The following is a 56,123-nucleotide window of genomic DNA, read 5'->3' as shown; positions in this document are numbered from 1 at the left end:
CACCTCCATGATCGAGGCCGTCCAGCGCGAGATCCCGGGCCGGGTGTCCGACCCCCGCGACGTCGTCGCCAACTCGATCGGCATGTTCCTCGGCATCGCCCTCGCCATCGTCCTGACGCTCCCGGCGACCCTGCGGCGGCGGCGGGAACGGGCGTAGGGAACCTGACGCCTGGGCTGGACCACCGGGTGCGAGCGGTGGCCACCGACGTGCGCCGGTGCCATCCTCGATGGAGGTGGCTGGAGGGGTCGCCTGTGTGCTGACCGCATTTCGGGACCGGTATGGCGACGGTGATCGGGAGATCCGACAGCGCCGAGAGGGCGCTCCTGCGCCGCGCCCTCGACGACCGCGGTTTCGCCGACGGCGCCGACCGCTACGGCGTGCAGCTGGTCGACGACCTCCCCCCGGTCCCGCACGAGTGGGCGGAGCCCGACGAGCGGGTGCTCGTCGTCTCGTGCGGGCGTCGACGCGACGACGGCGTGTGGGGCCTGCTCGCCCGCGGCGTCGAGGACGTCATCAGCTGGACCGGCGAGGAGACCGTCGGGATCGTCCTCGCCCGCCTCGAGCGGTGGCGCGAGGTCGACCGGCTGCTGTCGTCGCGGCTCGTGGCCCCGCTGGTCCAGGGCCGGTCCTCGGCCATGCGACGGCTCCTCGTCGACCTCGTCGAGCAGGCGGCGTACGGTTCCGGGCCGATCCTGCTGGTGGGGGAGACGGGCACCGGCAAGGAGCTGGCCGCGCGCCTGGTCCATGCCGTCGCCGAGGACTCGTCGTCCCTGGTGGTGGTGGACTGCACGACGATCGTCGCGTCACTGTCGGGCAGCGAGCTGTTCGGTCACGAGAAGGGCGCGTTCACCGGGGCCGATCGCGCCCGCGCGGGGGCATTCGCCGCAGCTGACGGCGGCACGCTCTTCCTCGACGAGATCGGCGAGCTCCCCCTCGCGCTGCAGGGCGAGCTGCTCAGGGTGCTGCAGGAAGGCACGTTCAAGCGGGTGGGCGGCGACACCTGGTCGCGGACACGGTTCCGGCTGGTCAGCGCGACCAACCGGGACCTCGAGAGCGAGCAGCGCGCCGGCCGGTTCCGCAGCGACCTCTACCACCGCATCGCCTCGGGCGTCGTGCACCTCCCGCCGCTGCGCGAACGTACCGAGGACCTCGAGGCGCTGTTCGAGCACTTCCTCGCCGAGGCGGCCGGCCGCCCGGTGGGGGTGGCGCCGAGCGTCCTCGCGCTCCTCCACGACCGCGACTACCCGGGCAACGTGCGCGAGCTGCGGCAGCTGGCGTACGCCGTCGCCGCCCGGCACGCCGGACCCGGGGTGGTCAGCCCGGGTGACGTGCCGCCGCGCTACCGGCCCGACGACCAGGCGCCCCCGCCCGTGGCGTCCTCGCGCCGGCTCCTGGACCGGGCCGTGCGCGCCGCGCTCGCCGAGGGCCTGACCCTGGCCGAGCTGAAGACGCTCGTCGGCGACGTCGCGGTCGACGCGGCGCTGGAGGAGAGCGACGGCAGCGCTCGGCGGGCCGCCGCGATGCTGGGCGTCACCGACCGGGCGGTCCAGCTGCGGCGCAAGGCGCCGCGGCCGCGCCCGCCATCGTCGTCGGAGTCGTAGCCGGTTTCAGTGGCCCTCGACCTGGGCTCCCGTCCGGCCCTCTGCCTCGGCCTCGAGCTCGGCTGCGAGCTCCCGGAGGAACTCCGCCATCTCCAGCAGCTCGTGCTCGATGTCTGCGCCGGTCTGGGACGCGCTCGTCTTGCTCGCCAGGGTCGCGCCGACCCGGGTGGCGTACCGCTGGCGGATCTGCCGTTCGAGGAGGTTGCCCAGGCTCGAGGAGCACTGCCAGAGGGGGATCGGCAGCACCGCTCGGGAGGACTCGACGACCCCGAGCGAGTACCAGGTGTCGATCCCGGCGCGACGCCTCCGGATCACGCCCGCGAGCTGGGTGGGATCCGCAGCCAGCACCTCGTACCTGGTGGGCTGCCCCGGCACCTGCCGGTAGGTGACGAGCTGCGGCGTGCGCCGGGTGATGCCGCGGCGGGTGCGCAGCTGCGCGATCCCGGCAGCGATGCCGCGGGTGTTGTGGGGCTTGATCTCACCGATGACGCCGGTCCGGGGGAACTTCGAGGCGTCGAAGGGCATCGGTCTGGTGTCCGACTTCCAACGATGGCTGGCTGTGGTCGTCATGACGGTTCTCCTTCGGGTTGGCGGGCCGCCCACACGTCGAGGACGGTCAGGGCGAGGAGCGCGGCTCCGTCGAGGACCGCGCGGTCCCCGGCGGCCGAGGCGGCGGCCTCGGTGAAGGCCCGCGAGTGGGGTACGACGTCACCGATCGCGAGCTTGGGGTGGGCCACGGGCACGACGTGGCTGACGTTGCCCAGGTCGGTGCTCCCCGCACGGACGAGGTCGCGCGGGTCGGCCGGACGGGGCGGCCGCCCCAGGACGTGCAGGTGTCGCTCCAGCGACGCCGCCAGCCGGCGGTCGGTGCGGAGCTCGCGGTAGACCGGCCCGTCCGGCACGACGCGTGCCATGCAGCCGGTCGCCAGGGCACCCGCACGAGCGCTTCGCTCGACCACGCTCGCGAGCCGGTCGAGCCCAGGCGTCGTGGTCGCGCGTGCCATCACCCGCAGCTCGGCAACCTCCGGCACCACGTTGGGCGCCGTGCCGCCACGGACCAGCACGGCCGTGACCTGGTCGGTGAGGTCCATGCCGGATCGCGCGGCGGCGATGGCCTGGTAGGCGAGCACCGCGGCGTCGAGGGCGTTGCGGCCGCGGGCGGGCGCCATCGCGGCATGGGCCGCGCGACCGTGGAAGCGGACCCTGGACGAGGCGGCGGCGCGGAACGACGCGCGGACCTGGTCGTGGGGCCCGGGGTGCGCGAGGAGCGCCGCTGACGCGCCGTCGAACGCGTGCCGCCGGAGCAGCTCGATCTTGCCGCCGCCACCCTCTTCCGCAGGGGTGCCGAGCGCCACCACCCGACCCCCCGCGCCGCCGGACAGTGGCGCCAGCACCGCTGCTGCTCCGGCCGCGGCGGCTGCCACCACGTTGTGCCCGCACCCGTGGCCCAGCCCCGGGAGGGCGTCGTACTCGCAGCACAGCACCACCAGCGGACCGCTGGTTCCGCCTGTCGCGCGGAACGCCGTCGGCAGGCCGTGGGCCGGCAGGTCGACGTCGAGCCCGGCCCGCGCGAGGAACTCGGCGAGGCGCCTGCTCGAGCGGTGCTCGGCCCAGGCAGGCTCGGGGTGGGCGTGGAGGTCGTGGGAGAGCGCCACGAGGGCCGGCGCAAGACGAGCGACGGCGTCGCGGACGTGGGCCGCCGCGGGCGCCACCACGCTCATGGCACGGCCCGCCGGGCTGCTAGGCGGCTTCGTCGACGGGCCCGGAACCGCCGCCGCGCGGGTGCGGTGAGACGCAGCACGTTGCCGGCGAGCACGTCGCCGAGGCCGGTGGCGTCGACCGGGAGCGCCCTGGCCTTCGCCAGCTCGACGCCGGGGTGGAGGAACGGGCCGTCGCTGCCGAAGAGCACCTTATGCGGACCGGCGCGACGCACGGCGTCCTCGAGCAGGTCGTAGTAGCGCACCCCCGAGGTGTCGGTGAACACGTTGGGCAGCCGGACCAGCTGGTCGACGAAGGCGCACTGCGCCTTCCAGTCGTCAGCGAAGGAGGACAGGTGGGGCACCACCCAGGCGACGTCGGGATAGGAGCGGGCGACCATCTCCACCGTGGCGTTGTCGCCGGCGGGGTCGTAGAGCACCGGCAGGCCCCAGCGGCGCGCGGCCTCGGCGAGCTCGCGGGTGACGCGGGCGTCGTGGGCGTGCACCTTGATCCCGCAGAAGCCCTGCTGCACCCCCAGGGCGACTCGTTCGGCAATGCGTCCCGACTCCGTCCGGGTGTTGACGAAGAGGTAGCCGAGGAAGCCCGGGCGGGCCGAGATGATGCGGGCGATCTCGGCGTTGGCGCGGGGGTAGTCCGAGGTGAGCGGCGCCATGATCACCGCACCGCGGATGCCGGCCGGCCGGGCCCGGCTCAGGTACACCGGCAGCGAGCCCTCGGTGTCCCACGGACCACGCATCCCGTCGCCCGTCCCGATGTGGACGTGGGCGTCGATGACCAACGGTGCGCTCATGCTGCCCTCCCCGACACGGCCACCCGCAGGGCCTGCTCGAGCCGGGCGATCTCCCGATCCGCATGGTCGGCGCGCAGGCAGATGCTGAGGGTGGGGCGATCGGTGCAGCGCCCGGTGGTCGCGAGGGACCGGACCCCCGCTCCCGTGAGGGCGCGCCGGACCTCGAGGGGGTCGCCCCGCCCGCCTTCGGTGGCCAGGAGCGGGAACGGGATGCCGAGCGGGCAGAGCTCCAGGTCCTCCAAGGTCCGACGCACCCGGACCACGTGCCGGGCCAGGCGGGAGCGTCGTACGTCGAGGGAGCCGTCGTCGAGCGCGCTGCGCAGGGCGGCGACGTCGGCCGTCGTCGGCGGGCCGGCGTGCACGCGGGTCGGGCCCTCCCTCCGGACCTGTGCGACGCGCTCGGCCGGTCCGCAGACGATCGCCAGCGGCGCGGACAGGCCCTTGGCGAGCGAGGCCACGGTGACGTGGCCCGACTCGACTCCGAGCCATGCGGCGGTGCCCCCACCTCCGTGCCCGAGGACCCACGCGGCGTCGTCCCTGGCCCCGAGGACGCCGGCGGCGAGGGTGTCGTCGACGACGAGCTCGCCGCCGCGCCGGCGGGCCAGCTCCGCGAGGGCGCGGAGCGGGGCGGGCCGCAGGCAGGAGCCGCAGACCCCGTCCGTGACCAGGACGACGCGGCGCCGTGCTGCATGACGCTGCGCATCACGCGCGTCGTGGTGCCGGTACGTCGCGACCGCCCCGCCTGCCGCAGAGGTCACGGCACCCGCGGCCCAGCGCGCGATCGGGTAGACGGCCTCGTCGAGCAGGACGGTCGTGTCGCGCGGCCGGGTGGCGAGGACGTCGATCAGGCCGTGCAGGCTGGTGCGGGCGAGCACCCCGTCGGCCGCCCCGAGCCGGTGGGCCAGCTTGTGGGCCAGCGGTGCGCCCGCCTCCCGGTCCTCCACCGCCGCCGGCCGCCCGGTCGTCAGCGCCGCCGACGTGCCGGACGGCCGGAGGCCGAGGAAGTGGGCCGAGGTGAAGTCGCCCTCAGGCACGGATCCGGGCGCCGGAGAGCCGGCGGGCCAGGAGCGTGGACGGCTTCTCGGCGTTGGGCTCCTCGGCCAGGTCGACCCCGGTCGCGGTGCGGTAGGCGGCGGCGTACTTCTGGATGCCGTTGCGGAACGCCTGCGCCCAGGTGGCCGCCTCCGTCCCGCCCACGACCGGGTCCGCCCAGTTGCCGAGCCGGATGGTGAGGACCAGCTGTTCGCCGATCTCTGCCAGGTCGTTGAAGTGCATGATGCTCGTGTCGGTCCAGCCCTGGATCGACTTCATGCTGTCGACCCGGTCCATCCACGCCTCGGGGTACGGCGTCATCGGGCGTCCGCCGAGGAACTCCCGCATCTGCGGCTCGGCGAGGATGCTCTGCATCACGATGAACTCGGCGCGCGCGGCGACCGCCATCTCGCCGTACTGGTTCTGCGTGCCCTGCGAGAGCACGATGTGGCAGTCCCGCAGCGCCCGGTAGAGCGGGAACGCATCAGCCTGGACCGTCAGGTCGTCAAGCTCCTTGAAGTAGCGGTGGGCGAGGAACAGCACCTGGTGGAAGGTCGCCACGAAGCCGTTGCGGCGCTCGACCACCGTGTGCGGCCGCGGCACGGCTCGCCCGATGAGCGAGAAGCCGTACTCGTACTCGTACTCGACGGCGCGACGTCGCACGGTGAGCCGGTGCAGCTCGTCCTCGGCGTATCCCCAGAGCCGGTTGCGCAGCGGCAGGAGGGGCGTGACGTCGAAGCGGGACAGCGGGTCGCGGCCGGGCAGGCGCCGGTTCTGGAAGCGGGCCAGGATGACGTTGAGGGTCTGCACGAGCATCCCCTCCTCCAGCCAGTAGTTCCAGATCAGCTCCACGGCCGGGAGGTAGGCGGTGCGCGCGTCGCGCGGCAGCTGGATGCCGGGGAACTGCGCCCTGGTCTCCGCGAGCTTGCCCTCGACGTAGCCGGCGGGCAGCAGGTCGTCGAAGGACGTGACCCTCGCCTGGGCGACGAAGTCGCGGGCGGCGTTGCGGAGGGCCTGGTAGGGCCGCCCACCGAACGCCGGCCAGGCGTTCGCGTCGTCGTAGTCCTCACCCGGCCCCCACTCGTCCTCGAGGAACGCGCGGAACGCGGCGTACGTGACCGGCGAACGGCGCTCGGCCGCGCCGGTCGCACCCTCACGCACCAGCGCGACGCGGAGCGGCTTGCCGATGTCCTCTCCGTCGCCGGTCGTCTGCTCCGAGACGCGCTGGTCGCTGACCGAGAAGGCGTCCTGGTCCAGCTCCGTCGCGCGCTCGATGTAGGCGAACCCGGTCTCGCCCGCTGCCGGCTTGCCGTCGTACAGCGCGAGGCGGTAGTCGCCCTCGTCCAGACTGGCGTCGGTGTCGTCACCCTCCTTCCACCGATCCAGGTGGTGGTCGTCCCACTCGCTCGCCGAGATGAGCGAGATGCTGTGCTCCGCGGCGGGCTTCCGTCCACCCGAGCGGGGCTTCCAGCCGACGGCGACGGTCTCCGTGCCGGTTTCCACCTCGCGAAGGACCGCCCAGGTGAAGGCGCTCGTGCCGGGCTCTAGGGCGACCTCGAAGAAGATCCCTTCCTCCGGGGTGAAGACCTGGCTGGTGGGCCGGATCGCGTTGTGCCTGTCCTTGGACATGCTGACTCCTTCTCATGAGGCGCGTGCGAGCACGCGTCGGGTGGTGGTGATCTGTTCGGCGGAGGCGAGGGTGCTGCGGAGCGCCCAGGCCCGGAGGAGGGTGCCGATGAGCTGGCTCTCGGCCTCGGGCGTGATGCGGCCTGCGGCACGGGCCTGACCGGCGACGGCGAAGACCAGGCTCGGTCGTTGCCGAGCCATGACGCCGATGTCGCCGCGCCACGACGTGTGCAGCTGCAGCAACCGGGTGGGGATCCGCTCGCCGGTGGGGAACGCCTCGCGGAGCGAGCGGCCGCCGAGGCTGGAGGAGCGGTGGGTGAGGAGCGCGCCGACGAAGGCAGGGATGCCGGCTTCCAGGGCCGCGAACTCCGCCTGGCGTGCCGGCGGCAGGGTGGCGACGGGGTTCAGCGACTTCCACGTGGCGCGCATGCTCGCCCACTGCGGGTGGGGGTACAGCGCCTCGCCCATGGCGCAGCTCAGCAGGACGCGGACGTACGGAATCGGGTGGGGGTCGTCACCCGAGGGTCGGAAGACGAAGAACCGGGGGAGGCTGACGACGGCGAGCAGCCCGAGCGTCGAGGAGATCCCCAGCGTCGCGACGGACCACAGGTCGGCGACGATCTCGGAGATCCATCGCTCCCAGCTGCGCCACACGGCCTGCTCCCTCGCGCCGGCCGGTCGACGCGCGGCGAGGTCCTTGCGGAGGCTCTCGACGAGACCGAGGAGGGCAGCGCCCTGGTGCCCGACCTCGTGGACGAGGGAGGAGGCGATGCCGTGGCCGACCATCCGCTCCCGGGGGATGCGGATGATCGCGGCCGGGCTGAGGTCGCCGCCGGGCATCTTGGTCCGCGCGCGCCGGATCGCGGCGCCCGGACCGCGGGCCAGGTAGCAGACCGCCGGGGGCGGGTCGGGCACGAGCGGGGTGATCCGGAGGGCGTCGTCGGCCAGCACGTCGAGCCCGGACAGCCACGTGCCCGTGCGCGCCTCGCTGCGCTGCGTGACCACCTCGGTGAACATGTCCAGCTGGCTCAGGATGGAGTTGAAGCGCATCCGGATCAGCACGAAGCGGTGCTGCTGCTCGGCGGGGGGCGCCTGCCGACCCGGCCCGCGCAGCCACGCCAGGTAGTCCTCCACCCGCCGCCGCAGCACGGTCCGGCCGGTGTGCAGGAACCGCTCGATGTCGAGGGCCGCCCGCGGCGGCAACGCGGCCGCGGGCACCATCGTCTCGTGCAGCGCCAACGGCCGGATCTGGTTGAGGCGCGCCAGCAGCCCGCGGGCCTCCATCTCCAGGAGGACCGCACCGCCGGGCAGCCTGGGCTCGGTCATGTCGACCTCAGGCCCCGACCAGCACGATCCGGTTGCCGCGCCGGTACCAGCGGCCCCCCGCCCCCCCGACCAGCTGGGCCTCGTGCGACTCGTGCGACTCGAACGCCTCGTGGCTCTCCATGGACGCGGAGCCGTCGTCGTCGAAGGGTTCGAAGCCTCCCGACCCGCCGGACGGGTCGCCCTGGCCGTGCTGGGCACCGCACGAGCAGGTGTGCGCCTGGCGGTAGCCCCCGGGCTCCCAGGCCGGGGCGTTCCACCCCGGAGCACGACGTGAGCGCCACTGGCTCCGACGGCCGTTGGTGGGGCGCAGCAGCGTCGGCGCGTAGCGGCGGGCCGAGGAGACGGCGGCGCTGCGGGCGACGGTGCGCGGCGGCACGCCGTACGGGGCGCGCATCGCCCTGCGGACGGTGCCGTTGGCCCAGCGCACGTAGCGGCGCGCAGCCTCCAGCTCGGCCTCGGCCTCGCCCATTGTCTCGCGCTCCTCGGCCTCGAGGAGCTTGGCGGCCATGCTGCCGAGCTTCCCGCCGAGGGCCGTGCCGATGCCGGGAGCGACGAAGGAGCCGAGGGCCGAGCCGACCATCGGGAGCGCGGTCTTGGCGACGCTGCGCAGGACCCCTCCGACGGCCCTGCCGACGCTGGACTTCATGAACGAGCCGGCCCCGCGCGCGACACCGCGCACGAGCTTGCCGAGGAACTCCTCGAGCTCGGCCTCGTTGGTGATCTCGAGCAGCTCCTGGGCGAGCTCGAGCTCCAGACCCTCGTGCAGCTCGCCGGAGAGCTCGTGGGACTCGAAGGTCTCGGGCTGCTCCCACTCGTAGGACTCGTGCAGCTCGGGCTGCTCCCACTCGTAGGACTCGTGCAGCTCGGGCTGCTCCCACTCGAACGATTCATGGACACTCATCGGTTGACTCCTTCGGTGACGGGACGGTGCGGTGCGGTGCTCGTGGCGTTCATGCGCCGTAGATGACGATGCGTCGGCCCTGGCGCACCCAGCGCCCGGACGTACGGCGGCCCGCCAGGTCGCCGCGAGCGACGACCGGGACCAGGCCGGGGAGGTGGCGACCGGCCGCCGTGACGACGGCCTGGGTCGCGGCCTGCGACGGGGGCAGTGTCCGGTTGCGCGCGGCAATGCGGGCGGCGTCCTGCGCGGTGCGCACGAACGCGCGCGCGACCTCGAACTCGCGGTCCTCCTGCGACATGGCCTCGAGCTCGAACCGGCTGCCGAGCCACCGCCCGGCGGCGGTCCCGAGCTGGCTGCCGGTGCCGCCGCCGAGCGCCGAGCCGACGATGCCGCCCACCTGGGGCAGGACCTGGCGGGCGGCGTTCTTCAGGACCCCACCGAGCGCCTGGCCCGCGGCCGAGCCGGCGAAGCTGCGCGCCGCCGATGTGGCCGAGCGCACGAGGCTGCCGAGGAAGTCCTCGAGCTCCTCCTCGCCGCTCACCTCGAGCAGCCGACCGGCCATCTCCATCTCCATGGCCTCGGCCTCGTGGCCCGCCTCGAAGGACTCGTACTCCTGGGCGGCCTCGTGCTCCTGGGCTGCTTCGTAGGTCTCGTAACCGGTCTCGCCGGTCTCGCCGGTCTCGCCGCTGAGCTCGAACATGGCGCGGTCGATGTCGTGCATGGGGGGTCCCCTCTCGGTCGGTGGCTCTGCCCCTCTCCATGCAAGTTCCGTGCCACCGCCCGCAAGCGCACGCCGGTCGTGGCGGCGCGAACCGGCGTTCGCCCGAGGCAGGGCGGGGTCAGCGCGCGGGCGAAGCCGGGTTCGCCGAGAGCGAGCGATACTTCGCGACCGTCCGTCGCGCGATCGTCGTGCCCTCGCGGCTCAGCACGGCGGCCACCTCCCGGTCGGTGGCGCCGGGGTGCGCCGCCAGAGCGGCCGCCACCCGGACGCGGTTCGACTCCACGGAGCCGAAGAACCCGGACAGGGGCACGAGTCGGCCGTCCGGGCAGCGGGCGAGCTTGCCGCTGACCACGCGACCGACCGTCGAGGGGTGGACCGAGAGGGCCACCGCCACCTCGTGGCGTCGCAGGGGGAGGTGGCGGGACGGGCCGTGGAGGATGAAGTCGTGCTGGCGGAGGGCGAGCTGGTCGGCCACCCGCTGGAGCATGTGTCCCCGGGCCGAGACCGCGGCCAGCAGTCGTGAGGCGGCCGCCCGGTGGGGCGCCAGCCAGGCACGGGCGTCCGGTGAGCCCGGGAGCAGGTCGGGAACCATGCCGAGCCCGGCCGAGGCCGCGTCGGCGACGTGGGCGACCACCGGGCCGTCCGCGTCGGGGTGCGTGAAGACGACGTCGGTGGCCGCGCTCCTGGTCGGGCCACCCGGCAGCGCGACGTACGGCGTCGTGTCCGCGCGCAGCACGTCGACGGCGGCGCGGACCTCCGACTCGTGCACCCCGACAGCGGCGGCGACCTCGAGGTAGCGCTCCTCGGCCACCTCCGGCAGCCAGTGATCGGCGACCTCGCACACGAGCGCCGATGCGCGTCCGTCCTCGACCAGGGCGGCCGCCTGCACGCGCACGCAGTCGACCGGGGACGCCGCAGCGATGCCGGGTGGGCCGGCCGTGCGGACTCCCACCAGCACCGCAGCGAGCGTCTCCGGGTCGAGATCGGGCGCGACGGGGAGCAGGCCGTGGTCGTCGAGGGCGGCGACCACGAGCTCGAGGGCGGGCCGCAGCCCGGTCGGCAGCTCCGCGGCTGCGTCGCCGAGCAGCTCGGTCCGCCAGTCCGGAGCGGCGACGGGCTCGACCTGCCAGCGGGCGGTGGCGCAGGCCGGGCACCGATCGCCCGCCGTCGCGAGCCCGCACGTCGGGCAGGCCCGCCACGGGACGCGCTCCAGCAGCGGGTTGTCGACGACTGCCCGGTCGATGGTCGCGTCGAGCTCCACGGCGCTCGCCGGCAGGAGCGAGAGGTAGGACAGCAGTCGCAACCCCGGCCGCGCCTCCAGCCGGGGGGTCAACCCCATCGACGGGCTGGGCCGCTCCACCCCCGCACGCTAGCGCCCCCGCGCGGCCCCGTCAGTCTCCTCGGCCCAGTCGCGGGCGGCAGCGACCAGTCCCGCCATCAGCCCGATCTCGACGCGGGTCTCCGGGTGCCACTGGACGGCCAGGCGCCAGCGGTCGCCGGCCGATTCCATCGCCTCCAGGGTCCCGTCGGCCGCCCGCGCCACCGCGGTGAAGCCGGGGTGCGTGGCCACCGACTGGTGGTGGTGGCAGCTGACCTCGACGCTGGCGCCGACGAGCGCGGCCAGCCGCGATCCCGACTCGGTCGCCACGTCGATCGAGCCGTAGGCGTCCCCGCCGGGCGAGTGCGTCTCGTGACCGACCAGGTCCGGCGTGTGCTGGTCGAGCGACCCGCCCGCGTGGACGGCCATGAGCTGCATGCCGCGGCAGATCCCCAGCACCGGCAGCCCCGCCTCCTCGGCGGCGTCCAGCAGCGCCAGCTCCCAGGCGTCGCGGTCCGGTCGCCAGCCCGCCGTGCGGGCGTGCGGCTGCGCGCCGTAGCGGTCCGGGTCGACGTCCGCGCCGCCCGCGACGACGAGCGCGTCGATCCGCGACACCACCCGGGCCGCGGCACCCGGCGTGGCAACGGGAGGGAGCAGCAGGGGCACGCCGCCCGCGGCCTCGACCGAGGCGGCGTACTCCGTGGGCAGCAGGTCGGCGCGGGCGTTCCACACGCCCCACGCCGCGACCTCGCGGTAGGTCGTCAGCCCGACGACCGGAGCCCCACCCACCTCGGGCCTCAGACCGGGGTGACGTAGGCGCCCGAGATGCCGCCGTCGACGAGGAAGGTGTTCGCGGTCATGAAGCTCGACTCGTCGGAGGCGAGGAACAGCACCGCGTTGGCCATCTCCTCCGGCTCGCCGAAGCGCCCCATCGGCACGTGCACCAGCCGCCGGGCGGCCCGCTCGGCGTCGCTGGCGAAGAGCTCCTTGAGCAGCGGGGTGTTGACCGGGCCGGGGCAGAGGGCGTTGACGCGCACGCCCTCGCGAGCGAACTGCACGCCGAGCTCGCGCGACATCGACAGGACGCCGCCCTTGGAGGCGGAGTAGGAGATCTGCGACGTCGCGGCGCCCATGACCGCCACGAAGGACGCGGTGTTGATGATGGAGCCGCGCTTCTGCTCGAGCATGTAGGGCAGCGCGGCCTTGCAGCACAGGTAGACGCTGGTGAGGTTGACCTCCTGCACCTTGCGCCACGCGTCGAGGTCCGTGTCGAGGATCGAGTCGTCCTCCGGCGGCGAGATGCCGGCGTTGTTGAAGGCGATGTCGACCGAGCCGTAGGTGTCCTTGGCCGTCCTGAAGAGCGCGTCGACCTCGTCCTTGGAGGTCACGTCGACGTGGACGTACGTCACCGCGTCGGGGCCGCCGAGCTCAGCGGCCAGCGCTGCGCCGGCGGCGTCGTCGATGTCGCCGATGACGACCCGGGCGCCCTCCTCGACGAAGCGTCGTACGGTCGCCAGACCGATGCCGCTGCAGCCACCGGTGACGACGGCCGTGCGGCCCTCGATGCGTCCTGCCATGGGGTGTTCCTTGCCTTTCAGGGGGGATCTCGGTGGATCAGTGGGCGATGAAGACGTTCTTCTCCTCGGTGAACGCGTTCGGCGCGTCGGGGCCGAGCTCGCGGCCGAGGCCGGACTGCTTGTAGCCGCCGAACGGCGTCCAGTAGCGCACGGCGGAGTGGCTGTTGACCGAGAGGTTGCCGGCCTCGACGCGCCGGGCGACCCGCAGGGCCCGGCCGACGTCGGAGGTGAAGATCGAGCCGGACAGGCCGTACTCGGTGTCGTTGGCCAGGGCGATCGCCTCCTCCTCGTCGTCGAAGGCCATCACGGCCACGACCGGGCCGAAGACCTCCTCGCGCCACACCGCCTCGGTGGTGTCGCTCGACTCCACGACGGTCGGCGGCAGCCACCACCCCGGCCCGTCGGGGACGCTGCCGGTGAACGCGACGGTGGCACCGTCGAGGTAGGCCTGCACGGAGTCGCGCTGGCCGGCGGAGACCATCGGGCCCATCTCGCTCTGCTCGTCGGCGGGGTCGATCACCCGCAGCGCCTTGACGGCGGTCTCGAGCCGACCGACGAACTCGTCGTACGCCGATCGCTGCACGAGGATCCGCGAGCGCGCGCAGCAGTCCTGACCGGCGTTGTCGAACACGGCGTACGGCGCGCTGGCCGCGGCCGCCGCGACGTCGGTGTCGGCGAAGACGATGTTCGCGCTCTTGCCGCCGAGCTCGAGGGTCACCCGCTTCACCTGGTCGGCGCAGCCGGCCATGATCCGCTTGCCGACCGTGGTGGACCCGGTGAAGCAGACCTTTCGGACGAGCGGGTGGGTGACGAACCGCTCGCCGACGACCGATCCCTTGCCCGGGACGACGTTGAGGACACCCTCGGGCAGGCCGGCCTCGACGGCCAGCTCCCCGATGCGGATCGCCGTGAGGGGGGTCAGCTCCGCCGGCTTGAGGACGACTGTGTTGCCGGCGGCGAGCGCGGGCGCGAACCCCCACGCCGCGATGGGCATCGGGAAGTTCCAGGGCACGATGATGCCCACCACGCCGAGCGGCTCGTGGAACGTCACGTCCGTGCCGCCGGGCACCGGGATCTGCCGCCCGAAGAGCCGCTCCGGGGCGGCGGAGTAGTAGTTGAGGCAGTCGCGGACGTTGCCTGCCTCCCACCGCGCGTTGCCGATCGTGTGCCCGGCGTTGAGCACCTCGAGCTGCGCCAGCTCCTCGAGGTGCTCGTCGACGAGGGCCGCGAACGCCCGCAGGAGCCGCGCGCGCTCGCCGGGGGCCACGTCGCGCCACGCCGGGAACGCGTCGTGCGCCCGGGCGATGACGGCGTCGGCCTCCTCGAGGGTCGCGGAGGCGGGGGAGACGTCGAGCTCCACTCCGGTGCTCGGGTTGATCAGGGTGGACATCAGAGCCTCTCGAATCCGCGCATGAGTTCCCAGTCGGTGACGGCGGCGTTGTAGGCGGCCAGCTCGACGTCGGCCATGTTGGCGTAGTGGTCGACGACCTCGTCGCCCAGGGCRGCCCGGGCGACGTCGGAGGTGTGGAACGCCTCACGCGCCGCCGCCAGCGTGCCGGGCACCCGGGGCTTGTCCGAGGCGTACGCGTTGCCCGTCAGCTCCGGCTCGAGCTCGAGCTCCTCCTCGATGCCGTGCAGCCCGCCGGCGATCATCGCGGCCAGCGCGAGGTAGGGGTTGGCATCGGCGCCGGGGATGCGGTTCTCCATCCGCGCGCCGGGACCCGACCCGACCAGGCGCACGGCGCACGTGCGGTTGTCCAGGCCCCAGCCGATCGTGGTCGGCGCGAACGAGCCGTCGGCGAAGCGCTTGTAGGAGTTGATGTTGGGCGCGAACAGGAGCGTGAAGTCGGCGACCGTCGCCAGCACGCCGGCGATGAAGCTGTCGTAGAGCGGCGTACGTCGTCGGCTCGCGTCGTCCCAGAACACCAGCTCGCCGTCCGCGCCGCGCAGCGACAGGTGGATGTGGCAGGAGCTGCCCTCGCGCTCGTTGGGCTTGGCCATGAACGTCACGGACCTGCCGTGCTGGGCGGCGATCTCCTTGGCGGCGTTCTTGTAGACGGCGTGGTTGTCGGCCGTGGTCAGCGCGTCGGCGTACAGGAACCCGACCTCGTGCTGGCCGAAGTTGCACTCGCCCTTCGCGCCCTCGACGTCGAGACCCGCGGCGTACATGTGGTTGCGGATGTCGCGCAGCAGCGGTTCGACGCGGGTGGTGCCCAGGATCGAGTAGTCGACGTTGTACTGGTTGGCGGGCGTCAGGTCGCGGTAGCGCTTGCGGTGGGCCTCCTCATAGGAGTCGTCGTAGATCACCAGCTCCAGCTCGGTGCCGGCGAGTGCCGCGAAACCCCGCTCGGCGAGGCGTGCGAGCTGCGCCTTGAGGATCGCGCGGGGGCTCGCGAGGACCGGGCGGTGGTCGGTCCACTCGAGGTCGCACTGGACCATGGCAGTGGCGGGCAGCCACGGCAGCAACCGGATGGTCTGCTCGTCCATGACGAACTCCATGTCGCCGTAGCCCTGCTCCCACGACGTCATCGCGTAGCCGGCGACGGTGTTCATGTCGACGTCGACGGCGAGGAGGTAGTTGCAGCCCTCCGTGCCGTGCCCGACCACGTGGTCGAGGAAGTAGCGGCCGTGCAGCCGCTTGCCCTGCAGACGGCCCTGCATGTCGGTGAACGCGAGGACCACGGTGTCGACGTCGCCTGCGTCGATGCGCTGGCGGAGCCCCTCCATGGTGAGGTGCCGGTCGTTGCGTGTGCTCACGTCGTCTCCTTGCTTGCGGTCCGGTCGGGTCCGGTCGGGTGGTGGTGGGACGAGCTCAGACGAGGAGGCCCCGCAGGAGCGCAGCCGTGTCGTCGCAGTGGTGCTCCATGGTCTTGCGCGCCCGCTCGGCGTTGCCGGACTCGATGGCCCGCACGAGCGCGGCGTGCTGCCGGTCCGAGTGGGCGATGTTGGTGCCGAGCACCGGGATGGCCAGCAGCATCTCGTGCAGCGTCGCCTGCACGGACGTCACCGCCTCGACGGTCCGCGGTGAACCGGAAAGCGACGCGATCGTCAGGTGGAACCGCGAGTCCGCCTGCCGGTGCTGCGCTGCCTTGCCGGCAGCAGCGACCTCGGCGTGCGCCCGCTCGAGCTGACTCCGCTGCTCCTCGTCGAGCGTGGCGCTCGCCGCGAGGTACGCCGCGCCGGACTCGACGATCCGGCGGAACTCCAGCGCATCCAGCCACTCGCTGCGTCGGGCCGCGGAGATCCGGGCGGCGCGCCGGGCCGGCGGCGTCCGGGGCTTCAGCGTGACGACGGTGCCGCCGCCGCGGCCGCGCGTGGTCTGGACCAGCCCGGCCTCGCGCAGGGCGGCCATCGCCTCGCGGAGCGTCGCCCGGGAGACGTGGAGGATGGCGGCGAGCTCGCGCTCGGGCGGCAGGGTGGACCCGAGCGGGTAGACCCCCAGTCGGATCGCGGTCGCGAGCTGCTCCACGCACGCCTCGAACGCGTGGTGGCCGCGCACCGGCCGCAGGACCGCCTCGGGCAGGTGCGGGGCGGGGGAGGCGGTCACGACTTCATCCTTCGGGCGGCGACGGCCGGCGTCAATCGGCGCCGAGATCCAATGGTCTGAGTTCATACCATTTTTTCGGCTACGTATTTACACCCGAATCGGGCCGGGTCTAGCGTCCGGTTCACATTCGCACGATCGCCTGATCGGAGGGGCCTCCATGCCCGAAGCACACGAGCCGGTCCCGGCTCACGACGTCGCAGAGCTCACCGACGACGAGAAGCACCTCGCCAAGCTCGGGTACTCGCAAGAGCTCAGCCGAACGTGGTCGGGCTTCTCGAACTTCGCAATCTCGTTCTCGATCATCTCGATCCTCGCCGGCTGTCTGACGACGTACGGCGCCGGCATCGCGAACGGCGGGCCGATCTCGATCTCGTGGTCCTGGCCGATCATCTCGGCTTTCATCCTGATCATCGGCTTCACGATGTCCGAGCTCGTCTCGGCGATGCCGACCTCGGGCGGCATCTACTACTGGGCCTCCAAGCTCGGGGGCCCCGCGGCCGGGTTCTTCACCGGCTGGCTGAACCTGATCGGCCTCGTGGCGGTGACCGCGTCGGTGGCGTACGGGTGCGCGACCTTCTTCCACCTGACGTTCCTGGCCTGGGGCTGGCAGGACGAGTTCTCGCTCAACGTGGTCTTCGTGATCTTCCTCGTGATCCTGGCGTTCATCACGGTGGTCAACATCTTCTCCAGCCACCTGCTGGCGCTGATCAACAACGTCTCGGTGTGGTGGCACGTCGTCGGCGCCGCGGTCCTCGTGCTCGTGCTGATCATCGTGCCCGACCAGCACCTCAGCGTCTCGCAGGTCTTCACCGACACCTACAACGGCTCGGGCTGGTCCGACGGGTCGACGAGCAGCCTCACGTTCTTCCTGGCGATCATCCCGTTCGGCTTCATCCTCACCCAGTACACGATCACCGGGTTCGACGCCTCGGTGCACCTGTCCGAGGAGACCCAGGGCGCCGCCAAGACGGCCGCGAGGGGCATCTGGCAGTCGATCTTCTACTCCGCCGTCGGTGGCTACATCCTGCTGCTCGCGGTCACCTTCGCCATCCCGCAGGTCGACGGGGCCCCCGACTACGCGAGCATCCCCGCCGGTGGTGTCGCCTACATCTTCGACACGGCCCTGGGCTCGACGTGGGGCGGCCTGCTGCTGTTCATCTCGTCCTGCGCCCAGCTCTTCTGCGCGACGGCCTGCCTGACGTCGACGTCGCGGATGATGTTCGCCTTCAGCCGCGACCGCGCCGTCCCCGGCTCGCGGTACTGGTCCAAGGTCAACTCCCAGCGGACCCCGGCCAACGCCGTGATCTTCGCCGCCGTGCTGGGCGCGATCATCACCCTCCCGGCGCTCAAGTCGGTCAACGGCATCCCGACGGCGTTCTACGCGGTCACGTCGGTCTCGGTCATCGGCCTCTACTTCTCCTTCGCGGTCCCGATCTTCCTGCGGTGGCGTGCCGGTGACTCGTTCGAGGTGGGGAGCTGGAACAACGGTCGCAAGTACAAGTGGATGAACCCGGTCGCCGTGATCGAGATCGTCGTCGTCGGTTTCATGCTCATGCTCCCGACCTCGCCGTTCGGGGCGCCCTGGCGCGAGGAGTTCGACTGGGCGGCGGTGAACTACGCGCCGCTCATGGTGCTCGGCGTGCTGCTCCTCCTCGGCCTGTGGTGGACGACGTCGGCGAAGAAGTGGTTCACCGGTCCCGTGCAGACCATCGACCGGGCGGTGGTCGACGCGTTCGACGACTGAGCCGAGGAAGCAGAAGAACCCCAGGTCGTCGACCTGGGGTTCTTCTTCTGTGTCCGAGGGGGGACTTGAACCCCCACGCCCTAATACGGGCACTAGCACCTCAAGCTAGCGCGTCTGCCAATTCCGCCACCCGGACGAGTGCTGGAGAACAGTAGCAAAGCAGTTCCGCGCCAACGAATCGGGGCAGGTGCGCGCTCGTGGGGCAGGATGGACGGCATGGAACAGGCGCCCCAGGACCGCTCGAACGACCGCTCCTACGACCCCGCTGCGGAGGTCGTCCAGCTGTGCCAGGACCTCATCGGGATCGACACGTCCAACTACGGCACCGACGACGGTCCGGGGGAGCGCAAGGCGGCCGAGCACGTCGCCGCGCTGCTCGACGAGGTCGGCATCGAGGCCGAGATCATCGAGGGCCGGCCGGGGCGGGCGAACGTCGTGGCGCGCTGGGGCGGTGGCGACGGCCGGGCGCCCCTGCTGCTCCACGGCCACCTCGACGTCGTACCCGCCGAGGCGTCGGACTGGCAGGTCGACCCGTTCGCCGGGGAGATCAAGGACGGCCAGGTCTGGGGCCGCGGCGCGGTCGACATGAAGGACTTCGACGCGATGCTGCTCAGCGTCGTGCGCGCCCGGGCGGCTGCGGACGCAGCACCCGGTCGCGAGGTGGTGCTCTGCTTCACCGCCGACGAGGAGGCGGGCGGGGGCCACGGCGCGAAGATCCTCGTCGAGCAGCACGCCGACTGGTTCGCCGACTGCACCGAGGCCGTCGGTGAGGTCGGCGGCTTCTCGGCCACGGTGCGTGGACGTCGGGTCTACCTCATCGAGGCCGCCGAGAAGGGGATGGCGTGGATGCGCCTCACCGCACGCGGCCGGGCAGGCCACGGCTCGATGATGAACGACGACAACGCCGTCACCCGGCTCGCCGGCGCGGTGGCCCGGATCGGCGCCCACCAGTGGCCGGTGCGGCTCACGCCGACCATGGAGGTGCTGCTCGCGACCGTCGGGGAGCTCGCCGGCACCGAGGCCACGCCCGACAACGCCGAGGCACTCGTCGAGGAGTTCGGCGACGCCGCCCGGATGCTCGGCGCGGTCATCCGCAACACCGCCAACCCGACGATGCTGCGGGCCGGCTACAAGACCAACGTCATCCCCACCGACGCGCAGGCGACCGTGGACGGTCGCTTCCTGCCGGGCTACGAGGACGAGTTCTTCGCGACGCTGCGCGAGCTGGCCGGCGCCGGCATCGAGTTCGACTTCGAGTCCCACCAGCAGCCGTGGGAGACGCCGTACGACGGTGACCTGGTCGACGCGATGACCCGCAGCCTGCTGGCCGAGGACCCCGACGCGCTCGTGGCGCCCTACACGATGAGCGGCGGCACCGACGCCAAGCACTTCCGCAAGCTCGGCATGCGCTCCTACGGCTTCGCGCCGCTGCGCCTGCCCGCCGACCTCGACTTCACCGCGCTGTTCCACGGCGTCGACGAGCGGGTACCGGTCGACGCGCTCGAGTTCGGCGCGCGGGTCTTCGACCGGTTCCTCGACCAGGTCTGACCCCGGTCCGCACCAGCGCGCCGGTGGCAACGACCGCCGTCCGGCCCCTCGGCAGGTGTTGCGCACGTCACCGGCGGACACCGGTGAGGGAATGGCGCGCGCTGTGGCATGGTTGCGACCACGAAGAGCTTGCGTGCTCTGGGGGCGGTGGAAATCCGCACCGGCGGTCACAGTCCGCGACCCGACCACAGCCAGTGGCCGGTTGACCAGGTGCAAATCCTGGACCGACGGTCATAGTCCGGATGAGAAGTGCACGCTGACGGCTCGCACGCCATCCCTCGCGTTCCGCGGGGGAGTGCCCCGTCGCCCGCCCCCCTGAGTCCCACCCGGACCGGAGGCGGAGATGACGACCAGCGAGGCAGAGCACAGCGCCATGCGGCGCGCGCTGGCGCTCGCCGTCACGCCGGGCGTGCCACTGGGCCCCAACCCCCGCGTCGGGTGCGTGCTCCTCGCACCGGACGGCACGACGGTCGCCGAGGGCTTCCACCGTGGCGCGGGCGGACCGCACGCCGAGGTCGAGGCGCTGCGCGAGGCCGGTGACGCCGCCCGGGGCACGACCGCCGTCGTCACGCTCGAGCCGTGCAACCACACCGGCCGCACCGGTCCCTGCTCGGAGGCCTTGGTCGCCGCGGGCGTACGCCGCGTCGTGTTCGCCCAGGCCGACACCAACCCGGTCGCCGTCGGTGGTGCCGCGCGCCTGCGCGAGGCCGGCATCGAGGTGGAGTCCGGGCTGCTCGCCGAGGACGCCCAGGCCGTCAACCGCACGTGGACCTTCGCCCTCGAGCACGGCCGCCCGTTCGTCACCTGGAAGTTCGCCACCACCCTCGACGGGCGCAGCGCCGCCGCCGACGGCACCAGCCGCTGGGTGTCCAGCCGCGCCGCCCGCCTCGATACCCACCGACTGCGCGGGCTCTGCGACACGATGCTCGTCGGCACGAGCACCGTCGAGGTCGACGACCCCGAGCTGACCGTCCGCGACGAGGTCGACGAGCCCGTGGCGCACCAGCCGTTGCGCGCCGTGATGGGCCTGCGCGACCTCGCACCCGACCGCCGGATCCTCAACGACCGCGCCGAGACGGTGCACCTGCGCACCCGCGACCCGCGCGAGGCGCTCGACACCCTCTTCGCCATGGACCGCCAGCACGTGTTCCTCGAGGGCGGCCCCACCGTCGCCCGCGCGTTCCTCGCGGCCGGGTTGGTCGACGAGGTCGTCGCCTACGTCGCCCCGATGCTGGTGGGCGCGGGCTCCAGCGCCGTCGCCGACCTCGGCATCACCACCATCGCCGGTGCCGTCCACCTCCACGTCGCGGACGTGCACGTGCTGCAGGGCCATGACGGCGAGGACACCAACGTCCGCCTCACCATGACCCCCCAGATGACCCCCCAGACGACCCCCCACAGGAGGCCCTGAATGTTCACCGGGATCGTCGAGGAGCTCGGCACCGTCGCCGAGGTCGTCGACCAGGGTGACGCCATCCGGCTCACCGTCCAGGCCGCGACGGTGCTCGAGGGCACCGGGCTCGGCGACTCCATCTCCGTCAACGGGTGCTGCCTCACCGTGTCCGAGCTCGGCGAAGGGCGCTGGACCGCCGACCTCATGCAGGAGACGCTCGACAAGACGTCGCTGCGTGGCGTCGCCCCCGGCGACCGGGTCAACCTCGAGCGTGCCGTCACCGTCGACAAGCGCCTCGGCGGCCACATCGTCCAGGGTCACGTCGACGGCGTCGGCGAGGTCCTCGCCCGCACCCCGAGCGAGCACTGGGACGTCGTGGAGATCTCCCTGCCCGGCGACCTCGACCGCTACCTCGTCGACAAGGGCTCGATCACCGTCGACGGCGTCAGCCTGACGGTCGTCGAGGCCCGGGAGGACAGCTTCACCGTCAGCCTCATCCCCGAGACCCTCGCCCGCACGACGCTCGGCAGCCGCCGCGTCGGCGACCTGGTCAACCTCGAGGCCGACGTCATCGCCAAGCACGTCGAGAAGCTGCTCGGCGCCTACACCCCGACCTCCGGCAGCACCCACGCCCCCGAGAACGACGAGGAAGAATGATGGACCTGCTCGAATGGCTCATCCACGGCACGATCCCGGTGCCGGGCGGCGGAGAGCTGGGTGCCCGCGAGGTCATCGGCAACGCCTTCGGCCTCGCCAGCGCGATCCTCGGCATGAAGCGACTCGTGTGGGCCTGGCCGATCGGCCTGATCGGCAACGTCCTGCTCTTCACCGTCTTCGCCACCGGTGAGCTCTCCGGCCAGATCGACGAACCCCTGTGGGGCCAGGCCGGCCGCCAGGTCTTCTTCGCCGCGGTGTCCCTCTACGGCTGGTGGCGCTGGACCCAGCTGCGCCGCCACGGTGGCGCGTCCGACGGCGGCGCCATCGCACCCCGCTGGGCGACCGGCGCCGAGCGGGTCCAGCTGCTCGTGCTCGGCGTCGTGGGCTACGCAGCGGCGTACGTCCTCCTGACCCAGGTGCTGGGCTCCTGGGGCCCGGTCACCGAGGCGTGGATCCTCACCGGCTCGATGCTCGCGACCTACGGCATGGCCCGCGGCTGGGTGGAGTTCTGGCTCATCTGGATCCTCGTCGACGTCGTCGGCGTGACGACGCTGGTGCAGGCCGGCTACTACCCGACCGCCGGCATGTACCTCGTCTACGCCGTCTTCGTGGTCATCGGGTTCTTCGTGTGGGTGCGGGCCAGCCGCACCGTCGTCGACACGACGGACGCCGACCGAAGCGCCGAGGCGGTGTCGGCATGAGCGCGCCCGACCGCGTGCGCCTCGACTCGGTGGAGCAGGCCGTCGCCGACATCGCCGCCGGCAAGGCCGTCGTCGTGGTGGACGACGAGGACCGGGAGAACGAGGGCGACATCATCTTCGCCGCCGCGAAGGCGACCCCCGAGCTGATGGCCTTCACCGTCCGCCACTCCAGCGGCGTCATCTGCGTGCCGATGCCGGGCGACATGCTCGAGCGGCTCGAGATCCCGCTGATGACGCCCCACAACAAGGACAAGCTGCGCACGGCCTACACGATCTCCGTCGACGCCCGCGACGGCGTCTCCACCGGGATCAGCGCCGCCGACCGCGCCCGCACCGCGCGGACCCTGGCCGACTCCGCGACCGAGCCGTGGGAGCTCACCCGTCCGGGCCACGTGTTCCCGCTGCGCTACCGCGAGGGCGGTGTGCTGGTGCGCCGCGGGCACACCGAGGCAGCGGTCGACCTCGCCCGGCTGGCCGGCCTCACGCCCGCGGGCGTGCTCGTCGAGGTCGTCAACGACGACGGCACGATGAAGCGGTCCCCGGAGCTGCGGGAGTTCGCCGACGAGCACGGCCTCGCGATGATCTCGATCGAGGACCTGGTGCGCTACCGCCGCCGCCACGAGCGCCACGTCGAGCGCGTCGCCGAGACCCGGCTGCCCACCCGGCACGGCGAGTTCACCGCCTACGGCTACCGGATCACCATCGACGACAGCGAGCACGTCGCGCTGGCGTACGGCGACGTGGCGGGCGCCGTCGCGAACGGCGAGCCGGTGCTGACCCGCGTCCACAGCGAGTGCCTGACCGGCGACGTCTTCGGCAGCGAGCGTTGCGACTGCGGTCCCCAGCTCGACGAGGCGCTGCGGGCGATCGTCGCCGAGGGCAGGGGAGTGGTGGTCTACCTCCGCGGCCACGAGGGACGCGGCATCGGCCTCGTCGCCAAGCTGCAGGCCTACCAGCTGCAGGACGGCGGCCGCGACACCGTCGACGCCAACCTCGACCTCGGCCTGCCCGCCGACGCCCGCCACTACGGCACCGCGACGCAGGTGCTGCGCGACCTCGGCATCGAGTCGGTGCGACTGATGACCAACAACCCGGACAAGACGGAGAGCCTGGAGGACTTCGGCATCCACGTGGCCGAGCGCGTCCCCCTCGCCATCCACCCGACCGAGCACAACCGGGCCTACCTCCGCACCAAGGCCGAGCGGATGGGTCACCACCTCCCCGTGGTCGACCTGCCGCCGGTCGCCACCGACCACCAGGCCGAGCACCCCGAGCAAGGAGAGACCGCATGAGCGGAGCCGGAGCACCCACCTCGCAGCCCTTCGACGCCGGTGACCTCAGGGTCGCGGTGGTCGCGGCGAGCTGGCACACCCAGGTGATGGACGGACTCGTCGGCGGCGCCGAGCGCGCGCTGGCGGCGTACGGCGTCAAGGATCCGGAGGTCATCCGCGTGCCGGGCACCTTCGAGCTGCCGGTGGTGGCGGCGGCGCTCGCGCAGGCGGGGTACGACGCCGTCGTGGCCCTCGGCGTCGTCATCCGCGGCGGCACGCCGCACTTCGACTACGTCTGCTCGGCCGCCACCGACGGCCTCACCCAGGTCAGCGTGGACCACGCGGTGCCGGTGGGCTTCGGCGTCCTCACCTGTGACACCGAGGAGCAGGCGCTCGACCGCGCCGGCCTCGAGGGATCCGCCGAGGACAAGGGCTGGGAGGCGACGGCCGCCGCGCTCGACACCGCCCGCGTGGTGCGGGCGGTGCGGGCGGGCTAGCCGGTCCGCGCTCCGGGCCGGTGGGCGGCACCGGGTGCCCCAGCACCTAGGCTTGCTCCTCGTGAAGACGTTCGAGGACCTGTGGGCAGAGCTGTCCACCAAGGCCGCGGAGCGCCCCGAGGGGTCCGGCACCGTGCAGCAGCTCGACGCCGGCATCCATGCGATCGGCAAGAAGCTGCTCGAGGAGGCCGCCGAATCCTGGATGGCCGCCGAGCACGAGGGCAAGGACGCGACGGCGCTGGAGATCAGCCAGCTGCTCTACCACGCGCAGGTGCTCATGCTCGCCTCCGGACTGACCCTCGACGACGTCTACGCCCACCTGTGACCCCAGTGAGCACGCCATGACCCTCCGCATCGCCGTCCCGAACAAGGGGTCGTTGTCCCTGGCCGCGACCGAGATCCTGCGGGAGTCGGGCTACCGCCAGCGCACCGACTCCAAGGAGCTCGCGCTCGTCGACACCGAGAACGACGTCGAGTTCTTCTACCTCCGTCCGCGCGACATCGCGCTCTACGTCGGCGAGGGCACGCTCGACGCCGGCATCACCGGCCGCGACCTGCTCCTCGACTCCGGCGCCAAGGCCGACGAGGTGATGAACCTCGGGTTCGGGCGCTCGCGCTTCCACTTCGCCGGCCCCATCGGGCGCTACTCCTCGCTGCAGGACCTCGACGGCCTGCGCATCGCGACGTCGTACGTCGGCGTGGTGGAGGACTACCTCTTCCGCCACGGCGTCGACGCCACCGTCACCCGCCTCGACGGCGCGGTGGAGACCAGCATCCAGCTCGGCGTGGCCGACGTGATCGCCGACGTCGTCGAGACCGGGTCGACGCTGCGGGCCGCCGGGCTCGAGACCTTCGGGGACGTGATCCTCGACTCGCAGGCGGTCCTCATCACCCGCGGCGGCGAGGTGCCCGACGACTTCGAGATCTTCCGCCGCCGGATCGAGGGCGTGCTGGTGGCGCGCAGCTTCGTGATGATGGACTACGACATCGAGGAGAGGCACCTCGCCCGGGCGAGCGAGCTCGCCCCGGGCCGCGAGGGTCCGACCATCTCCCCGCTCGGCAAGGCCGGCTGGGTGGCGGTGCGCGTCATGGTGCCGCGCGCCGGTTCGCAGCGGCTGATGGACGACCTCTACTCGACCGGCGCCCGCGCCATCCTGTTGACCGACATCCATGCCTGCCGCCTCTGAACGCCCGGCCGGCGCGCCCCGCGGCCCCGCCTCGCCGCCCCTGCCGCACACGTGGCGGCCGATGGGCGTGCGGTTCGCCGTGATCGGCGTCGGCCTGATGCTGCTGGTCGTGTGTGCGGCGGCGTGGTTCGGCTTCGACGACGAGACGCGCGCCAAGTTCAACATCCTGCAGCGGCTCACGCTGCTCGTGATGGGCGCCGGGTTCGCCGTCATCGGGTGGGCCCTGGGTCGCGCCCGGGTCACCGCCGAGCAGGCGTCTCTCGTGGTGGTCAACGGCTTCCGCACCCGACGGCTGGAGTGGGAGCAGGTCCTCGGCGTGCACCTCCCGGCCGGCGCCCCGTGGGCCACGCTGGACCTCGCCGACGGCACGACGATCTCGGCGATGGCGTTCCAGGGCTCCGACGGCAAGGTGGCCCGCGACGGCGTACGCCAGCTGCGCGCGCTGATCGACCGCGACGGGTCCGGCCACCCCTAGGCGGGCCCGCCCGACGGCTACGCGTCCTTGGCGTCGGTGGGCTGCAGGGCGTGGATGCCCCACGAGACCGAGAGCTCGTCCCCCGCAGTGCCGGCCGGGGCCAGGGTGACGAGGTCGGTGCCGGAGTTGAAGGCGTCGGCCGGCGCGGTCATCGGCTCGACCGCCAGTGCCGGACGCGGCCCGTCCGCGGGAGGCGTGAAGACCTGCAGCCACCGGTGGTGCTCGTCCACCCACAGCGCGACCCCTCGCTCACCCGACGGCTCGGTGAGCGTCACTCGCGCGCGTCCCTCGACGTACCGGAGGTCGCCGAACCCCTGGTCGAGCACCCGGTCGCCGATGCGGCGCCCGGTGGTGAAGTCGAGGTCGTCGCCGACGGGCTCGACACCGGTCGGCAGCTGGCGGTCGTCGAGCACCACCCGGGTCCGGGCGGGCAGGGTCAGCTCGAGGTCCTCGATCGCGTCCCCGACGCAGAGGTAGGGATGCGCGCCGCTCGCGTAGGGCGCCGGCTCCGCTGCCAGGTTCGTCGCGGTCTGGGTGACGACGAGCCCGTCCGCGGACAGGTCGTAGAGCACGTGCAGGTCCAGCGCCCACGGGTAGCCGGTCTGCGCCATCAGGCGGTGGACCAGCGACACGGAGGTCGCGGTGTGCTCCTCCACCGTCCACGGGGCCCAGCGGGCGAGGCCGTGCGAGGCGTTGCCGGTGCGCGGGTCGGTGAGCCCGAGCTGGAGGTCGTGTCCGCCGAAGGAGTAGCGGCCGTCGCGGATCCGGTTGGGCCACGGCACCAGCAGCTGGCCGCGGCCGCCCGTGGACATCGCGGACTCGTCGAAGCCGTGCACCAGGTCGCGGCCGTGGTGCCGCAGCACCCTCAGCGCCGCCCCGCCCTCGGTGACGACCGCGGTGTAGCCCGCCGCCGAGATCTCGTACTGGTCACCGCTGGGAAGCACCATGACGCTCACCCTAGACATCACTACGGTGCCCCCATGGGCATCACCACGCGCATCCTCGGCGTTGAGGACGCCGACGCGCTGGTTGCGTTGATGACCCGCATCGAGGGCGACCACCCGACGGGGTTCTGCCTGGGTGCCGGCGAGATCCGCGAGGTCATGGGCGGACAGGCCGCCAATGTCTTCGAGGGGGCGTACGACGGCGACGAGCTGGTCGCCTACACGACCGTGCTGCCGGGTCGCCCCGACGAGTCCGGCCTGCACGTCACCCTCTTCGGCGACGTCGACCCCGCGCGCCTCGGCGAGGGCATCGGGACCCTCATGCTCACCCGCTCGCTCCACCGCTCACGTGCCCTCCATGCGGCCCTCGCGCCCGGGGTGCCGGGACGGTTCGCGGCCGCCACGCTCGCCGGTCGCGAGGATCAKGTCGACCTGGTGGCGCGGGCGGGGATGCGACCCGGACGGCACAGCTTCCTCATGGCCGCCCACCTCGAGCGACGGTCCGCGGTCGAGCTGCCGGCCGGGTACTCCGTCACCGCGTTCGACCCGGAGGCCGCCGAGGAGCTCCGGCAGGCCCACAACGTCGCCTTCGCCGACCACCCCGACCGCGCCGATGCCAGCGCTGACTTCTGGGCGATGTTCGTGGTGGGTGCCGCCCACGCCCGGCACGGGCTCTCGGCGATCGCCCGGGACGCCGACGGCGCGGTCGCCGCCTACGTCCTCGCCCACGAGTACGTCGTACCGCCGTCGGGCGGGCCAGGCCCCGAGGTCCACGTCCCCTACGTCGGCACCCTCCCGGCGCACCGCGGCCGCGGGTTGGCGACGGGATTGCTCGCCGAGGTGCTGGCCCGCGCGAGCGGGGCCGGCTACCTGACTGCCAGCCTCAACGTCGACACGGACAATCCCACCGGTGCGCTCGGCATCTACGAGCGGGCCGGCTTCCGCCAGCTCTACCGCCAGGACTCCCATCACCTCGACGTCCCACCGGTCGGTGACCGCCTCAGTCGGTGACGACCACCAGGTCGGCGCGCGCACGGGTGCCGAGCCGGGCGAACAGCACGTCCTCGTCGACCCGCCACTGCTCCCACTGCGGCCGCATGTGCTCGCCGTCTCGCGCCATGCCGCGACGCAGGCGCAGCTCCGACTCCGCCTCGACCCACACCAGCACCCCGACGAGGTCCGCGATCGCGGGGGACCAGCAGCCCGTGCCCTCGAGCACGAGGAGCCCTCCGGCCTCGACGGGATGGCTCTCGGCCCAGTCGTCCGCCGCCCAGTCCCACCGCGTCCACCGGCTCCCCTCGCCGCGGGAGAGCGGCTCGAGGAACGCCTCGACCGTGCGGGCGAGGCCCGGCAGCCCGCGCCACCCCTGCAGCAGCTCGTCGCAGTGCACGACGTGCGCCGCGGGTACGACGTCCGCGATGGCCGCGGCCAACGTGGTCTTGCCGGACCCGGCGGGACCGTCGACGCACACCAGGCGGCTCGTGCCGAGCGTCGGGGGAGCGGCCAGCACGCGCTCGGCCACCTCGCGGGCGACGGAGCAGGGGTCGGAGGAGGCCTCAGAAGGCACGGTCGCAGCCGCGGTAGGACGGCACCACCTCGGTGACGGCCTCCCCACGCACGAGGTGCACGTCGCGGACGTGCTCGAAGAGCTCGCCCGACTTGGCGTGGCGGAACCACACCAGGTCCCCGATCCGGAGCTGCGCGGCCGGGTGGCCGGTCAGCGGGGTCTGGACCTCGCCCGCGCCCTCGAGCCCCGTCAGGTGCATCCCCGGCGGGGCCCACGGGACGGGGGAGCGGTCGGCGCCGGTGGCGCCGCTGGCGATCAGCCCACCGCCGTGCACGGTCGCCATCTCGGGTGTGGGCTTGCGTGTCACCCGGAGCCCGAAGAACGCCGCCGGGCGGGGCTCGAACGACGCGTAGTGGTCGAAGATGCCCGGCACCAGCAGGCCCGAGCCCGCTGCGATCTCGGTGACCGCGCCATCGGCGGCCGTGGCCTCGACCGACCCCGACCCACCGCCGTTCCAGAACTCGAGAGTGACCACCTCGGCGAGCGCCTCGGCGATCTCGCGGCGGCGCACCGCGAGCTGGGCCATGGACGCCTGCTTGAGCCGGCGTACGACGCGCGACCGCGCGCGCTGGTCGGGGACGGAGTCCTGCACGCCCGCGACCTGGCCCTCGTAGGTCATCACGCCGACGAGGTCGAACCCGTCACGCTCCACCACGCGGCGTGCGAGAGCGACGACGTCGCCGGTGTCGAAGAGGGGCGAGCGCTTGGGGCCGACGTGCTTCCCGCCGAACCGGAGACCGGCGTCGACGTCCAGCGCGACCCGCACCGGCACGGCCCGCGAGGAGCGGGTGGAGTCCACGACGTCGAGGTGGGCCGGGTCGTCGACCATCAGGGTGATCGCGGCCGCCGCCGAGGGTGACGAGGTCAGTCGGCGCAGGGACGCCACGTCGACGGTGGGATAGGCCACGACGATGTCGTCGCTGATCCCGGTCTCGTGGAGCCAGAGCGCCTCGGCGAGCGTGTAGCCCAGGACGCCGGAGAACCCGTCGTGTGCCAGGGCCCGCTCGAGGAGCGCCGGCACGCGCAGGGACTTCGAGGCCACCCGGACGGGCTTGCCGCCCGCGCGACGCACCAGGTCGTCGGCGTTGGCGTCGAAGGCGTCGAGGTCGACCACGGCGATGGGGGTGGCCGGGGGCTCGGGAAGGCCGGCCACGGCGGCGTCGAGCCGCGACCACAGGCGGTTGCGGTCGACGAGCCGGTCGATCACTCGATGCCCCGCTTGCGCAGCAACGCCTCGATGTCGGCCATCTCGTCGTCCACGGCCGGGCGCGAGGTCGGGCCGGTCCGGGTGGAGGAGGCCTCCGGCAGCTGGTCCTTGCCGCGCGTCGTCCGGCCACCCGCGCCCGCGGCCTGCCCGCGGGCCAGCTGGCGGTCGCGGATGAAGCCACTCACCAGCCACAGCACGACCGCGAGGCCGGCCAGGCCGACGCCCATCCACGTGCGTACGTCGAACACGAGGCTGGTCGCCCAGTCGGTCACCGAGCCCGCGATGTCGACGACCATCTCGAGCGTCCCGGTCAGCCACGCGGCCGCGGGGAGCAGGGTGAAGCCGAGAGCACGCAGCCCGTTGGCCGATCCTCGCCGGCGGAACGCGATCCACGTCCAGATGGCACCCGCGACGGTGAGTGCGGCGGTCAGTGCAGCCCAGGTAGTTCCTTCCACAGGCCCAGACTCCCACAGCGGACCACGCCCTCGTCGGCACCCGCGTGGCCTGCGGGAGGATGGAGCCGTGGTCCACGACGACGCATCCCCCCACCACGCGGCGGACAGCTCCTCCACCGAGCCGCTCGAGCGCACGATCCCCGACCCGGGGTTCGCCGACGACGCCGGCGAGGCGGACCCCCGGCTCGCCCATGTGCTGGCCGGCCGGGCCGCGGGCGCGGCGAGCTCCGGCGCGGTGCTCGCCCTCCTGCAGGACGCCCGGCTGCTGGTGCCGGTGGTCGCGGTCCTCGGCGAGGTCGAGGTCGACGAGCACGGGCTGGCCCACGACAAGTCCTCCGACATGGCGGCCGTCCTGGTGGAGGCCGCGGACGGCAGCAAGGGCCTGCTCGCCTTCACCTCCACCGCATCGATGGCCCGGTGGGACCCGCAGGCCAGGCCGGTGCCGGTGCCGGCCGCGACGGCGGCCACCGCGGCGATCCAGGACGGCGCAGAGGCGCTGCTCGTGGACCTCGCCGGCCCCGCGTCGTACGTCGTCGACGGGGACGACCTGGCCCGGCTCGCGGCCGGTTGGCGCCTGGTCGCCATCGGCGACGGCTCGGGCGGTCACGGCTGGATTGGCCCCTCGCCGGAATGATCCGCTAACCTTCCGTGTTGACCGATCAGTGACACCACGCTTCACGGTGACACCGATCCCGCCAAGCGGAGGCACGCACCACCGTCTCCCACCCGCATCGATCGCCCAGCACCACAGATCGTCGGGTCCCGGTCCAGAGCCACCACCGTCGCGAGACGGAGGTGGACACCTCAGTTTCTCCGAGAGGGGAGACGTGTCGTGACTGGCTCCCGCTTGGCAACAGCGGGAGCCATTGTCCATTTCCCCCACCAGTCGGGGCCGGGCGAGGGACTCCCACCCACCCGAACCACTGGAGGACCCATCAGCACCGAGCTGCGCATCAACGACCGGATCCGCGTACCCGAGGTCCGGCTCGTAGGACCCAACGGCGAGACCGTTGGCATCGTGCCGACCGACCAGGCACTCAAGCTGGCCGTGGAGGCCGACCTCGACCTCGTCGAGATCGCTCCCCAGGGACGCCCCCCGGTCTGCAAGCTCATGGACTACGGCAAGTTCAAGTACGAGAACGCCCAGAAGGCCCGCGAGTCGCGGCGCAACCAGACGAACGTGATCATCAAGGAGATGAAGCTTCGTCCGAAGATCGACAAGCACGACTACGAGACCAAGAAGGGTCACGTCGTGCGATTCCTGGGTGCCGGCGACAAGGTCAAGATCACGATCATGTTCCGCGGCCGCGAGCAGCACCGCCCCGAGCTGGGCTTCCGCCTGCTGCAGAAGCTGGCCGAGGACGTTCAGGAGCTGGGCTTCGTCGAGTCCTCGCCCAAGCAGGACGGCCGCAACATGACCATGGTCATCGGCCCGCACAAGAAGAAGGCCGACGCCAAGATCGACGCCGACGCTGCCCGCGCGAGCCGGGCCCAGGTCCGCGCAGATCGCCAGGCCGAGGAGGACGCCGAGCGGGAGGCCGCCCACCTCGCCGGCCCGGTCGCGCAGAAGAAGGAGCGCGGTCGCTCCGAGAACCTCGATCCTGAGATCGAGGCCTGAGCGAAGCGAAGGGCTCGATCGAGCAGGTAGCGACGAAGTCGCTACAGCCGTCGGGACCGGGACAACGGCGAGTCGCCCACGTCCTAGCTAGATACCCACCCCGAACCACGTACAAGGAAGTTGAGGCAGACACATGCCGAAGAACAAGACCCACTCGGGCGCGAAGAAGCGCTTCAAGGTGACCGGCTCGGGCAAGATCATGCGTCTGCAGGCCGGCCGCAAGTCCGGCGCTGCGTTCGCGTCCGCGCCGACCACGGGCAGCCGCAAGAAGCACCGCCGCAACGCCGGCATGGTCGAGCTCGAGAAGGGCGACGTCGCACGCGCCAAGAAGATGCTCGGCATCTGAGCCTCACCCACCGCACCACCCCGGTGGCTCAGCCGCCGTCCGTCTGACTTTCCCCTGCAACAAGGAGTAGCACCATGGCACGCGTCAAGCGCGCAGTGAACGCCCAGAAGAAGCGTCGTACCACCCTCGAGCGCGCCAGCGGCTACCGCGGCCAGCGCTCGCGCCTCTACCGCAAGGCCAAGGAGCAGGTCACCCACTCCCTGGTCTACAGCTACAACGACCGGCGCAAGAACAAGGGCAACTTCCGCAAGCTCTGGATCCAGCGCATCAACGCTGCGGCCCGCGCCAACGGGATGACCTACAACCGCTTCATCCAGGGCCTCGGCCTGGCCGGCATCGAGGTGGACCGCAAGATCCTCGCCGAGCTCGCCGTCCACGACGCGCCGGCCTTCGCCGCGCTCGTCGAGGCCGCCAAGGCTGCGCTGCCCGAGGACGTCAACGCGCCCAAGGTCTCCGCCTGAACCACATGAGCACTCCACTGACGGTCGGGAACACCCGCGTCAAGGAGGCTCGCAAGTTGAGCCGCCGCTCGGTRCGYACCGAGCGGCGGCTCTTCCTTGCTGACGGCCCGAAGGCCGTCGAGGGAGCGCTGTCCGTCTCCGGGTGCGTCGTGGAGGTCTTCGCGACCCCGCTCGCGCTCGAGCAGCACGCCGAGCTGCTCGCCGCAGCGCCGGTCACGCTGGTCGACGACCGTGCGCTCGCGTCGCTCTCCGACTCGGTGTCACCGGCCGGTGTGGTGGCCGTGTGCCGCCACCTCGACGCGCCGCTCGAGCACGTCGTGCGGGCCTCGCCCCGGCTGCTGGCCGTGTGCGCCGACGTCCGCGACCCCGGCAACGCCGGCACCGTCATCCGTACGGCGGACGCGGCCGGCGCCGACGCGGTCGTGCTGGCCGGGCAGTCCGTCGACGCCTACAACCCCAAGACCGTGCGCGCCACCGTCGGGAGCCTGTTCCACCTGCCCCTGGCCATCGAGCCCGATCCCGCTGCCGCCGTGCGCGAGGCGCAGGCCCGCGGCCTCACGGTCCTGGCCGCCGACGGTGCAGGTGAGGTCGACCTGTTCGACGCCGACCTGTCCGGACCAACGGCCTGGCTGTTCGGCAACGAGGCGTGGGGCCTGCCCGAGGACTTGGCTGCGCTGGCAGACCACCGCGTCGCCATCCCGATCCACGGCCGGGCCGAGAGCCTCAACCTGTCCACCGCCGCGGCGGTGTGCCTCTACGCCAGCGCGCGCGCCCAGCGCCGCTGACTCACCGCGGCCCGATCGCCGCGGCGTACCTCGTCGCGAGCGTCGCGAGGTGCGCGACCAGCTCCGGTGGCCCGGTGACGTGGAAGTCCAGGCCGAGCATCCCGATCCACACCGCCACCGTCTCGACGCTGTCGGCGCCGGTGACCAGGACGCTGTGGCCCTCGTCCACGGTCTCGACGACGCCCACTGTCGGGTTGATCCGGCGAAGCACCTCCTCCGCCGGGGCGTCCACCGCGATGCGGCAGTGCACCGACCATCCCGAGAACGCCACGTCGCGCAGGACGAACGCTGCGTAGTCGCCGCCCACCAGCGGGTCGGGGGCGAAGCGCCCGGCGCCCGGGGTGCGCAGCTCGATCCAGTCGGCCCGCAGCGCCCGCCAGCGTCCGTCGGGGCGGTGCCGTACGACGACGTACCAGCGTTGCTGCCAGCTCACGAGGCGGTACGGGTCGGCCTCGACCCGCTCCTCGACGTCGGCGGCCGGCCGGTAGAACAGCCTCAGGCCCTCACGGTCGCGGATCGCTGTCGCCAGGTCGGCCAGGAGCACCACGTCGACCGGCGGTGCGGCGACGTTGGTCCCGGTGTCGGCCGGACCGACGTCCGTGCTCTCGCTCAGGGCGCGCACGCGGCGCCACAGACGATCGGGCAGCACGTGCTGGAGCTTCGCCAGCGCGAGGGCGCCCGCCTCCTCGATGCCCCGCACGGCCGAGACGCTCCCCAGCCCGACCGCGACGGCCACCGCCTCGTCGGCCTCGAGCAGCAGGGGCGGGAGTCGGCCGTGGTCGCCGAACCGGTAGCCGCCGGCCGCCCCACGGACCGCCTCGACGGGGTAGCCGAGCTCCCGCAGCCGTTCGACGTCCTTGCGGACGGTGCGCTCGCCGACGCCCAGCAGCGCAGCGAGCTCGGGTCCCGTGGCGGTCGCCCGGGCCTGGAGGTGACCGAGCAGGGCGAACAGCCTCGACGACGTCTGGAGCGACATGGGCGGGCCTTTCGAGGGGGTCGGAAGCGCTGGTCGAATCAGGGCCGAACCGTGCCTGATTCGGTCCTACCGTACCGTCATGACCACTCACCAGAACCCCAGCCAGCTCACCTTCCGCCCCTTCACGGTCTCGGTCCCGCAGGACGCGATCGACGACCTCCGTGCCCGGCTCGCCCACACCCGCTACGCCGCCGAGCCCACCTCGAGCGCCGACGGCGACGACTGGTCCGCCGGCGTCCCGGTCTCCTACCTCCGGCAGATGGTCGAGCACTGGGCGGGCGACTTCGACTGGCGCGCGCAGGAGGCGCGGATGAACGCCTACCCGCAGCTCCTCACCGAGATCGACGGCCAGACCATCCACGTCGTCCACGTCCGCTCCGCCAACGAGGACGCGACCCCGCTGCTGCTGCTCCACACGTATCCGGGGTCCTTCGTCGACTTCCTCGACCTCGTCCCGCACCTGACCGACCAGTTCCACCTCGTCATCCCCACGATCCCGGGCGTCGGCTTCAGCCAGCCGCTCACCGACGGCAGCTGGGACTCGCGGCGCAACGCGCGGGCGTGGGACCGCCTGATGCGTGGCCTCGGCTACGAGTCCTACGGCGCGCACGGGTCCGACAACGGCGCGATCGTGGCCCGCGAGCTGGCGATGCTGGCCCCCGAGGGCTTCCTCGGCGCCCACGTGCTGCAGCTGTTCTCCTTCCCCTCCGGCGACCCGGCGGAGTTCGAGAAGATGACCCCCGCCGACTACTCGGCGCTGGAGTTCGCCGGCTGGTTCCAGACGGTCAACGGCTACGCCACGATGAACGCCTCGCGACCGCGCACCGTCGCGGCCGCCCTCAGCGACTCCCCGGTCGGGCAGCTCGCCTACAACGAGCTGTTCGAGAGCTTCGGCAACGGCACGTCACGGGTGACGCGCGACCAGGTGCTCACGCAGGTCAGCCTCTACTGGTTCACCAACAGCAGCGGCGGCGCCGTGCAGGCCTACCGCGCCGAGCAGGCGGTCGAGCCGCGCGTGAACGAGGGGCGGATCGGGGTCGCGGTCTTCGCCGACGACTTCCGCACGATGCGACCCTTCGCCGAGCGCGACAACACCGACATCGTGTCGTGGACCGAGCACCCCGAGGGCGGCCACTTCGCCTCGATGGAGGTCCCCGAGGAGCTCGCCGGCGCGATCCGTGGCTTCTTCTCCTGAGCGCCTGCACCTGCATCATGCGCCGCCGCGGTGGCCTAGGCTCGCCGGCGATGATCCTCATCGACCCGCCCGCCGTGCCGCGCTGGGACCGGCTCTGGTCCCACCTGGCCAGCGACACCTCCTACGACGAGGTGCACGCGTTCGCCGCCGCCCACGGCGTGCCGGCGCGCGGCTGGGACCGGGACCACTACGACGTCCCCGCCGACGCGTACGACGCCCTGGTGTCCGCGGGGGCTGTCCCGGTCACGTCGCGTGAGCTCGTCGTCGCGCTGCGCGCAGCCGGGCTTCGTCGGCCCAAGGCCGAGTTCCGCGACTAGGGCTGGCCTAGGGTGGCGCTCGTGTCGGACGAGAGCGCACCCCAGCACCGGGTGGAGAGGAGTCGGCCCACGCGCCTGCGCGCACTGGCGGACTTCTACCCCGACGGCATCCTCGGCGCGAGCCGCGAGGGCGTGGTCACCATCCTCAACGCCCAGGGCGCTGCACTGCTCGGCGTCGACGTCGAGGACGCCAAGGGGCTGCCGCTGTCCGACGTGCTGCGGTTGCTCGACCAGGACGGCCGCACCTGGCTCGACGTCAACCAGCCCTTCGACGCCATCTCGATCACCCGCGGTGTGCCCGAGCAGTCGTGGCTCAACGCGTTCGGCGACGAGGTCCTCACCACGGCGCGCCTGGTCCGCGAGGAGCCCCTGGGGCGGGTCGTCGGAATCGCGGTCGGGCTGCGCAGCGGTCGCGGTCGGGCCCGGCTCGACCGCGAGCGCTCCGACCTCGTCGCCACCGTTGCCCACGAGCTGCGCTCCCCCCTGACGGGCGTCAAGGGCTTCGTGCAGGCGCTGCTCAACCGGTGGGACAAGCTCAGCGACGACCAGCGCAAGCTGATGCTCCAGACGGTGAACGCCGATGCCGACCGACTGGCCCGCCTCATCGCCGAGCTGCTCGACGTCGCCCGGATCGACACCGATCGCCTCCAGCTGTACCCCCGCGAGTGCTCCGCCGAGGTGCTCGTGCGCCGGGTCGTGGACTCCATCGAGGCCGGGACCGCGCGCGACATCAGCCTCCAGGTCGATGACGAGCTGCCGGCGCTGTTCGCCGACCCGGACAAGTTCACCCAGGTCGTGACGAACCTCGTCGAGAACGCCGTACGCCATGGCCAGGGCCAGGTCAGCGTGCAGCTGTCGGCGTCGCCGGCCCTCACGGGTGTGCGGCTCACGGTCGATGACGAGGGCGACGGCATCCCCGCAGAGCTGCGCAAGCGGGTCTTCACCAAGTTCTGGACCACCGGCACCTCCGGTGGCACCGGGCTCGGCATGTACATCGTGGGCGGGCTGTCGCGCGCCCACGGGGGATGGGTCACGATCGACGATGCGCCCGGGGGCGGCGGCCGGGTGATGGTCGACTGGCCGAGCGAGGACCAGCGCCCGGAGTGACCGGACGCGACCTCCACACAACCTTCACGAGTCGTCCCCGCTGTCCACCCGTCCGCACTCCTAGGGTCGTGGCATGACCTCCACGACGCCCCCCGCGCCCAGGCCGAGGACCGCCCTGGTGGTGGAGGACGAGCGCACCATCAACGACGCCCTCGCCCAGCGGCTGCGCGCCGAGGGCTACGTCGTCGAGCAGGCCTTCGACGGCCCCTCCGCGGTCGAGCGGGCCGCTGCCGTGCGGCCCGACGTCGTCCTGCTCGACGTGATGCTCCCCGGGTTCGACGGGCTCGAGGTGTGCCGCCGTGTCCAGGCCGCACGCCCCGTGCCGGTGCTGATGCTGACCGCTCGCGACGACGAGGCCGACGTGCTGGTGGGGCTGGGGGTCGGCGCCGACGACTACCTGACCAAGCCCTTCTCCATGCGCGAGGTCGTCGCCCGTGTCGCGGCCCTGCTGCGTCGCGTCGAGCGGGCGGCCGCGCTGGCGGACGAGCGGCCCGCCACCCTCGAGGTCGGGGGCGTGCGGATCGACCCCGGCTCCCGGCGTACGACCGTCGCCGGCGAGGCCGTGCACCTCACCCCGACCGAGTTCGACCTGCTGCTGTGCCTGGCCCGGGCGCCCGGTCAGGTCCTCAGCCGCGAGCGGCTGCTGCGCGACGTCTGGGACTGGGGCGACGCCTGGGCCAGCGCCAGCGCGAGCCGCACCGTCGACAGCCACGTCAAGGCGCTGCGCAGCAAGGTGGGTGCGTCGCGGATTCGCACCGTGCACGGCGTCGGCTACGCCCTCGAGGACCTCGCATGAGCGCGTGGTTCGACGCCGTCTCCAGCCTCAAGGCCAAGCTCGGCCTGCTGGTGGTCGCGTCGGTCGTGACTGCGGTCCTGCTGACCCTGCTGGGCTCCGCCGCCGACGTCTCGCCGCTGCTCGTGCTGCCGGTCAGCGTCGCGCTCGCGCTGGGCGTGACGCAGCTGCTGGCCGCCGGCATGGTCGCCCCGCTGCGACGGATGACCGAGGTGTCGCGAGCGATGGCGCGCGGCGACTACACCGGACGTGTGCGCACGTCGGCGACCGACGAGGTCGGCCAGCTCGCCACCGCCTTCAACCGGATGGCGGAGGACCTCGCGAGGGTGGACCGCGAGCGGCGCGACCTCATCGCCACGGTCTCCCACGAGCTGCGTACGCCGCTCACGGCGATGACCGCGCTGCTCGAGAACCTCGCCGACGGTGTGGTGCCCGCCGACTCCCAGCACCTCGGCGGCGCGCTCGAGGAGGCGCAGCGCCTGGGCCGGTTGGTCGAGGACCTCCTCCAGCTCTCCCGCCTCGAGGCGGGCGTGGTCGACCTGGACCGCCAGGACGTGGCGCTGCGCGCGCTCGTGGAGGACGTCGTCGCCCAGGTGCGCGCCACCGGCGGGACCCCCGACGTCACGATGGACGTCGCCGACGACCTCGTGGTCGCCGGCGACCCGGCCCGGCTGCGCCAGCTGCTGGTCAACGTGGTGGACAACGCGGCGCGCCACGCGCCCGCCGAGACGTCCGTGCGCATCACAGCCGGGGCCGACAGCGGGGCCGACAGCGGCTCGTGGTGGCTCGAGGTCGTCGACGCAGGCGGGGGAGTGGCGCCGGAGGACCGGGACCGCGTCTTCGAGCGGTTCGGCACCGACGGCGCCGGGGGGACCGGCCTCGGACTCGCCGTGGCCCGGTGGGTGGCCCAGCTGCACGGAGGGACCCTCCGCTTCCTCGACCCCGAGGCCGGGCAGGGGGCACGGATCCGGCTCGAGGTCCCGGGTGAGCGCGCCACCGCCGTCCTCACCTCGCCGACACCCGTCCCGTCCGCCACCCCGTCCGCAGCCCCGCCCGCCACCCCGTCAGTCGCACCGACCGTCGTGGTGCCGGAGACCCCGCGCCCGCAGTCCGGGCTGGACGCCGTGTTCGGTCGCTTCTGGCCCGACCGCGCCGCCCCGCACGGGCTCCGGACCGTGGTCGCCGCGGCGGGGGCCGGGCTCGTCGCCGGCATCGCCCTGTCGTTCACCGCGGTCGGCATCACCTGGACGCTGGTCGCGCTGACGTGCGGTGCGGCCGCGCTGGCCACCGCCCGTCGGCGACGCGAGCCGTGGACCCTCGCGTGCGCGGCACTGGCCGTGCTGCTCGTGCTGCCGATGACCCTGCGGGCCGCCTGGTGGGTGCAGATGCTGGGGCTCGTCGTCGCAGCGGCCGTGTTCCTGTGCGGTGTCACCGGAGCCCGCACGCTGCCCGGCATCCTGCTGTCCGGGATGGCGTGGCCGCTCGCGTCGCTGCGCGGCCTGCCGTGGTTCGGCCGGTCGCTCCGGATCGCCGGCACCGGGTCGCGCACGCCGGCCGTGGTGCGTACGACGGTGTGGTCGCTGCTGGGCCTCGGCGTCTTCGGCACGATCTTCGCCAGCGCCAACCCCGTCTTCGGGTCGTGGGTCGACCAGCTCGTGCCCAACCTGACCTTCAACGACCTCGTCGGTCGCGCGTTCCTGGCCTGTTTCGTCTTCGCGGTCACCCTCGGCGCCGCCTACCTCGCGCTCAACCCCGCCGACGTCGAGGTGCTGGGCGGGCGACGACCCACGGCGCTCGCCAACCGCTTCGAGTGGCTCGTCCCGGTGCTCGTCGTCGACGCCGTGTTCCTCGCCTTCATCGCCGCGCAGGCGCGGGCGCTGCTCGGCGGACGCGACTACATCGAGGCGACGACCGGGCTGACCTACGCCGACTACGTCCACCAGGGCTTCGGCCAGCTCACCCTGGCCACGGCGCTGACGGTGCTGGTCGTGTGGATCGCCTCGCGGCGCGCCGGCGACGGTGTCGAGGACCGCCGCTGGCTGCGCGGCTCCCTCGGCCTGCTCTGCGTGCTCACGCTGCTGGTCGTCGCGTCCGCCCTCCGCGGCATGGCCGTCTACCAGGACGCCTACGGCTTCACCACGCTGCGGCTCTTCGTCGACGTCTTCGAGGGATGGCTCGGCTTCGTCGTGCTCGCGATCATGGTCGCCGGCGCCGTCGGTCGCGGTGCCTGGCTCCCGCGGATCGCCCTCGTGTCCGGGGCCGTCGCGCTCGTCGGGCTCGCCGCGATCAACCCCGACGCCTGGGTCGCCGGGCGCAACATCGACCGCTACGAGGCGACCGGCAAGCTGGACCTGCGCTATCTCCAGGACCTCTCCGCCGACGCGACGCCGGTGATCGCGGACCGGCTGCCGCCGGAGGTCTCCCGCTGCGTGCTCCAGCACCTGCCGGACAACGAGATGCGCGCCGAGGCGCTCGACGACCCGCGGGCGTGGAACCTGGGCCGCAGCCGAGCCGAGGGGCCGCTCACCGACCTCGGCCTGCTGCCGGCCGGCGAGCAGGCGGCGTACGACGTCGGGACGGGCGTCCCGGCCGACGAGTGCAGTGACGTCTGGGCGGCCTTCGGGGAGTAACATCCCCACCGTGGACACGAGCCTACGATTTCTGCGCCCCGGACCTGGTCCGTCGGGCAGCTGACGTCACCGGGTCCGGGGAGTCCCCGTCCGACCCGACGCTCATCCTCATCTCAACTCGGAGGCGACTTGTTGTCGCCTAGAAAGGGAGCCATGTCCGGCCCCAACACCGACTACGACCCCGTCGAAGTGACCCCGCTCAAGGCCGACCAGGTCGAGGCGATGCGTCAGGCGGCTCTCGCCGCGATCGCGGACGCCACAGACCTCGACGCCCTCAAGCAGGTCCGCCTCGACCACGCCGGCGACCGCTCGCCGCTCGCCCTCGCCAACCGCGAGATCGGCGCCCTGCCGCCCCAGGCGCGCAAGGAGGCCGGCCAGCGCGTCGGCCAGGCCCGCGGCGCCGTCAACCAGGCCATCGCCGCCCGGCAGACCGTCCTCGAGGCCGAGCACGAGGAGCGGATGCTGGCTGAGGAGACCGTCGACGTCTCCCTGCCGACGACCCGCCGCCGCCGTGGCGGTCGGCACCCGCTGACCCTGCAGTCCGAGCTCATCGCCGACCTCTTCGTGGCCATGGGCTACGAGGTGGCCGAGGGCCCGGTCGTCGAGGCCGAGTGGCTCAACTTCGATGCCCTCAACCTCGGGCCCGACCACCCGGCGCGCACCATGCAGGACACCTTCTGGACCGAGCCGGCCGAGGACCACGTCGTGCTGCGCACCCAGACCTCGCCGGTCCAGGCGCGCACCATGCTGACCCGCAAGCCGCCCATCTACGTGGTCTGCCCGGGCCGGGTGTTCCGCACCGACGAGTACGACGCCACGCACTCGCCGATGTTCCACCAGGTCGAGGGCCTCGTGGTCGACGAGGGCATCACGATGGCGCACCTCAAGGGAACGCTCGACCACTTCGCGTCGCAGCTGTTCGGCGACGGCATCACCACGCGGTTCCGGCCGTCGTACTTCCCGTTCACCGAGCCGTCGGCCGAGGTCGACGTCAAGTGCTTCGTGTGCCGCGGCACTGGTGTCGACGAGGGGGGCTCGGCCTCGTGCCGCACCTGCCGTGGTGAGGGCTGGATCGAGTGGGGCGGCTGCGGCGTGGTCAACCCCCGCGTCCTCGTGGCCTGCGGCGTCGACCCGGAGGTCTACAGCGGCTTCGCCTTCGGCATGGGCATCGACCGGTCGTTCATGTTCCGCCACGACCTGGAGGACCTGCGTCCGCTCTTCGAGGGTGACGTCCGGTTCAGCAGCGCGTTCGGCACCGAGATCTGAGAGGGGAGAACGAGCGATGAAGGCACCCCTGTCCTGGATCCTGGACCTCGTCGACGTACCCGCCGGCACCACCACCGAGGAGATCACCGACCGGCTCACGCTGACCGGCCTCAAGCTCGAGGCGGTCGTCAGCCCCGGCCGCGAGATCACCGGTCCGCTGGTGATCGGCCGCGTCCTCACGATGGAGCCGGAGCCGCAGAAGAACGGCAAGACCATCAACTGGTGCACCGTCGACGTCGGTCCCGAGTTGAATGCAGCCCACGGCACCGGCGAGCAGTCTGACGGCGTGGGCATCGTCTGCGGGGCCCACAACTTCGCGCCGGGCGACCTCGTCGTCACGGTGCTGCCCGGCGGCGTGCTCCCCGGCGGTTTCGAGATCGGCGCCCGCAAGACCTACGGCCACCTCTCCGCCGGCATGATCTGCTCGGCCCGCGAGCTCGGCCTCGGCGAGGACCACGACGGCATCATCGTGCTGCCGCCCGACGCCGGCGAGCCCGGTCAGGACGTCCGTGCGGTGCTCGGGCTCGACGAGGAGGTCATCGAGTTCGAGGTCAACCCCGACCGGGCCTACGCGCTGTCCCTGCGTGGCATCGCCCGCGAGGTCCTCGTCTCCGTCGACGGTGCGAGCGGCTTCCGTGACCCGGCGCTGCGCGACACGCCGGCGGCCAACGACCACGGCCACCCCGTGGTCGTCGAGGACGCCGAGGGGTGCCCGGTGTTCGTGGCCCGGCGCGTCGACGGGTTCGACCCCGCGGCCGCGACGCCGGACTTCATGGTCCAGCGCATCACCGCGGCCGGGATGCGGAGCATCTCGCTCGCCGTCGACGTCACCAACTACGTGATGCTCGAGACCGGACGCCCGATCCACGGCTACGACGCCGACCGGCTGCAGGGCGCGATCGTCGTACGCCGGGCGCGCGAGGGCGAGAAGCTCACGACCCTCGACGGGACCGCCCGCACGCTCGACCCCGGCGACCTCGTCGTCACCGACGACTCCGGGATCATCGGCCTGGGCGGCGTGATGGGGGGGGAGACGACCGAGATCTCCGGCACGACCACGTCGGTGCTCGTCGAGGCGGCCCACTGGGACGCGGTGTCGATGTTCCGCACGGGTCGCCGCCACAAGATCACCTCCGAGGCCGGCAAGCGCAACGAGCGCGGCGTCGACCCCACGATCTGCGAGGCGGCGGCCGATCGTGTCGTCGAGCTGCTCGTCGAGCACGGCGGCGCCACGGCCCACCCGGGCGTCACCGTCGTCGGGACCCCGCCGGCCATGCCGGTCGTCGAGGTCGCCGGCGACCTGGCCGCCCGCGTGTCGGGGATGCCGATCACCGAGGAGCAGGCGGTCGCGTGCCTCCGTGCGGTCGGCTGCGAGGTCGACGGGTCCGGCACCCTGTCGGTCACCCCGCCCCCGTGGCGCCCCGACCTCACCGACGCCCAGGACTTCTCCGAGGAGGTCGTCCGGCTCGTCGGCTACGACAAGGTGCCGTCGGTCCTCCCGACCCCTCCGTCCGGCCGCGGCCTCACCCGCCCGCAGCAGCTGCGGCGCCGGATCGGGCGCACGCTGGCCGGCGAGGGCTTCGTGGAGGTGGTGACCTTCCCGTTCGTCGGCGAGGCAGACCTCGACGCGCTGGGCCTGACGGCCGAGGACCCGCGCCGCGACCTGCTGCGCCTGTCCAACCCGCTCAACGCCGAGGCCGGCTTCATGACCTCGACCCTCCTCCCGGGCCTGCTGCGCACGGCCGGCAAGAACGTCGGGCACGGCACCACCGACGTCGCGATCTTCGAGACCGGCACCGTCACGCTCCCGCGCCACGCCGGCCCGGCAGCGATCCTGCCGGTCGACCGGCGCCCCACCGAGGCCGAGCTCGAGGCCCTCGACGCCGCCCTGCCTGCCCAGCCGCTCCACCTCGCGCTGGTCGGCGCCGGTGACGCGGTGTCCGGTGGCTGGTGGGGCGAGGCCCGGCCCGTCTCGTGGGCCGACGCCGTCGAGGCCGTACGAGCCGTCGCGGCATCGCTCGGCCTCGCGGTCAGCGCCTCGGCCGTCGAGCTCGCGCCGTGGCACCCCGGTCGCTGCGCCGAGCTGACGGTCGACGGCGAGGTCATCGGCCACGCCGGCGAGGTGCACCCCACGGTGTGCCAGGCGTTCGGCCTGCCGAAGCGCACCGTCGCCGCTGAGGTCGACCTCGACCTGCTGATCGCCCGCGCGGTCCACCTCCGCACGGCGCCGACCTTCTCGTCGTACCCCGTCGCCAAGGAGGACGTCGCGCTCGTCGTCGACGCCTCGGTCCCGGCCGCCGACGTCGAGGCCGCGCTGCGCGACGGGGCAGGTGAGCTGCTGGAGTCGATCCGGCTCTTCGACGTCTACACCGGCGACCAGGTCGGCGAGGGCAAGAAGTCCCTCGCCTACGCCCTGCGATTCCGCGCGCTCGACCGGACCCTCAAGGAGGGAGAGGCGGCAGCGGCCCGCGACGCCGCCGTCGCGCTCGCAGCCGAGCGCACGGGAGCCGTCCAGCGCGCCTGACCCGCCCTCGCCGCGACACGTCCCCGCACGACACGGGCCCTTGAGTCTCCAGAAGACTCAAGGGCCAGTGCGACGTCTCAGCGCTCGCAGGTGCGGCGTACCTCCGCCGAGCAGCGATCGCGCCCCGGACCTCCGAAGGCGCGGTCCCGGCCGGCGCCGCCGCGGATCACGTCGTCGGAGCGCTGCCCGTGGATGCGGTCGTTGCCCGAGCCGCCCAGCAGGCGGTCGCGGAGATAGCTGCCCCGGATCACGTCGTCGCCCGCGCCTCCGTTCACGATGCCCACCAGTGCCTTCCTCCCGACGCCCGCGACGGTCGGGATGGCGATCAGGTCGTCCCCGCCGCGCCCGTCGATGCGGTTGCGGGCGCCGTACGTCCTGATGTCGTCGGGGCCGGGAGTGCCGGCCACCCGGAGGTGCCAGCCGGGCACGGTCACCTTCTCCCACGCGTCGAGCGCGCCGGAGTAGGGCGTCCGGGCGCGGCTCTCGTCCTGGCACTCGTAGCCGCGGCCGAGACGCACGTCGGCCACCCGGCAGCGCGGCATGCCGAGCCGGTCCCGCCCGGCGCCGCCCACCCACCTGCCACCGGCCGCGTCGAGCATCTCGAGCCGGTCGTCGCCGCCGCCCATGTCGGCGTCGAGGCGCAGCCCGGGATCGCCCACCGACGAGGGCGGACCCTTCTGGTCGCGCTGGGACGGCCAGAACGTGAGGTACTCGTCGAGCCCGGTCCCGGTGAACGTCGTCCGCAGGTGGGTGTACTGCAACGTGTAGGCCGTCACGTCGCCGGTCCAGCGCAGGACCGACCGGGTGTCGGCGCTCACCAGCCCGGTGGTCGCGTCGATGTCGACGTCTGACCCGGCCCACCCCGAGCTGAGCCTGAGGCTGTTCTCCCCGGCCCCCAGGTCGACCTGGCCGCCCGCCTGCTCGCCGGCCCACGCGAGGCCGTCGTCGCCCGCACCCGTGACGATGACGTCGGGGTTCTGCGTCCCGGGAGCCACGGACCCCGAGGTGACAGCGTCGTCGCCGCCCCGGGTGTCGATGACGTCCTTCTCGGTGTCGGTCGTGCCGCCCGACGAGTCGGCTCCGGAGGTGACGTAGTCCTGGCTGGCATCGCTCCCGACGTAGGTGTCGGCGCCCAGGCCGAGGGTCACGTAGGCGACCCGCTCGCTGGCGGTCGTCTCGTTGTGGACGGCGTCGTCGCCGGGCCCGGTGTCGAGGTAGAGCGAGCGCCTGGTGTCGCCGCCGAGCCGGATGCACACCAGGTCGTTGCCGGGCCCGGTGCTGACCGAGCGCTGGCCCGGCCCGACGACCATGACGTCGTCCCCGTCGGTCCCGGCGTCGCCCACGACCGTCACCGCCCTGCCCTGGCAGGTGGCGGGGTCGGCGTTGGCCGGGACGCTCGGCAGGAGCGCCAGGGTGAGGCCGAGCACGGCTCCGAGGCCGGTCGCGGTGACGGTGGTGGGCATGGGTGTTCCTCCCGAGAGGTGCTGCTGCCGGTGATGACGCTCCCGCCGGCCTGGTCATCAGGGAGACGCAGCCGGATGCCCGCGGGTTGTCGTCAGTTGATCGGCGACGCCACGATCGCGGTGAACCGCTCGAGCACGTCCCGGTCCCCGGCGGTGGAGATGTCGGCGTCGTCGCCGCGGTTCCACAGCCACAGGTCCAGCGCCGCCGCCGGCCCGTCGACGACGACGTCGGGCTCGCCGTCGGAATCGTCGGGCGCAGGCACGACGTGGAAGTCCTCCTCGTCGGCGTAGGACGTGCCGCTGTCGGGGTCGGTGCCGGAAAACGTCCCGAACCGCAGCCAGAACGACTCCCCGGTGTCGGTCGCGTCGACCCGCACCGTCCCCTCGCCGGCCTCCCACGACCCCCATGGCGGCATCCCGCCGTACATCACGTCGAGGCACTCGTGCACGCCGTCGGCCGCCAGCTGGGCGTCGAGCTCGCTGCCCACCCCGGCGGCCTGCTCGGCGTCGATGCGGTGCACCAGCGCCTCGTGCGCCTGCCGGCGGAGGATGAACCCGACCGTGTGGTCGTCCGACCAGTTCCAGGCCTCCTCCTGCGGGTCCGCGCCGTCGAGCGCCGCGGCCAGACCGCCCGACCACTCGTCGTAGGTGCGCAGCAGGTCGTCGTACGCCTCCGGGCGGGGCGGGTCGATCTCCTCCGGCCGTTCGGGCCTGGCCGTGAGCACCTCGGTCCACCACCGCTGCACCGTGGCGAGGTGCCAGAGCAGGTCGGCGGCGTCCCAGTCGGGACAGGCCGGGACACGGGCCGCCGGGTCGCAGTCGGCGAGCACGTCGCGGAAGCGAGCCGACTCGGCGCGCAGGTGGTCGAGGTAGACGTCGGGGGACAGGCGGGTGTGGAGTGAGGTCACCCGTGCACGGTAGGGGAGGAGACCGACGCTCCGCCTCGCGTTATCGGACCCCATCGGACCCGAGTCGCCGCATACATGCAGTGCAATGTATAGTCATGCATATGACCGCAACCGTCGCCGTGGCCGGAGCCAGTGGGTACGCCGGGGGAGAGGTCCTGCGCCTCCTCCTGGGCCACCCGGGCGTCGAGGTCGGCGCCGTGACCGCGGGTTCCAACGCCGGTGAGCGGCTCGGCTCGCTGCAGCCGCACCTGCTCCCGCTGGCCGACCGCGTGCTGGCCGAGACGACGGTCGACACACTGGCGGGGCACGACGTCGTGGTCCTGGGGCTGCCGCACGGCCAGTCCGCCGAGATCGCCCGGGCGCTCGGCGACGACACCGTCGTCATCGACTGCGGCGCCGACTTCCGCCTCACCGACGCGGGGGAGTGGCAGACGTTCTACGGCGGCGAGCACGCCGGCTCGTGGCCCTACGGCCTCCCGGAGCTGCCCGGCCAGCGGGAGCTGCTCCGCGGCGCCCGGCGGATCGCCGTGCCCGGCTGCTACCCGACCGTCTCGACGCTGGCGGCGGTGCCTGCGCTCGCTGCCGGTCTCGTCGAGCCCGACATCACCGTGGTCGCCGCGTCCGGCACGAGCGGTGCCGGCAAGGCGGCGAAGCCGCACCTGCTCGGCAGCGAGGTGATGGGCAACGCCAGCGCCTACGGCGTCGGCGGCACCCACCGCCACACGCCCGAGATCGTGCAGAACCTCAACGGCGTCCACGGGGCGCCGGTGAGGGTCGGCTTCACGCCGCTCCTGGTACCGATGTCCCGCGGCATCCTCGCGACCGTCCAGGCGCCCCTGCTCGACGGCGTCACCCCGGACCAGGTCCGCGACGCCTACGCAGCGGCGTACGACACCGAGCCCTTCGTGCACCTGCTCCCCGAGGGCCAGTGGCCGCAGACCCAGTCCGTCCTCGGCTCCAACGCCGTGCAGGTGCAGGTCGCGGTCGACGAGCGCGTACGACGACTTGTGGCGGTGGCCGTGGTCGACAACCTCGCCAAGGGCACCGCCGGCGCCGCCGTCCAGTGCATGAACCTCGCCCTGGGTCTCGACGAGGCCGCCGGGCTCACCACGATCGGAATCGCCCCCTGATGACTCACTCCCCATCGAAATGCTCGCTTCGCCCCGCTTCCGACGGGGGCCCCGAATGAGCGTCACCACCCCCCACGGCTTCACCGCCGCCGGCGTTGCGGCCGGACTCAAGTCCACCGGCGCCAAGGACCTCGCCCTGGTCGTGAACCAGGGCCCCACCTTCGACTCCGCGAGCGTCTTCACCGCCAACCGGTGCCTGGCCAACCCCGTGCTGTGGAGCCAGCAGGTCGTCAAGGACGGCACCGTCAAGGCGGTCGTCCTCAACTCCGGCGGCGCCAACTGCTACACCGGCCCCGAGGGCTTCCAGACCACCCACGCGGTGGCGGAGAAGGTCGCCGAGGGTCTCGGCATCGGCGCCATCGACGTCGTCGTCTGCTCCACCGGCCTCATCGGCCTCGCCAACGACCGCGACGACCTCCTGGCCGGCGTCGAGGCGGCGAGCGCGGCGCTCTCGCCCGACGGCGGCACCAGCGCCGCCGAGGCGATCATGACCACGGACTCGGTCAGCAAGAACACCGTCGTCGAGGGCGCCGGCTGGTCCATCGGCGGGATGGCCAAGGGTGCGGGGATGCTCGCCCCGCAGCTGGCCACGATGCTCGTGGTCCTGACCACCGACGCCGTCGTGCCCGCCGCCGACCTCGACGCCGCCCTCCGCGCCGCCACCCGGGTCAGCTTCGACCGCCTCGACTCCGACGGCTGCATGTCCACCAACGACACCGTCACCGTCATGGCCAGCGGTGCCAGCGGCATCACCCCCACGCCGGAGGACTTCACCGCCGCGCTCACCCAGGCCTGCACCGACCTCGCGATGCAGCTGCTCAAGGACGCCGAGGGTGCCGACCACGAGATCGCCATCACCACCCTCCACGCCGCGTCGGAGGAGGAGGCGGTCGAGGTGAGCCGCAGCGTCGCCCGCAGCAACCTGTTCAAGGCCGCCGTCTTCGGCAACGACCCCAACTGGGGGCGGGTGCTCGCCTCGATCGGCACCACGCAGGCGCAGTTCGACCCCGCCGACCTCGACGTCGCGATGAACGGGGTCTGGGTGTGCCGCCAGTCCACCCCGGCCGAGGACCCGGCGAGCGTCGACCTCACCGGCCGCGAGGTGAGCGTGACCATCGACCTCAAGTCCGGCGACGCCCGTGCCACCGTCTGGACCAACGACCTCACCCACGCCTACGTCCACGAGAACAGCGCCTACAGCTCATGAGCGAACCGACCCCCATCAACCAGCACCCGAGCCGGCCCGACCCCGCCAAGGCGCGCACGCTCGCCGCGGCGCTGCCGTGGCTGAAGCGCTACCACGGCCAGACGATCGTGGTGAAGTACGGCGGCAACGCGATGACCGACGAGTCCCTCAAGGTCGCCTTCGCGGAGGACATCGCGTTCCTGCGTTTTGCCGGCTTCAAGCCGGTCGTCGTCCACGGCGGCGGCCCCCAGATCTCGCGGATGCTCGACAAGCTCGGCATCAAGTCGGAGTTCCGGGGCGGACTGCGGGTGACCACGCCGGAGGCGATGGACGTGGTCCGGATGGTGCTCGTCGGCCAGGTGCAGCGCGAGCTCGTCGGGCTGATCAACCAGCACGGCGCGCTCGCCGTCGGGCTCTCCGGCGAGGATGCCGGCCTGTTCACCGCTGAGCCGACCAACACCGTGATCGATGGCGAGGAGGTCGACCTGGGCCTCGTCGGCGAGGTCGCCGAGGTGCGGCCCGAGGCGGTGCTCGACCTCATCGAGGCCGGCCGCGTGCCGGTCGTCAGCTCGGTCGCGCCCGACGTCGACGGCCAGGTGCACAACGTCAACGCGGACACCGCCGCCGCGGCCCTCGCGGTCGCGCTGGGCGCCGAGAAGCTCCTGGTCCTCACGGACGTCGAGGGCCTCTACCGCGACTACGGCAACTCCGACGACCTGATCCAGGAGATCAGCCCGGAGGCGCTCGGCGAGATGCTGCCGTCCCTCGACGCGGGGATGGTCCCCAAGATGCGTGCCTGCTACGAGGCCGTCACCGGCGGGGTGCCGCGCGCCACGGTCGTCGACGGCCGCGAGCCCCACTCCGTGCTGCTCGAGATCTTCACCGACGAGGGGGTCGGCACCCAGGTGCTCCCCGGCGTCGCCACGCGGATGCGCAAGCCCTACCCGAGCGAGGAGTCATGAGCGACGTCCAGGAGCGCTACGCCGGCGCGGTCATGAACACCTTCGGCCCGCCTGTGCTGGCGCTCGCCCGCGGGGAGGGCGCGCACGTGTGGGACGCCGACGGCAAGGAGTACGTCGACCTGCTCGGCGGCATCGCCGTCAACGCCCTCGGCCACGCCCACCCCGCCCTCGTCGAGGCCGTCACCACCCAGCTCCGCACCCTCGGCCACGTCTCCAACTTCTTCGCCACCGAGCCGCAGGTCGCCCTGGCGGAGCGCCTCGTCGGCCTCCTCGGCTGGTCCGACGACGCCCGCGTCTTCTTCAGCAACTCCGGCGCCGAGGCCAACGAGGCCGCGCTCAAGCTCACCCGCCGGACCGGCCGCACCCGGCTCGTCGCCGCCGAGGGCTCGTTCCACGGGCGCACCATGGGCGCGCTGGCCCTCACGTCCAAGGCTGCCTACCGCGAGCCGTTCGAGCCCCTCCCGGGCGACGTCACCTTCGTCCCGTACGACGACGTGGCCGCGCTCGAGGCCGCGGTCGACGACACGGTCGCCGCGGTCGTCCTCGAACCGATGCAGGGAGAGGCCGGCGTCGTCGTGCCGTCCGCGGACTACCTCGCCGCCGCCCAGCGGATCGCCCACGGCCACGGTGCGCTGCTGTGGCTCGACGAGGTGCAGACCGGCGTGGCCCGCACCGGCGCGTGGTTCGCCCACCAGCTGCTCGACGGCGTGGAGCCCGACGTCGTCACGCTCGCCAAGGGCCTCGGCGGCGGCATCCCGATCGGCGCGACGGTCGCCCGCGGCGACGCGGCGGCGCTGCTCCAGCCGGGCAACCACGGCACCACCTTCGGCGGCAACCCGGTCGCGACGGCCGCCGCGCTCGCCGTCCTCGACACGATCGAGGCCGACGGCCTGATGGACGCCGCCGTCACCCGGGGCGTCCAGCTCGAGGCGCTCCTGCGCAAGCAGACCGGCGTCGTCGAGGTGACGGGCGCGGGTCTCATGCGCGGCGCCGAGCTCGACGGCCCCTACGCCACGCGGGCCGTGGCGGCCGGGCGCGAGGCCGGCTTCATCCTCAACGCCACCGGCCCGACGCGGCTGCGGTTCGTGCCGCCGCTGGTGATCACGGCCGCCGACCTCGACGCCCTCGACGCGGCCCTGCCCGCCGTCCTCGACACCGCCCGCGCCGCAGCACAGGAGCCCACCGCATGAGCACCCCACGACGTTCTTCTCCGCCGCTTCGCTCCTCCGAACAACGCCACGGGGACCCCGCATGACGCGCCACTTCCTCCGTGACGACGACCTGTCGCCTGCCGAGCTGCTCGAGGTCCTCGACCTGGCCGACCGGATGAAGGCCGAGCCGTTCGACCACAAGCCGCTCGCCGGCCCGCGGACGGTCGCCCTGGTCTTCGACCGCCCGACCCTGCGCACCCAGGTGTCGTTCGCCGCCGGCATCGCCGAGCTCGGCGGCAACCCGATGACGGTCGACGGCGGCCTCGCCGCGATGGGGTCCCGCGAGGGCGTCGAGGACGTCGCCCGGATCCTCGGTCGCCAGGCCGCGGCCGTCGTGTGGCGCACGGCCCACCAGGGCGACGTCGTCACCATGGCGGCGTACGCCGGAGTGCCGGTGCTCAACGCGCTCACCGACGAGTTCCACCCCTGCCAGCTCCTCGCCGACCTGCAGACCGTGCGCGAGCACAAGGGCAGGTTGGCGGGGATCCGGGTCGCCTTCGTCGGCGACGGCGCCTGCAACATGGGCAACTCGTGGGTCCTGGCCGGCGCCTCCGCCGGCATGCACGTGGTCGTCGGCGCCCCCGAGGGGTTCACGCCCGACGCCCACGTCGTGACGAGGGCGCGCGAGATCGCGCAGGGCACCGGCGGCTCGATCGAGCTCACCACCGACCCGGTCGAGGCGGTCGCCGGCGTCGACGTCGTGGTCACCGACTCGTGGGTGAGCATGGGGCGCGAGGAGGAGTCCGAGGAGCGGCTGCGGATCTTCCCGCCCTTCGGCGTCACCCAGGACCTGCTCTCCCACGCCGCGCCCGACGCGATCGTCATGCACTGCCTGCCGGCCTACCGCGGCAAGGAGATCGCCGAGGAGGTCATCGAGGGGCCGCACTCGGTCGTCTGGGACGAGGCGGAGAACCGCCGGCACGCCCAGAAGGCGGTGCTGACCTGGCTCCTGGAGCGATCATCATGACGGCCACGACCCCGCTGACCAAGAGCGCCCGCCACCAGCGGATCATCGACATCGTGACGGCCCACCCGGTGCACTCCCAGACCGAGCTCGCCGACCTCCTCGGTGACCACGGCGTCCGCGTCACCCAGGCCACGCTGAGCCGCGACCTCGTCGAGCTCGACGCGGTCAAGGTGCGCGACACCGACGGCGCCCTCGTCTACGCCGTGCCGGGGGAGGGCGGTGACCGCAGCGTCTCCGCACCCCGCGAGACCGCGGCAGGCCGCGACCGGCTGGCCCGCCTGTGCGCCGAGCTGCTCGTCAGCGCCGAGGCCAGCGCCAACCTCGTCGTGCTCCGTACGCCGCCCGGTGCCGCGCAGTTCCTCGCCAGTGCCTTCGACAAGGCCGACCTCGGCGACATCCTCGGCACCATCGCCGGAGACGACACCCTGCTCGTCATCGGCCGCGACCCCGCGGGCGGCGACGCCCTCGCCCAGCGGTTCCTCGACCTGGCCAACGACGTCCGCCACGGCTCGACCTCCTCGATCCCCATCCCGAACTCCAGCTCTGCAAAGGACTCCCAGTGAGCAAGGTCCTCACCTCCCTCCCGGTCGGCGAGCGCGTCGGCATCGCGTTCTCCGGCGGCCTCGACACCTCGGTGGCGGTCGCCTGGATGCGTGACAAGGGTGCGGTGCCGTGCACCTACACCGCCGACATCGGCCAGTACGACGAGCCCGACATCTCCGGCGTACCGTCCCGCGCGCTGCAGTACGGCGCCGAGCTCGCGCGCGCAGTCGACTGCCGCGCCTCGCTCGTCGAGGAGGGCCTGGCTGCGATGGCATGCGGCGCGTTCCACATCCGGTCCGGTGGTCGCACGTACTTCAACACCACCCCCCTCGGGCGCGCGGTCACCGGCATGATGCTGGTGCGGGCGATGCACGAGGACGGCGTCGACATCTGGGGCGACGGCTCCACCTTCAAGGGCAACGACATCGAGCGGTTCTACCGCTACGGCCTGCTCGCCAACCCCGAGCTGCGCATCTACAAGCCCTGGCTCGACGCCGACTTCGTCCACGAGCTCGGCGGCCGCGACGAGATGAGCCAGTGGCTCACCGAGCACGACCTGCCCTACCGCGACAGCAAGGAGAAGGCGTACTCCACCGACGCCAACATCTGGGGCGCCACCCACGAGGCCAAGACGCTCGAGCACCTCGACGTCTCCCTGGAGACCGTCGAGCCGATCATGGGCGTGAAGTTCTGGGACCCCAGCGTCGCGATCGAGACCGAGGACGTCACGATCCGGTTCGACCAGGGCCGCCCGGTCGCGATCAACGGCGCGACCTTCGGCGACGCGGTGGCGCTGGTCCTGGAGGCCAACGCGATCGGTGGACGCCACGGTCTCGGCATGTCCGACCAGATCGAGAACCGGATCATCGAGGCCAAGTCGCGCGGCATCTACGAGGCGCCCGGCATGGCGCTGCTCTGGATCGCCTACGAGCGGCTGCTCAACGCCGTGCACAACGAGGACACGATCGCCACCTACCACTACGAGGGACGTCGGCTGGGTCGGCTGCTCTACGAGGGCCGCTGGCTCGACCCGCAGGCGCTGATGATGCGCGAGGCGATCCAGCGCTGGGTGGCGTCGCTCGTGACCGGCGAGGTGACGCTGCGGCTGCGGCGGGGTGAGGACTACACCGTGCTGGCCACCGACGGACCGGCGTTCTCCTACCACCCCGACAAGCTGTCGATGGAGCGCACCGACAACGCCGTCTTCGGCCCGACGGACCGGATCGGCCAGCTCACCATGCGCAACCTCGACATCGCCGACTCGCGCAGCAAGCTCGAGCTCTACGCCAGCCAGCCGCAGGACCAGGGCCACGTGCTCGTCGAGAACGGCAACCTGTTCGGCGAGATCGAGCCCGGGGGCGCGGACCGCATCGCCCGGCGCAACGGCGCCGACACGCTCGACGACGAGGCGCTCGACAACGCCGCCATGGACGTCGGGACCGACTGATGGCCGGGGAGACCAACGAGGGTTCGCTCTGGGGAGGCCGCTTCGCCAGTGGTCCGTCCCCGGAGCTCCAGGCGCTGTCGAAGTCCACGCACTTCGACTGGCAGCTGACGCCCTACGACCTCGCCGGCTCTCGGGCGCACGCCAACGCGCTGCACCGCGCCGGACTGCTCACCGCGGCCGACCACGCCGAGCTGCTGCGCGGGCTGTCGGTGCTGGGGGAGCGGTACGACGCCGGCGAGCTGGTCCCCGCGACCACCGACGAGGACGTCCACGGCGCCCTCGAGAGGCTGCTGCTCGAGGAGGTCGGCCCCGAGGTCGGCGGTCGGCTGCGCGCCGGGCGCTCGCGCAACGACCAGGTCGCCACGCTCTTCCGGGCCTACCTGCGCGACCACGCCCGCAACATCTCGGTCCTGGTGCTCGACCTCGTCGACGTGCTCGCCGGACAGGCCGGGGGACACCTCGATGTCGTCATGCCGGGGCGTACGCACCTCCAGCACGCGCAGCCCGTCCTCCTGTCGCACCACCTCCTGGCCCACGCCTGGCCGCTGGTGCGCGACGTCGAGCGCCTGCGCGACTGGGACGCCCGGGTGGCATCGGACTCGCCCTACGGTTCCGGTGCGCTGGCCGGCCAGACCCTCGGTCTCGACCCGGTGGCGGTCGCCACCGAGCTCGGCTTCTCCGGCTCGTCGGCCAACTCGATCGACGGCACCTCCTCGCGCGACTTCGCTGCGGAGTTCGCCTTCGTGACGGCGCAGATCGGCGTCGACCTGTCACGGTTGGCCGAGGAGGTCATCCTCTGGACGACGCGCGAGTTCGACTTCGCGTCGCTGCACGACTCCTGGTCGACCGGGTCGAGCATCATGCCGCAGAAGAAGAACCCCGACATCGCCGAGCTGGCCCGCGCCAAGGCAGGCCGGCTCATCGGCAACCTGTCCGGCCTGATGGCGACGCTGAAGGGGCTGCCGCTCGCCTACAACCGTGACCTGCAGGAGGACAAGGAGCCCGTCTTCGACTCCGTCGAGACCCTCGAGGTGCTGCTTCCCGCGGTGTCCGGCATGGTGGCGACGCTGACCTTCAACGGCGCGCGGATGGCCGAGCTCGCCCCGCAGGGCTTCTCGCTCGCCACGGATGTCGCGGAGTGGCTGGTCCGCGAGGGAGTGCCGTTCCGGGACGCCCACGAGCTCGCAGGTGCGTGCGTACGCCGCTGCGAGGAGCTCGGCTGCGACCTGCCGGATCTCACCGACGAGCAGCTGGCCGGGATCTCGCCGGCGCTGACGCCGGAGGTGCGCTCCGTCCTGACCGTCGAGGGCTCCGTGGCCTCGCGCTCCGGCCGCGGTGGGACGGCACCGGACCGCGTCCGCGAGCAGCTCGACGAGGTGCGTACGGCGACCACCGGGCACCGTGACCGCCTGGGCTGAGGGCGACCCGCTCGAGGTGGCGCCCCGCCTGCTCGGCGCGGTCCTCACCCACGGCGGCGTCTCGGTGCGCCTCACCGAGGTGGAGGCGTACGCCGGCCCGCTCGACCCCGGCTCGCACGCCCACCGCGGGCAGACGGCCCGCAACGCGGTGATGTTCGGTCCCCCCGGCCGGCTCTACGTCTACTTCGTCTACGGGATGCACTTCTGCGCCAACCTCGTCACCGGTCCCGAGGGCGACCCCGGTGCCGTCCTGCTGCGCGCGGGCCAGGTGGTGGCCGGGATCGACCTCGCCCGGGAGCGCCGTCCCTCGAGCAGCGACCGGGACCTCGCCCGGGGTCCGGCCCGGTTGTGCCGGGTGCTCGGCATCGGTCTCGCGGACAACGGGATCCGTCCCGACCTGGTGGCGGGGGAGCCGGTGGCCGACATCAGCACCGGACCGAGGGTCGGTCTGCGGCTCGCAGCAGAGCGTCCGTGGCGGTTCTGGAGCACCGGCGACCCCACCGTCAGCACGTACCGCCCCGCGGCCCCGCGCCGCTCGGCAGGCCGCTGACCTGCGCTTATGCGTGAAGGGCACCCCCGGTTTGGCAAGGTCCGGGAGGAGGGTCTAATGTTCTTCCTGTCGCCGCAAGCGGCGCCGCCTCCTGGCCAGAAGGTCAGCTGAAGCGGAGACCAGCTGCGACCACCCCGAAGCGCCGAACTCGCCAGTTTGACGGTGAGAGAAGCGCCCGGTAAGTTTCTGCAGGTTGCCCCGCGACCGGACCGGCCCAGCCGGCGAGGATCGGGTGCGTCTGATTCTTGAGAACTCAACAGTGTGTTTGATTAGTCGACGAATTAGTTTGTTATGCCCCGTTGACGTCAACTTTGCTTGCCGGACTCTTTCTTGGGTTTGGTGGGTGTTGGTGTCGCGGTTTCTTTGACAATGATTCTGGCGAGGTCCTCTTCTTTTGGAGGGGGTCTCAAATTGCTAGTTTTGTTCAGTCATGGATGTGGCTCTYATTGATAGTCCTGCTGGTCTGCTGCTTTGGTGGTGGGTTGGTGGGTATGTTTTCGATGGAGAGTTTGATC

General features: G+C 72.6%; 55 protein-coding genes, 1 tRNA gene and 1 riboswitch (1 of these 57 running past the window's edge). Of the genes, 34 read left to right on the top strand and 22 right to left on the bottom strand.

Translation table 11 applies throughout. The features are described 5' to 3' along the window. Both AC1DP1_RS20880 and AC1DP1_RS20875 read left to right on the top strand, forming a co-directional pair. On the top strand, positions 1–157 hold the 3' portion of the coding sequence (locus tag AC1DP1_RS20880) for a VanZ family protein (RefSeq protein ID WP_477508472.1). 290 nt of this gene lie to the left of the window's left edge; the window shows 157 of its 447 coding nt (coding positions 291–447); the start codon falls outside the window, past its left edge; it ends in the stop codon at positions 155–157. A 131-nt stretch (positions 158–288) separates the two neighbouring features. After that, positions 289–1,602 carry a sigma 54-interacting transcriptional regulator gene (locus tag AC1DP1_RS20875; protein WP_477508471.1) on the top strand — a complete coding sequence of 438 codons (1,314 nt, stop codon included), beginning with the start codon at positions 289–291 and terminating at the stop codon, positions 1,600–1,602. Between the two features lie 6 nt (positions 1,603–1,608). Here AC1DP1_RS20875 and AC1DP1_RS20870 read toward each other — a convergent pair whose 3' ends face one another. The 14 genes from AC1DP1_RS20870 to AC1DP1_RS20805 all read right to left on the bottom strand — a co-directional run bounded on the left by AC1DP1_RS20870 (position 1,609) and on the right by AC1DP1_RS20805 (position 16,159). Further along, entirely contained in the window at positions 1,609–2,172 is a 564-nt protein-coding gene (locus AC1DP1_RS20870; protein ID WP_477508470.1) for a hypothetical protein, read from the bottom strand. Further along, positions 2,169–3,323, bottom strand: a complete 1,155-nt coding sequence (locus AC1DP1_RS20865; RefSeq protein ID WP_477508469.1) for an amidohydrolase — start codon at positions 3,321–3,323, stop codon at positions 2,169–2,171. Before AC1DP1_RS20865 ends, AC1DP1_RS20870 begins: the two co-directional genes overlap by 4 nt. Then, on the bottom strand, positions 3,320–4,111 hold the full coding sequence (locus AC1DP1_RS20860; protein WP_477508468.1) for an amidohydrolase family protein: 792 nt from the start codon (positions 4,109–4,111) through the stop codon (positions 3,320–3,322). The genes AC1DP1_RS20865 and AC1DP1_RS20860 overlap by 4 nt, the downstream gene beginning before the upstream one ends. After that, positions 4,108–5,145, bottom strand: a complete 1,038-nt coding sequence (locus AC1DP1_RS20855; protein ID WP_477508467.1) for an aminotransferase class I/II-fold pyridoxal phosphate-dependent enzyme — start codon at positions 5,143–5,145, stop codon at positions 4,108–4,110. Before AC1DP1_RS20855 ends, AC1DP1_RS20860 begins: the two co-directional genes overlap by 4 nt. After that, positions 5,138–6,772, bottom strand: a complete 1,635-nt coding sequence (locus AC1DP1_RS20850) for a hypothetical protein (protein ID WP_477508466.1) — start codon at positions 6,770–6,772, stop codon at positions 5,138–5,140. Before AC1DP1_RS20850 ends, AC1DP1_RS20855 begins: the two co-directional genes overlap by 8 nt. Before the next feature lie 12 nt (positions 6,773–6,784). Further along, positions 6,785–8,095 carry a hypothetical protein gene (locus AC1DP1_RS20845; protein WP_477508465.1) on the bottom strand — a complete coding sequence of 437 codons (1,311 nt, stop codon included), beginning with the start codon at positions 8,093–8,095 and terminating at the stop codon, positions 6,785–6,787. A 7-nt stretch (positions 8,096–8,102) separates the two neighbouring features. Beyond that, positions 8,103–8,996 (bottom strand): hypothetical protein, encoded by an 894-nt coding sequence (locus AC1DP1_RS20840; protein WP_477508464.1) that lies wholly within the window; start codon positions 8,994–8,996, stop codon positions 8,103–8,105. 49 nt (positions 8,997–9,045) lie between these two features. Further along, positions 9,046–9,717 (bottom strand): hypothetical protein, encoded by a 672-nt coding sequence (locus AC1DP1_RS20835; protein WP_477508463.1) that lies wholly within the window; start codon positions 9,715–9,717, stop codon positions 9,046–9,048. A 118-nt stretch (positions 9,718–9,835) separates the two neighbouring features. Further along, a complete protein-coding gene (locus AC1DP1_RS20830; protein ID WP_477508462.1) occupies positions 9,836–11,077 on the bottom strand; it encodes an RNA polymerase factor sigma-54 in 1,242 nt (413 codons plus the stop codon). 9 nt (positions 11,078–11,086) lie between these two features. Then, positions 11,087–11,824, bottom strand: coding sequence for a gamma-glutamyl-gamma-aminobutyrate hydrolase family protein (locus AC1DP1_RS20825; RefSeq protein WP_477508461.1), 738 nt, complete (start codon positions 11,822–11,824; stop codon positions 11,087–11,089). 8 nt (positions 11,825–11,832) lie between these two features. Next, positions 11,833–12,612, bottom strand: coding sequence for a 3-oxoacyl-ACP reductase (locus tag AC1DP1_RS20820; protein ID WP_477508460.1), 780 nt, complete (start codon positions 12,610–12,612; stop codon positions 11,833–11,835). A gap of 37 nt (positions 12,613–12,649) precedes the next feature. Next, positions 12,650–14,002, bottom strand: a complete 1,353-nt coding sequence (locus tag AC1DP1_RS20815) for an aldehyde dehydrogenase family protein (protein WP_477508459.1) — start codon at positions 14,000–14,002, stop codon at positions 12,650–12,652. After that, a complete protein-coding gene (locus tag AC1DP1_RS20810; RefSeq protein ID WP_477508458.1) occupies positions 14,002–15,369 on the bottom strand; it encodes a glutamine synthetase family protein in 1,368 nt (455 codons plus the stop codon). The genes AC1DP1_RS20815 and AC1DP1_RS20810 overlap by 1 nt, the downstream gene beginning before the upstream one ends. Positions 15,370–15,424: 55 nt before the next feature. Further along, positions 15,425–16,159, bottom strand: a complete 735-nt coding sequence (locus AC1DP1_RS20805; protein ID WP_457190413.1) for a FadR/GntR family transcriptional regulator — start codon at positions 16,157–16,159, stop codon at positions 15,425–15,427. 157 nt (positions 16,160–16,316) lie between these two features. Here AC1DP1_RS20805 and AC1DP1_RS20800 point away from each other — a divergent pair, with 157 nt between their 5' ends. Continuing rightward, positions 16,317–17,903, top strand: a complete 1,587-nt coding sequence (locus AC1DP1_RS20800; RefSeq protein WP_457190415.1) for an amino acid permease — start codon at positions 16,317–16,319, stop codon at positions 17,901–17,903. Between the two features lie 50 nt (positions 17,904–17,953). On the opposite strand, the gene AC1DP1_RS20795 is transcribed toward AC1DP1_RS20800, so the two are convergent. Continuing rightward, positions 17,954–18,039: transfer RNA gene (locus AC1DP1_RS20795), tRNA-Leu, on the bottom strand. Between the two features lie 80 nt (positions 18,040–18,119). On the opposite strand from AC1DP1_RS20795, the gene AC1DP1_RS20790 reads away from it, so the two are divergent. From AC1DP1_RS20790 to AC1DP1_RS20750, 9 genes are all read left to right on the top strand, one after another. Then, positions 18,120–19,451, top strand: coding sequence for a M20/M25/M40 family metallo-hydrolase (locus AC1DP1_RS20790; RefSeq protein WP_477508457.1), 1,332 nt, complete (start codon positions 18,120–18,122; stop codon positions 19,449–19,451). Positions 19,452–19,580: 129 nt separating this feature from the next. Continuing rightward, positions 19,581–19,710: riboswitch (FMN riboswitch) on the top strand. Positions 19,711–19,794: 84 nt separating this feature from the next. After that, complete coding sequence (gene ribD / locus AC1DP1_RS20785; RefSeq protein ID WP_477508456.1) at positions 19,795–20,862, top strand: bifunctional diaminohydroxyphosphoribosylaminopyrimidine deaminase/5-amino-6-(5-phosphoribosylamino)uracil reductase RibD; 1,068 nt, start codon at positions 19,795–19,797, stop codon at positions 20,860–20,862. After that, entirely contained in the window at positions 20,863–21,501 is a 639-nt protein-coding gene (locus AC1DP1_RS20780) for a riboflavin synthase (protein ID WP_477508455.1), read from the top strand. Continuing rightward, on the top strand, positions 21,498–22,202 hold the full coding sequence (gene pnuC / locus AC1DP1_RS20775) for a nicotinamide riboside transporter PnuC (protein ID WP_477508454.1): 705 nt from the start codon (positions 21,498–21,500) through the stop codon (positions 22,200–22,202). Before AC1DP1_RS20780 ends, pnuC begins: the two co-directional genes overlap by 4 nt. Further along, a complete protein-coding gene (locus AC1DP1_RS20770) occupies positions 22,199–23,494 on the top strand; it encodes a bifunctional 3,4-dihydroxy-2-butanone-4-phosphate synthase/GTP cyclohydrolase II (protein ID WP_477508453.1) in 1,296 nt (431 codons plus the stop codon). The genes pnuC and AC1DP1_RS20770 overlap by 4 nt, the downstream gene beginning before the upstream one ends. Then, positions 23,491–23,970, top strand: a complete 480-nt coding sequence (gene ribH, locus AC1DP1_RS20765; protein WP_477508452.1) for a 6,7-dimethyl-8-ribityllumazine synthase — start codon at positions 23,491–23,493, stop codon at positions 23,968–23,970. The genes AC1DP1_RS20770 and ribH overlap by 4 nt, the downstream gene beginning before the upstream one ends. 61 nt (positions 23,971–24,031) lie before the next feature. Further along, the gene (locus AC1DP1_RS20760) at positions 24,032–24,295 is read left to right on the top strand and encodes a phosphoribosyl-ATP diphosphatase (protein ID WP_191197113.1); all 264 of its coding nucleotides are present in this window, start codon (positions 24,032–24,034) and stop codon (positions 24,293–24,295) included. Positions 24,296–24,311: 16 nt separating this feature from the next. Then, positions 24,312–25,157, top strand: a complete 846-nt coding sequence (hisG, locus tag AC1DP1_RS20755; protein WP_457190429.1) for an ATP phosphoribosyltransferase — start codon at positions 24,312–24,314, stop codon at positions 25,155–25,157. Continuing rightward, positions 25,141–25,632, top strand: coding sequence for a PH domain-containing protein (locus AC1DP1_RS20750; RefSeq protein WP_477508451.1), 492 nt, complete (start codon positions 25,141–25,143; stop codon positions 25,630–25,632). The genes hisG and AC1DP1_RS20750 overlap by 17 nt, the downstream gene beginning before the upstream one ends. 17 nt (positions 25,633–25,649) lie before the next feature. Here the strand turns inward: AC1DP1_RS20750 and AC1DP1_RS20745 are convergent, their stop codons facing one another. Next, positions 25,650–26,579: an aldose 1-epimerase family protein gene (locus AC1DP1_RS20745; RefSeq protein WP_477508450.1), complete on the bottom strand. Its 930-nt coding sequence runs from the start codon at positions 26,577–26,579 to the stop codon at positions 25,650–25,652. Positions 26,580–26,612: 33 nt separating this feature from the next. Between AC1DP1_RS20745 and AC1DP1_RS20740 the strand changes: the two genes are divergently transcribed. Next, on the top strand, positions 26,613–27,587 hold the full coding sequence (locus tag AC1DP1_RS20740; protein ID WP_477508449.1) for a GNAT family N-acetyltransferase: 975 nt from the start codon (positions 26,613–26,615) through the stop codon (positions 27,585–27,587). Here the strand turns inward: AC1DP1_RS20740 and AC1DP1_RS20735 are convergent. From AC1DP1_RS20735 to AC1DP1_RS20725, 3 genes are read right to left on the bottom strand one after another with little or no spacing between them, the layout of a single operon-like run. Beyond that, positions 27,577–28,143, bottom strand: coding sequence for a uridine kinase family protein (locus AC1DP1_RS20735; protein WP_477508448.1), 567 nt, complete (start codon positions 28,141–28,143; stop codon positions 27,577–27,579). The two genes, AC1DP1_RS20740 and AC1DP1_RS20735, sit on opposite strands and share 11 nt — an antisense overlap. Continuing rightward, positions 28,133–29,350, bottom strand: a complete 1,218-nt coding sequence (locus tag AC1DP1_RS20730; RefSeq protein WP_477508447.1) for an amino acid deaminase/aldolase — start codon at positions 29,348–29,350, stop codon at positions 28,133–28,135. Before AC1DP1_RS20730 ends, AC1DP1_RS20735 begins: the two co-directional genes overlap by 11 nt. Beyond that, on the bottom strand, positions 29,347–29,805 hold the full coding sequence (locus AC1DP1_RS20725) for a hypothetical protein (protein WP_477508446.1): 459 nt from the start codon (positions 29,803–29,805) through the stop codon (positions 29,347–29,349). The genes AC1DP1_RS20730 and AC1DP1_RS20725 overlap by 4 nt, the downstream gene beginning before the upstream one ends. A gap of 67 nt (positions 29,806–29,872) precedes the next feature. Here AC1DP1_RS20725 and AC1DP1_RS20720 point away from each other — a divergent pair, with 67 nt between their 5' ends. From AC1DP1_RS20720 to AC1DP1_RS20700, 5 genes are all read left to right on the top strand, one after another. Beyond that, entirely contained in the window at positions 29,873–30,439 is a 567-nt protein-coding gene (locus AC1DP1_RS20720) for an SseB family protein (RefSeq protein WP_477508445.1), read from the top strand. Positions 30,440–30,652: 213 nt separating this feature from the next. Then, a complete protein-coding gene (gene infC, locus AC1DP1_RS20715) occupies positions 30,653–31,423 on the top strand; it encodes a translation initiation factor IF-3 (protein WP_457190491.1) in 771 nt (256 codons plus the stop codon). A 133-nt stretch (positions 31,424–31,556) separates the two neighbouring features. Beyond that, positions 31,557–31,769, top strand: coding sequence for a large ribosomal subunit protein bL35 (locus AC1DP1_RS20710; protein WP_090971167.1), 213 nt, complete (start codon positions 31,557–31,559; stop codon positions 31,767–31,769). A gap of 74 nt (positions 31,770–31,843) precedes the next feature. Then, on the top strand, positions 31,844–32,230 hold the full coding sequence (rplT, locus tag AC1DP1_RS20705; protein ID WP_477508444.1) for a 50S ribosomal protein L20: 387 nt from the start codon (positions 31,844–31,846) through the stop codon (positions 32,228–32,230). Positions 32,231–32,235: 5 nt separating this feature from the next. After that, the gene (locus AC1DP1_RS20700; RefSeq protein WP_477508443.1) at positions 32,236–33,015 is read left to right on the top strand and encodes a TrmH family RNA methyltransferase; all 780 of its coding nucleotides are present in this window, start codon (positions 32,236–32,238) and stop codon (positions 33,013–33,015) included. A 1-nt stretch (position 33,016) separates the two neighbouring features. On the opposite strand, the gene AC1DP1_RS20695 is transcribed toward AC1DP1_RS20700, so the two are convergent. Continuing rightward, the gene (locus tag AC1DP1_RS20695) at positions 33,017–33,991 is read right to left on the bottom strand and encodes a helix-turn-helix transcriptional regulator (protein WP_477508442.1); all 975 of its coding nucleotides are present in this window, start codon (positions 33,989–33,991) and stop codon (positions 33,017–33,019) included. 79 nt (positions 33,992–34,070) lie between these two features. Between AC1DP1_RS20695 and AC1DP1_RS20690 the strand changes: the two genes are divergently transcribed. From AC1DP1_RS20690 to pheT, 7 genes are all read left to right on the top strand, one after another. Then, positions 34,071–35,186, top strand: coding sequence for an epoxide hydrolase family protein (locus AC1DP1_RS20690; RefSeq protein ID WP_477508441.1), 1,116 nt, complete (start codon positions 34,071–34,073; stop codon positions 35,184–35,186). Between the two features lie 50 nt (positions 35,187–35,236). Next, positions 35,237–35,503, top strand: a complete 267-nt coding sequence (locus tag AC1DP1_RS20685; RefSeq protein ID WP_477508440.1) for a DUF4031 domain-containing protein — start codon at positions 35,237–35,239, stop codon at positions 35,501–35,503. Positions 35,504–35,524: 21 nt separating this feature from the next. Continuing rightward, positions 35,525–36,610: a sensor histidine kinase gene (locus tag AC1DP1_RS20680; RefSeq protein WP_477508439.1), complete on the top strand. Its 1,086-nt coding sequence runs from the start codon at positions 35,525–35,527 to the stop codon at positions 36,608–36,610. Between the two features lie 73 nt (positions 36,611–36,683). Beyond that, a complete protein-coding gene (locus tag AC1DP1_RS20675) occupies positions 36,684–37,406 on the top strand; it encodes a response regulator transcription factor (RefSeq protein WP_477508438.1) in 723 nt (240 codons plus the stop codon). Beyond that, the gene (locus AC1DP1_RS20670; RefSeq protein WP_477508437.1) at positions 37,403–40,033 is read left to right on the top strand and encodes a DUF4153 domain-containing protein; all 2,631 of its coding nucleotides are present in this window, start codon (positions 37,403–37,405) and stop codon (positions 40,031–40,033) included. Before AC1DP1_RS20675 ends, AC1DP1_RS20670 begins: the two co-directional genes overlap by 4 nt. Positions 40,034–40,186: 153 nt before the next feature. After that, on the top strand, positions 40,187–41,299 hold the full coding sequence (gene pheS, locus AC1DP1_RS20665) for a phenylalanine--tRNA ligase subunit alpha (protein ID WP_477508436.1): 1,113 nt from the start codon (positions 40,187–40,189) through the stop codon (positions 41,297–41,299). Between the two features lie 16 nt (positions 41,300–41,315). Beyond that, positions 41,316–43,823 (top strand): phenylalanine--tRNA ligase subunit beta, encoded by a 2,508-nt coding sequence (gene pheT, locus AC1DP1_RS20660; protein WP_477508435.1) that lies wholly within the window; start codon positions 41,316–41,318, stop codon positions 43,821–43,823. Positions 43,824–43,900: 77 nt separating this feature from the next. On the opposite strand, the gene AC1DP1_RS20655 is transcribed toward pheT, so the two are convergent. Then, entirely contained in the window at positions 43,901–45,286 is a 1,386-nt protein-coding gene (locus AC1DP1_RS20655; protein ID WP_477508434.1) for a hypothetical protein, read from the bottom strand. Between the two features lie 92 nt (positions 45,287–45,378). Continuing rightward, the gene (locus AC1DP1_RS20650) at positions 45,379–46,194 is read right to left on the bottom strand and encodes a maleylpyruvate isomerase family mycothiol-dependent enzyme (protein ID WP_477508433.1); all 816 of its coding nucleotides are present in this window, start codon (positions 46,192–46,194) and stop codon (positions 45,379–45,381) included. Between the two features lie 101 nt (positions 46,195–46,295). On the opposite strand from AC1DP1_RS20650, the gene argC reads away from it, so the two are divergent. From argC to AC1DP1_RS20605, 9 genes are all read left to right on the top strand, one after another. Next, on the top strand, positions 46,296–47,324 hold the full coding sequence (gene argC / locus AC1DP1_RS20645; protein WP_477508432.1) for an N-acetyl-gamma-glutamyl-phosphate reductase: 1,029 nt from the start codon (positions 46,296–46,298) through the stop codon (positions 47,322–47,324). 55 nt (positions 47,325–47,379) lie between these two features. After that, positions 47,380–48,531: a bifunctional glutamate N-acetyltransferase/amino-acid acetyltransferase ArgJ gene (gene argJ / locus AC1DP1_RS20640; RefSeq protein ID WP_477508431.1), complete on the top strand. Its 1,152-nt coding sequence runs from the start codon at positions 47,380–47,382 to the stop codon at positions 48,529–48,531. After that, a complete protein-coding gene (argB, locus tag AC1DP1_RS20635; protein WP_477508430.1) occupies positions 48,528–49,472 on the top strand; it encodes an acetylglutamate kinase in 945 nt (314 codons plus the stop codon). Before argJ ends, argB begins: the two co-directional genes overlap by 4 nt. Next, a complete protein-coding gene (locus AC1DP1_RS20630; protein ID WP_477508429.1) occupies positions 49,469–50,662 on the top strand; it encodes an acetylornithine transaminase in 1,194 nt (397 codons plus the stop codon). The genes argB and AC1DP1_RS20630 overlap by 4 nt, the downstream gene beginning before the upstream one ends. Positions 50,663–50,723: 61 nt before the next feature. After that, a complete protein-coding gene (gene argF / locus AC1DP1_RS20625) occupies positions 50,724–51,650 on the top strand; it encodes an ornithine carbamoyltransferase (protein WP_477508428.1) in 927 nt (308 codons plus the stop codon). Continuing rightward, positions 51,647–52,213: an arginine repressor gene (locus tag AC1DP1_RS20620; protein WP_477508427.1), complete on the top strand. Its 567-nt coding sequence runs from the start codon at positions 51,647–51,649 to the stop codon at positions 52,211–52,213. The genes argF and AC1DP1_RS20620 overlap by 4 nt, the downstream gene beginning before the upstream one ends. Next, positions 52,210–53,640, top strand: coding sequence for an argininosuccinate synthase (gene argG, locus AC1DP1_RS20615; protein WP_477508426.1), 1,431 nt, complete (start codon positions 52,210–52,212; stop codon positions 53,638–53,640). The genes AC1DP1_RS20620 and argG overlap by 4 nt, the downstream gene beginning before the upstream one ends. Beyond that, positions 53,640–55,058 (top strand): argininosuccinate lyase, encoded by a 1,419-nt coding sequence (gene argH / locus AC1DP1_RS20610; protein WP_477508425.1) that lies wholly within the window; start codon positions 53,640–53,642, stop codon positions 55,056–55,058. Before argG ends, argH begins: the two co-directional genes overlap by 1 nt. Beyond that, positions 55,042–55,608: a DNA-3-methyladenine glycosylase gene (locus AC1DP1_RS20605; protein ID WP_477508424.1), complete on the top strand. Its 567-nt coding sequence runs from the start codon at positions 55,042–55,044 to the stop codon at positions 55,606–55,608. The genes argH and AC1DP1_RS20605 overlap by 17 nt, the downstream gene beginning before the upstream one ends. The last annotated feature ends 515 nt before the right edge of the window (positions 55,609–56,123 follow it).

It is taken from the genome of Nocardioides sp. P4_G10 (assembly GCF_056401175.1).
The sequence above is the reverse complement of the archived record's forward strand: the minus strand, read 5'-3'. Positions and strand labels throughout refer to the sequence as shown.

Coding starts and splice junctions, on each gene's coding strand:
- AC1DP1_RS20865 (WP_477508469.1), bottom strand. CDS start 3,323: ATGAGCGTGGTGGCGCCCGCGGCGGCCCACGTCCGCGACGCCGTCGCT.
- rplT (WP_477508444.1), top strand. CDS start 31,844: ATGGCACGCGTCAAGCGCGCAGTGAACGCCCAGAAGAAGCGTCGTACC.
- AC1DP1_RS20815 (WP_477508459.1), bottom strand. CDS start 14,002: ATGTCCACCCTGATCAACCCGAGCACCGGAGTGGAGCTCGACGTCTCC.
- AC1DP1_RS20750 (WP_477508451.1), top strand. CDS start 25,141: ATGCCTGCCGCCTCTGAACGCCCGGCCGGCGCGCCCCGCGGCCCCGCC.
- pnuC (WP_477508454.1), top strand. CDS start 21,498: ATGATGGACCTGCTCGAATGGCTCATCCACGGCACGATCCCGGTGCCG.
- argC (WP_477508432.1), top strand. CDS start 46,296: ATGACCGCAACCGTCGCCGTGGCCGGAGCCAGTGGGTACGCCGGGGGA.
- AC1DP1_RS20670 (WP_477508437.1), top strand. CDS start 37,403: ATGAGCGCGTGGTTCGACGCCGTCTCCAGCCTCAAGGCCAAGCTCGGC.
- AC1DP1_RS20845 (WP_477508465.1), bottom strand. CDS start 8,095: ATGACCGAGCCCAGGCTGCCCGGCGGTGCGGTCCTCCTGGAGATGGAG.
- ribD (WP_477508456.1), top strand. CDS start 19,795: ATGACGACCAGCGAGGCAGAGCACAGCGCCATGCGGCGCGCGCTGGCG.
- AC1DP1_RS20620 (WP_477508427.1), top strand. CDS start 51,647: ATGACGGCCACGACCCCGCTGACCAAGAGCGCCCGCCACCAGCGGATC.
- pheT (WP_477508435.1), top strand. CDS start 41,316: ATGAAGGCACCCCTGTCCTGGATCCTGGACCTCGTCGACGTACCCGCC.
- AC1DP1_RS20820 (WP_477508460.1), bottom strand. CDS start 12,612: ATGGCAGGACGCATCGAGGGCCGCACGGCCGTCGTCACCGGTGGCTGC.
- AC1DP1_RS20745 (WP_477508450.1), bottom strand. CDS start 26,579: ATGGTGCTTCCCAGCGGTGACCAGTACGAGATCTCGGCGGCGGGCTAC.
- AC1DP1_RS20860 (WP_477508468.1), bottom strand. CDS start 4,111: ATGAGCGCACCGTTGGTCATCGACGCCCACGTCCACATCGGGACGGGC.
- AC1DP1_RS20685 (WP_477508440.1), top strand. CDS start 35,237: ATGATCCTCATCGACCCGCCCGCCGTGCCGCGCTGGGACCGGCTCTGG.
- AC1DP1_RS20790 (WP_477508457.1), top strand. CDS start 18,120: ATGGAACAGGCGCCCCAGGACCGCTCGAACGACCGCTCCTACGACCCC.
- AC1DP1_RS20840 (WP_477508464.1), bottom strand. CDS start 8,996: ATGAGTGTCCATGAATCGTTCGAGTGGGAGCAGCCCGAGCTGCACGAG.
- AC1DP1_RS20675 (WP_477508438.1), top strand. CDS start 36,684: ATGACCTCCACGACGCCCCCCGCGCCCAGGCCGAGGACCGCCCTGGTG.
- AC1DP1_RS20835 (WP_477508463.1), bottom strand. CDS start 9,717: ATGCACGACATCGACCGCGCCATGTTCGAGCTCAGCGGCGAGACCGGC.
- AC1DP1_RS20870 (WP_477508470.1), bottom strand. CDS start 2,172: ATGACGACCACAGCCAGCCATCGTTGGAAGTCGGACACCAGACCGATG.
- AC1DP1_RS20710 (WP_090971167.1), top strand. CDS start 31,557: ATGCCGAAGAACAAGACCCACTCGGGCGCGAAGAAGCGCTTCAAGGTG.
- AC1DP1_RS20850 (WP_477508466.1), bottom strand. CDS start 6,772: ATGTCCAAGGACAGGCACAACGCGATCCGGCCCACCAGCCAGGTCTTC.
- AC1DP1_RS20770 (WP_477508453.1), top strand. CDS start 22,199: ATGAGCGCGCCCGACCGCGTGCGCCTCGACTCGGTGGAGCAGGCCGTC.
- ribH (WP_477508452.1), top strand. CDS start 23,491: ATGAGCGGAGCCGGAGCACCCACCTCGCAGCCCTTCGACGCCGGTGAC.
- AC1DP1_RS20690 (WP_477508441.1), top strand. CDS start 34,071: ATGACCACTCACCAGAACCCCAGCCAGCTCACCTTCCGCCCCTTCACG.
- argF (WP_477508428.1), top strand. CDS start 50,724: ATGACGCGCCACTTCCTCCGTGACGACGACCTGTCGCCTGCCGAGCTG.
- argJ (WP_477508431.1), top strand. CDS start 47,380: ATGAGCGTCACCACCCCCCACGGCTTCACCGCCGCCGGCGTTGCGGCC.
- AC1DP1_RS20630 (WP_477508429.1), top strand. CDS start 49,469: ATGAGCGACGTCCAGGAGCGCTACGCCGGCGCGGTCATGAACACCTTC.
- AC1DP1_RS20780 (WP_477508455.1), top strand. CDS start 20,863: ATGTTCACCGGGATCGTCGAGGAGCTCGGCACCGTCGCCGAGGTCGTC.
- argH (WP_477508425.1), top strand. CDS start 53,640: ATGGCCGGGGAGACCAACGAGGGTTCGCTCTGGGGAGGCCGCTTCGCC.
- AC1DP1_RS20695 (WP_477508442.1), bottom strand. CDS start 33,991: ATGTCGCTCCAGACGTCGTCGAGGCTGTTCGCCCTGCTCGGTCACCTC.
- pheS (WP_477508436.1), top strand. CDS start 40,187: ATGTCCGGCCCCAACACCGACTACGACCCCGTCGAAGTGACCCCGCTC.
- AC1DP1_RS20655 (WP_477508434.1), bottom strand. CDS start 45,286: ATGCCCACCACCGTCACCGCGACCGGCCTCGGAGCCGTGCTCGGCCTC.
- AC1DP1_RS20800 (WP_457190415.1), top strand. CDS start 16,317: ATGCCCGAAGCACACGAGCCGGTCCCGGCTCACGACGTCGCAGAGCTC.
- argB (WP_477508430.1), top strand. CDS start 48,528: ATGAGCGAACCGACCCCCATCAACCAGCACCCGAGCCGGCCCGACCCC.
- hisG (WP_457190429.1), top strand. CDS start 24,312: ATGACCCTCCGCATCGCCGTCCCGAACAAGGGGTCGTTGTCCCTGGCC.